This is a genomic window from Desulfovibrio sp. (genome assembly GCF_018379785.1).
In the GTDB taxonomy this organism is placed as follows: domain Bacteria; phylum Desulfobacterota; class Desulfovibrionia; order Desulfovibrionales; family Desulfovibrionaceae; genus Desulfovibrio.
On record NZ_JAGZUV010000019.1, the window covers coordinates 1 to 45,485 of the forward strand.

Sequence of the window (45,485 nt, forward strand, 5' to 3'; positions counted from 1 at the left end):
GGTCCGGGGGAGGTTGGGATTTTTCCGCCTCGCTGGAAAACAAAATCCGACGCGTCGGCTGAAGACAAGACTGAGCGTGGTTTTTCAAACGCCCCGGCCTGCCCCAATCACGCCGGGATGCAACATCCGGCCTCCATCCGGATGCCAAAAGGCGGAGCTCCCCCTCCGCCTTTTTGTGTGCCCGGAGTGTTTGTTATAAAAAATAGTTGGGGGTCGCCGGCCCTTAATCGGCGGAGGCAAAAGCGTGAGAATGATCACGCTTTTTGTTAAAATCGTGATTTTAAATAGGCTCAGGGAGTTAGCGGCGCACGGGGGGTGGAATGACTCCGCGGCAAGGCAGGATGAACGCCGGAAAGCGTGACAGGCTGGACCGCTACCCTGAATGCGTTTATATGATCAGGTATTCAATAATGACATTGCGGCGGCGGAAAACCGTCGCCATAGTTGCGGACCTCGCGCCGCGGCAAGGAGAAAAAGTATGAAAACCAGCGCAAGAAATGTTTTTCACGGCAAAGTTGTTGCGGTCCGTTCCGGTGCGGTCAATGATGAAGTGGAGCTGAGCGTCGAGGGCGGCCAGACCATTGTGGCCTCCATCACCCAGGCCAGCACCAAAAAACTGGGCCTCAAGCCCGGCGTGGAAGCCATGGCCCTGATCAAGGCCAGCTTTGTCCTGCTGATGAACGACGCCGAGGACTATCTGCTCTCCACCCGCAACCAGTTCAACGGCACGGTGGCCAAGGTCACCCCCGGCGCGGTCAATGCCGAAGTGCTGGTGGACCTGCCCGGCGGCGCGGGCATCACTTCCATCGTGACCATGGGCAGCGTGGACAAGCTCCAGCTGGCTCCGGGCAAAAAAGTCACGGCCATCGTCAAGGCCATGCACGTCATCCTGGCCGTGTCCAAGTAAGGCGCGGAGCGGCATTTTTTCGCCAACACGTTTTCCATCAATCGGGGCGCGCCGCTGTGCGGCGCGCCCCTTTGTCTTTGGTGCGGAGTGGAGGTATGCTTGGCGCGTGTCATTTTTATTCGCAAGGAGAAACAATATGAACATTCTGGAATGCATCAGAACACGCCGCAGCATACGCACATATACGGACAGGCACATCGAGGAGGAGACCCTGCGCGAACTTCTGACGCTGGGCGTCAAGGCGGCCACAGGCTCCAACGAGCAGCCATGGGGATTCGCGGTCATTCAGGACAGGGAGGAAATCCGTTTCCTTTCCGAGACGGCCAGGGCCTGGCTTTTGGAAAATCTCGACGCCTACCCCTATTTTGAGCAATACAGGGAGTGGCTGGACAAACCTTCCTACAGCGTGTTCAACCACGCCGATACCTTGTTGCTTATTTACGGCGATACGGCCTCCCACTGGTATGTCTACGACTGCACCCTGTGCGCGGCCAATATTATGCTGGCCGCGCACAGCATGGGCATCGGCTCCTGCTGGCTGGGCTTCGGCGAGCATGTTCTGGATACGCCCGAATTCAAGCGGGCCCACAACGTGCCGGGGTCCTACTCCCTGGTCTGTCCCATGAGTCTGGGCTACAGCAAAGGAAAGCTGCCGCCGTCGGAGCGGAGAGACCCCCTGGTATTTTCCTGGCAAAAGGCTTGAACGGGTTTCCCGGACGGATAAAAAAGAGGGAGCGGCGTCCGGACATGCGATCCGGCCGCCGCTCCTGTTTTCATCCACAGTATTTTGCGTTTGGAATGTTGCACAGTTCAAACGCTACGCCGCCCGCGCGCTGCGCAAGCGGCAGCCGTTGGCGAGTTTTCGGGCGTCGCTTTAGCTGTAGCCGCAAGCGGCGTACAGATAAGGACAGCACTGCCACAGATGCCGACAGCAACGCTAAAACGCGGCTTACCGTTGCTGTCGGTTCCCGTATGGCTCCGCTGCCGCCGATGGGGACAGCCCGCTGGGCGGCCTTCGGTCGCTTCGGCTGAATCCACGCTGCTTCGCGGCGGGCGGCTCGGTCTGCTCGCCGCCTCGTATTTCAACTTTTTCAAAGTTGAAATACTCTAATGGGTGTATTCCAGCACCGGAAAATCGTCGCCCAGCTTGCGGCGAATGGCCGCCAGCATCATGTCCCGGTTGGGGCAGGGGAAGCCGATGGGATTGCCCTTGGTGATACAGGAGGCCAGGGCAATGGCCTCGGCGCCCCGGTCGCGGAGCATCTGGGCGCGCAGCACGGCGCGCTTGCCGGGACAGCCCCCGCAGGAAATGAAGCCCACCACTTCGCAGGCCCCCAGAGCTTCAAACGAGCCCTTGCCTTTGGCGGCCGTGACGAAGTCCGTGGTTCCGGGACAGTAATCCTCTGTCTGCTGGCAACGGATAATGCCGATTTTCATTGCATGTCCTCCTGATATCTGGTGCGGGCCAGAACGTATTGCCATACCACTGAACACCTTGTTTTAAGTGGTAAGATCGCCACGCTGAAACAACGTTTTCGGCTTGTTCGCGGCGGCCTTGCCGCCGCACCGGGCTCGCGCCCGGCGATGAGTACCGTGGAAGGCTTAAGCCCTCCACGGTACTATGCCCTTTACGGCGTCGCGGCAAGCCAATGCTGTTTTGCCGTGGAACCGTGGAACCTGGGGGCGATGCGGGCCGCCTGAACACTGCTCACCGCCCGGGCACATAGCGTTCTATTCCCCCAGCCGGACGCCGGGCCGCATGATCCGGCCGGTGAGCCGGGTTTCATAGCCGCCCAGATTTTCCAGGCGGGCCTTGAAGGCATCGGTCAGCAGCATGTCGCGCACGGCCAGAATGCGCGGATCTTCCCAGAAACGTTCGGGAACCGCCAGGTCATAGCGCTCGCGCGCCAGGGGCACGAAATCCAGGCCCAGAGCCCGCGCAGCCGCGAAAATGCCCATGCCGCAGTCCGCCGCGCCGGTCAGCACGTTGACGGCCACGGCCATATGGGTGCTTTCCTCCTTGGCGTAGCCGTCCACGTCCGGCGGCTTGAGGCCCGCGCGCCGCAGATGCCAGTCAAAGAGAATGCGCGTGCCCGCGCCGCGCTGGCGGTTGATGTAGCGCAGGCCCCGGCCCTTGAGATCCTCCACGCCCTGGATGCCCTTGGGATTGCCCGCCGGGACGATCAGGCCCTGCCGGCGGATGGCCAGATTGAGCAGGATGATTCTGCCTTCGGGATAATACTTGCGCAGAAAGGCGAAATTGAAGTCGCCGGTATCTTCTTCCAGCAGATGCATGCCCGCCATATGGCAGACATTCTTTTTCAGGGCCGTGATGCCGCCCATGCTGCCCACGTGCGCGGAAATCAGGCGGAAGGCGTGCGGCAGGCCCATGAGTTCGTCGGCCAGGAGGTCCAGCACGTTGTCGTGGCTGCCCACGCAGATCAGATTGTCATGGAGCCGGGCGGGCGGCACGGAAAGCCGAGCCCGCACCAGGCTGCCTTCGGCCGCGCCCTCGGCCTCGGCCGGGATGCGCATGACCGCCTGGGCGCGCGTCACGGTGCTGATGTTGCCCGCGCCCCGGTTGAGCGGGATGCCCACGGCCTTTTCCCCCACCCGGCCCACGGACAGATGCACGAATTCTTCCAGCCCGAGACGGGAGGGCAGGCTGCGGGTCAGCTCCACCTCGATTTCAGGCCGGGCGGGCAGGGGCCGGTGGGCCAGCAGGCAGATGGCCGGGGTGATCAGTTCCTCGAAACAGATCAGGCTGCTCACCGGATAGCCCGGTGCGCCGAACACGGGCCGCCCCCGGCAGATGGCCGCCAGCGAGGGCTTGCCGGGCATGGCCGCGATGCCGTGGACCAGAATTTCCCCTTCGCTTTCCAGGATGGAGCGGGTGTAGTCCTTGCTGCCCGCCGAGGAACCGGCGCAGAAGATGACCACGTGCGCGCCCGCGTCCAGGCTGTCCCGCAGGGCCGCGCGCAATTGCTCCGGCTGGTCCGGCACGGGTTTGACGCGCTCCACCCGGCAGCCCAGCTCGCGGGCCAGGGCCGCCAGCACCTGGGAGTTGGATTCCACCACCTGCCCCCGGCCCGGATCGGGCCGTTGTTCGAAATCCAGCACCTCGTCGCCGGTGGGGATGATGCGCACCAGCACCCGCTCCCATACCGGCACCTCCCAGATGCCGCCGGAGAGCAGGGCCCCCACGTCGCAGGGCCGGATCAGGTGGTTGCGCGGAAAGAGCAGTTCCGTAGCCACAATGTCCTCGCCGATGCGGCGCACATGCTGCCAGGGGAAAGCCGGGGCCTCGATGCTCACGCCGCCCTTGCCGTCCACGGCAACGTGCTCGATCATGATCACGGCGTCGCAGTCCGCGGGCAAGGGATGGCCGGTATTGACCGCGAAACAGCTTTCGCCCTCACGCAGCAACACGGGCTCGCCCTCGCGCGCCGCAAAGGTGTCGGCCGCGCGCACGGCGTAGCCGTCCATGGCCGCCGCATGGCAGGTGGGCGAGGAGTAGCGGGCGTGCACGGCCTCGTACAGCACCCGGCCCACGGCCTCCTGGGCCGGGCAGAGCGTTTTGCCCGGCGCGGGCGCGCGGGCGTCGCCCCGCGCTGTGGATCGGGCCAGGGCGTCCAGCACTTTGGCCACTGCCTCGGGCAGGGGCAGGGTTTTCAGATAGACATTGCGTTTGAAAGACATGGGCTTCTCCTGGGGCCGATGGCGCCAATTGCGCCAACTGCGCGGATAAACGTGTTCCCGGCCAGCATAGCCGCTTTGCGGGCAAAGGGAAAGAAGGGCGGGCTTTGGCGGGGCCGCGCGGCGGCGATCATGAAAAAACGCCGGCCGGATAGGGGAGCAAGGGGAGCCGCCGTTGAGTCTTGGGCATGGGGCTTTTTAAAAAGCGCCTGGCCCTACCGGGAAAAGGGAAACGTGGAAGTGCGCGAACATTGATCGCCACCAACAGAACAAACAGATGGGTATTCATTTTTGGTTTTGAAAAAAATGAAAAAGAAAATCTTACCCTGGCGGAACGTTCGTATCTGCAAATGCTTGCTCAGGATTTGCTAGAGTATGCAGATTCAGATTTAGATACCGCCATCATCGAGAGAAAAATGCAGGAGGTACATCATGCCTGAACGTAGTCGTATTTTAGAGGAAGTCTATGAAACTGCGAACGATCTGCATTCGGCAGGAATCATGAACAAGCGTCGTTTGCAGACATATGAAGCTATCTATCAAGCCCTTCAAGTCCCCCAATATACGAGCGAACAAGTCAAAGAGTTGCGTAGAAGTTTGTAAGTAAGCCAGAGCGTTCTTACCATCTACAATGCTGGTACTGCGACAGTCAGCGTATGGGAGGCGGGTACGAAGAATCCGGAGGCCCTTCGTGTAACCTTTTAGACATGCTCGATCTTTTTTAAATATTATTTTATTTCAATTGGTTATGTTGTTATTGGCGATGAAAAAGAGGCTTCTTAAATGGTGCAACTAGGTATATCCGAAGGCTTTATAACCAGTTTATAGATATATTTTTATATTGTTTATTGAAATTTTTTGAGCTATATTTTCTACTTAGATAAATATCTATTTAAAATTATTAAATTTTACTATTTTATGTAATAGTAATAAGTACTATTAAATTAAAATTTATATACTATTATATCATTCATATTTTTATGTAATAATCTGATTCTATTGACGATTTTTTGTGCTATAAACATAAGATGAATCAGTCAGAAAAGTACATAAGCCGGTGTATTCTGCTTGGAAAGCGACTACGGATGTACAGAGAGCGTGCGGGGCTTACTATCGCCCAACTCGCCGAGCTGGCTGATGTGGCACCGACTACACTTGCTGAGATTGAACGGGGAAACGGAAACCCTCGATACGATACGTTATGTGGTTTGTCCGCTGGATTAGGTCTGCCTATCACAGCTCTCGTTCAACACGAGGACATGATGATGCGGGATATATATCTTGAATCCGCGAAAGAGCTATTAATCTTGATCAATGAATTGACAGATGCAGAACGTCAAAAACTGAATCAACTTGTTTTTATCTTCCAAAGAATCAATTCATGGAAAGAGAAAGAGTAACCCTAATATGCCAGCGTAAGTTCGATGGTTAAAAATAGTTATAAAGAACCAGAAGAGTTGTTACGCATTGGAGAGCGTATAAAGTATTTTCGGAAGCAGGCCGATTTGACGCTTGCTGAACTGTCGCGATTATCCGGTGTACCGGCAAATACAATATCTAGCATTGAACATGGCCGCGAAAATCCTTCTTATTCTCGGATTTTCGCTATATCTAAGGGGTTAGGTTTGCCTGTTTCTCTAGTAGTGCAAATTGACGATGGCCCTCTACAAGAAATAATAGAAGAGTCATCGAAAGAATTTATTAGATTTTTGAAGGATGCTACAGACGAAGAAATACTAAAATACCAGCGGATGACTTTTATATTACAGCGTCTTTCAAAATGGAAAGAATAGGGGCCTACTTATAAAATATTCCCCTAGACTCAGAGAACGCCCCCACTTGCGAAAAGTGGGGGCGTTCTTCTTGCCGGGAGAAGAGAACCTTTGGTCCCGACTGTGGGGCGAACTGTGGCGACCGCTTCGGGGGTGTCATTTCTGCGGGCTGCGCCTCTGGGCCTTCACGACCTGGCTACGGCCTTCCCGTCTGTGCCGCGCGATCTTTTTCACTGCGAGGTGCGCTACTCAAGTATGTGAGCAGCAAAAACGCGCCGATAACGCCGCCCGTGCGGAAAAGGCGGATTTTGTAACTAACCGCAACGGTACAGGAAGGCTGACGCGAGAGTGTTTTTCCTTTTCACTCCGGACGCAAGAAATACTCATCCTGTTCATTTGATTCTCTGCCTCCGGCGGAGATATTGCGCCCCGGACGGCCAAGCGCTATGCTGCATCGTTCCGCAACCTCAACCCCCGGCGGCAAGCCGTTTTCATATGACCGTACATGACATCCGCGCCCTGCTGGCCCGCGACAAGCCCACCGTGGGCACCTGGCTGCAACTGCCCTCCACGGACGTGGCCGAGCTCATGGCCCGCGCCGGGTATGATTGGGTGGCTGTGGACATGGAGCACGGCTCCTTCGGCCGCACCGGCCTGCCGGACATCTTCCGGGCCATTGAGTGCGGCGGGGCCGCGCCCTTCGCCCGTCTGCCCGAAGCTGCTAAAAGCCAGATCAAGTCCGCGCTGGAAGCCGGAGCCCAGGGCCTGATCTTTCCCATGATCGAAAGCCGCGAACAGCTCGACCGGGCCATTGACTGGTCCGTGTATCCCGGCCAGGACAGTTGGCGCGCGGCGGGCGAAACAGCGGCGGAATACCGGGGCGTGGGCTATTGCCGGGCCAACGTCTTCGGCAAGGATTTTGAGAACTACCGGCAAGAACGCGCGCCCGAACTCTTTCTGGTGGCCCAGATCGAGCACATCCGGGCCGTGGACAATCTGGACGCCATCCTGACCCATCCCCGTCTGGACGCCATCATGGTGGGCCCCTACGACCTTTCGGGCAGCATGGGCCTGACCGCGCAATTCGACCATCCGGACTTCCAGGCGGCCATGGCGCGCATTCAGGCTGCCTGCCGCAAGCACAAGGCGCGCATGGGTCTGCACATCGTGCAGCCCGATCCGGCGGAACTGGCCCGGCAGGTGGCGGCGGGCAGCCGCTTCATCGCCTACGGCATTGATTCGGTATTCTTATGGCACGGGGCCGAGCGCCCCGGCGTGGAGAACCAGCTGTGAAAATCACTGTTTTCGGCGGCTCCGGCTTTCTGGGCTCGCATATCTGCGACAAACTTTCCGAGGCCGGGCACGCGGTGACCATTGTGGACCTGCATCCCTCGCCCTGGCTGCGCCCGGACCAGACCATGCTGACGGGCAATATTCTGGACGAGGAGACCGTGCGCCGGGGCGTGGAAGGCGCGGACATGGTCTTCAACTACGCGGGCATCGCGGACATCGGCGAGGCCAATAACCGCCCGGTGGACACGGCGCGCATCAACGTGCTGGGCAACGTGATGATCCTGGAGGCCTGCCGCAAGGAAGCGGTCAAACGCTACGTTTTTGCCTCGTCCCTCTATGTCTACGGCAAGTCCGGCGGCTTTTACCGTTGCAGCAAGCAGGCCTGCGAGATTTATATCGAAAACTATCAGGCCATGCACAAGCTGCCGTACACCATATTGCGCTACGGCTCGCTCTACGGCCCGCGCGCGGACAAGCGCAACGCCATTCATCGCTTTGTCCACGAAGCCCTGACCACGGGTGCCATCACCTATTACGGCGCGCCCACGGCCCTGCGCGAATACGTGCACGTGGACGACGCCTCCACGGCCACCCTGGCGGTGCTGGCCCCGGAATTCGAGAACCAGAACATCATCATTTCAGGCAACCAGCCCATGCGGGTGGGGGATCTGTTCAAGATGATCGGCGAAATGCTCGGCAAGGAGCTGGCCATCAACTATCAGAACGATCCCAACAGCGGCCATTACCAGGTCACGCCCTACGCCTTCATGCCCAAGGTGGGCCGCAAGCTGGTGCCGCCGCTCACCGTGGACCTGGGGCAGGGCATATTGCGGGTCATGGAAGAGGAGCACAGGGAGCTGCATACGGAATTGCAGGCCGAAGGGGGCTATCTGGTCCCCACGGATGACTGAGGCTGCGCCTGACGCCGCGCGCACAGCAAAGCATTCCAGTCTCTCAAAGCCGGAATGCGTTATCGCCATCTTTTCAAGGAGAAGGATACAATGAACATCATCGCCATCATCCCGGCGCGCATGGGCTCCAGCCGCTATCCCGGCAAGCCGCTGGCCCTGATCCACAACGTGCCCATGGTGGGCCATGTGACCTTCCGCACGGCCATGAGCAAGGTTCTGTCCGATACCTATGTGGCCACCTGCGACACCATCATTGAGGATTACTGCAAGAATGCGGGCCTCAAATGCGTGATGACCGGCGACCACCACGTGCGCTGCTCCACGCGCACCGCCGAGGCCCTGCTCAAGATCGAAGAGGCCACGGGCAAGAAGGCCGACATCGTGGTCATGGTCCAGGGCGACGAACCCATGGTCCGGCCCGAAATGATCGACGCCGCCGTGCGGCCCATGCTGGACGACCCGTCCATCAATGTGGTCAACCTCATGGCCGAGATGGACACTCTGGAAGAATTCGAGGATCCCAACGAGGTCAAGGTGGTGGTGGACCGCTTCAACGACGCCCTGTATTTCTCGCGCGAGCCGATCCCCTCCCGCAAAAAGGGCTCGGACAAGGTGCCCATGCGCAAGCAGGTCTGCATTATTCCCTTCCGGCGCGATTATCTGCTCCGCTTTAATGAAATGGAGGAAAGCCCGCTGGAAATCTACGAATCCGTGGATATGATGCGCATTCTGGAATACGGCGAAAAAGTGCGCATGGTGCCCACGGACTGCCGCACCTGGAGCGTGGACACGCCCGAGGATCTGGCGCGCGTGGCCCGGCTCATGGAAGGCGACGACCTGATGCGGGAGTACAGCAAGTAAATGGCGCGGCCCGCTTCGCCCGTCACGCCTCCGGGCGCGCCGGGTTCTTCCGATTCCTCCGGGGCTTCCGGTTCTTGCGGTTCTTGTGGTGCGTGCGGCCCGGGCAGCACGGGCGGTCCAAGCGGCCCGGGTCACGTCGGCAGGCCGTCCGTTCAATCCCGTCTGGGGGCCGCCCTGGAAGAGTTCTGGATCGCGCTCTTTGCCTGGGTGCCCACGCCTCTGGGGCTGGCCCTGCGCCTGCTGGCCTGGCGCTGGCTGTTCGCGGCCTGCGGTTCGGTGCGTTTCGGCACGGGGCTGACCCTGGCCGGGTGCCGCAACATGCGCCTGGGACGGGGCGTGCGCTTGGGCCGGGGCTGTTTCGTGACCGCCGGGGGCGGCAGCCTGACGCTGGGCGAGAATGTGGCCGTGTCGCCCTGCGCGCATTTGGGGGCCGACAACGGCAGCATCGAGATCGGCGCGCAGACGGCCATCGGGCCTGGTACGGTGATCCGCGCGGCCAACCACCGTTTCCGGCGCCAGGATCTGCCCATCATGCGCCAGGGCCACCAGCCGGGCCAGGTGATTATTGAAGACGACGTCTGGATCGGGGCCAACTGCGTGATCACGCCCGACGTGCGCATTGGGCGCGGGGCCGTGGTGGGCGCGGGCGCGGTGGTGACGCGCAATGTGGCTCCCTTTTCCATTGTGGCCGGGGTGCCGGCCAAGGTTATCGGCCGCCGGGGCTAGAGAGTGCCGCCACGGCTGTCTTTTCGGTTATCTCCGCGTCAAACTTCACCCGTTTTTCCAGTCGAGTACCATTGGAGTACACTCCTTCAAAGCGGGTTCGTTTCCCTTGAGATAACTCGAAAATCCATTCCGTGACAGCACGCTCCATGTTGTTGATACTGTGCCTTTGATCCGTTCCGCCATTCAATCCCGGCTGAACCGAGATAACGCATTTTTATTTTTCAAGGAAAGCGTATGCCTTTGCAATGTCTGGTTTTTGACTGCGACGGAGTGATATTGGACAGCGTGCCGGTCAAGACGCGGGCCTTTGCCCGGCTGGCCGAGCCTTTCGGCCCGGAAGCGCGGGACCGCTTCGTCATGTACCATACGGTGCACGGCGGGGTCAGCCGTTACAAGAAGTTCGAGTGGTTCTTCCGCGAAGTGCTGGGCCGCGAGATCAGTGAGGAGGAATCCGTCCAGTGGGGTCGCCGCTTCGCGGAGTATGCCCTGGACGAAGTGCGCCGCTGCCCGCTGATTCCCGGCGTGCGGGACGTGCTGGAAAGCTGGCACGGCAGACTGCCGCTCTATGTCTGCTCCGGCGCGCCGGAAGAGGAGCTGCGCCTTGTGCTGCATGAGCGGCGGCTGGAAGGCTATTTTACCGGTATTCACGGTTCGCCGCCCGCCAAGGCCCAATTGCTGGCCGAAATCGTGCGCAGCGCCGGGGTGGAGCCCGAAAACGCCCTGATGGTGGGCGACGCCGTGACGGACCGCGACGCGGCGGAACAGGTGGGCACCTTGTTCTACGGGGTCGGGCAGGAGCTCAAGGGCGGCCCCTTCCCTTGGGGCGAGGATCTCACCGGGCTCAATGACTGGATCAGGGCCAGAGTCTGATCTGAAAAATGAGAGCATTTCAACGTTGAAACGTGTGGCGTTTCAAAGGTCATCTGCTCCGGACGCGCAAAACCCGTAGGGCGTTGCGGCGGCGCAGCCGCCCTGAGTCAGCGGAAACCGCGTTTTTTTGTTGATGATCCCGAGAAAATTGCGAGCATACCTATATGCCTTGCTTGTTCTGTACGCATTCCCGCCTCGCCGCCGGAACGACCCGGCGGAGAGGCACAACTTGGTTTATTCCCATGAAAAAAACACTTTTTTTGTTCTGCTGCCTGTGCCTGACCTTTGCTCTGGCGGCCTGCGGTTCTGACGACGACCAGAAAAGCGGCACGGCCGCCGGACAAAGCGCGCCCGCCTCACCTGACGCCGTGCCGTCGTCGCCGGGGACTGCCGCTTCCGCTTCCTCCGTTGTCCCCGCGCCCGTATCCCGGCCTCCGGCCACGCCTGAGGAAAAGAAGCAGGCCGACAGGATGGTGGCCTTTTACAATACCGCCGCCGGGGTGCTGACCGGCGGCTGGTACGGCCAGCCCGACGCGTTGCTGACCAATGTGCGCGCCTATCTGGAAGACTGGCGGCTCGCGCCCCGGCCCGCCGTACGCGGCGCGCGCGGCGAAGCGGCCAAAGGCCTCGCGCCCGCCAAGGGGCTCTTTCCGGCTGAAGTGGAAGCGCGTCTGGCCCAATGGGTCACGGACATGGACAAGGCCCTGGACGCCATGCTGGCGGATTACAAGGCCCTGGAAAAATACGTGCGCGACGACAGCATCCGGGATGACGGAGCCCGGGGAAAAAAGCTGGCGGCAAGCCTGGGCGCGGCACACGCTACTTTTATGGCCGCCCGCGACAGTTATCTGGAGGTTGTGGAGGCCCGGGCCGCACAGGCCGAGGACGTGCTGCTGCGCGATCATCCGCTTCAGCGGCAGATTGTGGCGGCTGAAAAGATTTTTTCCCTTTTCCGCAAGGCTGCCGGATTGCTCGGCCCGGAAAAGCCGGATAAGGAAGCCCTGGAGCAACTGCGTCAGGAGCTGGAATCCGCCATTGCACTTGCCGGGCGGCCGCCTTTCCCGGCTTCGCCGGAACTGGAACGGATTTACCGGGCCTTTCTCAAGGAAGCCGCGCTCTTTCCCCAGGGACTCGCGCGCGGTCTCGCGGAAGGCTTTTACAGCCCGTTGCGACATGATCTGAATAGTATCGCCGGTCGCAGCCGTGAGGCGTATAACGCCTTTGCGCGGGCGGTCAATCAGTCGTAGCGCAAAATATTTTTGCACCGCTCCGGCTCTCCTTTTCCGGAAAGCGGACCATTTCATCCCGGCAACTGTCAACACGCTGACAGTTGCCGGGATTTTTATATCTAACCTATGAATAAATAAGATAAAAACATGCTTGGCAAGCTGTTTGCAAAAAGGAGAAGGGAAAAGCTTTGCGTGTCCGGCCAGGTCCGGCAATTCAAGTGCGCCGCGTGCGCCGATTTCGTCAAGTTCGGAGGTCAGCATGTTTTTTTTGCTGGGAGGCAATGACAAAAAAGCCCGCAAGGCTGAGAAACAGACGCGGACGTCCGATGCCACCGCCCGCGTGCGCGATGTCTTTCTGGCCGGACGTTTCCCCGTGGTGACCACCCATCAGGTGGAGGGCCGCCGCATTGCCAAGGTGCTGGGCTTGGTCTGCTGCCGGGGCTATGACTCGGAAGAGGCCTTTTTCGGCATGGCGTGCCGGGCCATGAACAAGGGGGCCCAGGCCATTGTGGGCTATAATGAAAATGTGGCCTTCCATCCTGACGGCAGCAAATATTTCTCCTGCTTCGGCACGGCCGTGATGTTTGAATACGATCCGGCGGACCCGGATTCCCTGCCGCTCATGCTCCAGCAGAAATTCAGGGAGCGGGAGCAGCAGCCCAACAGCGACATGATTTAAGAACCTGAAATAAAGCTCTTTTTGTCCTTATCCCGACGCGGGCGGAGGATAAAAATCCTCAGTGCGCGGCAGGGCGCCAATGTTAAAAAGCCGTCGGTAATCGACGGCTTTTTAGGGTCAGCACGGAAAAAGCAGCTTTGCGGCAGGTGGTTTTATGAGGGCTGACCCTATGTTTCAGGCATATTCCACGCTGGCCAGCGCCAGCCCTCCGGCCGGGGCCGTGACCGAGGGCAGGGCCCGGCGGTCGCGGGCCGCCAGCAGGCCAGGCACGTTTTCAGGCCGGATTTTGCCCTGGCCGCAGGCCGCCAGCAACCCCGCCATATTGCGCACCATCTGCTTGAGAAAGCCGTTGGCCGTGACGGTCAGGCGCAGCCGGGGCGCGTGCGGAGGATAGAATTCACAGGGCGGAGGAATGTCCAGCGCGGCCTGAAAAACGGTACGCGTGGTGCTTTCCATGTCCGTGCCCGCGTTTTGCAGCCCGGCGAAATCGTGCTCGCCCAGCAGATGGGGCAGGGCCGCGCGCATGGCTTCCACATCCAGCGGGCCGCAGCTCCAGACAAAGGGAGCCAGCTGCGGCGGCACAAAAGCGCGCTCCTGCCAGAACTGGTACACATAGGTTTTGCGCAGGGCGTCCTTGCGGGCGTGAAAATCCGCCGCCACGGGCTCGGCCGCCAGAACGCGGATTTCCGGCGGCAGCAGGGCATTGAGGCTGCGCTGCCAGCGCAGCCCGGCCCTGGCATCGGGCACGTCGCAATGGGCCACCTGGCCGTGGGCATGCACGCCCGCGTCGGTGCGGCCCGAGCCGTGCACCCGTACCGGCGCGCCGGCCAGCACGCGCAGGGCGGCTTCCAGCTCGCCCTGAATAGTGGGCGGCGGCGACGGCTTTTCCTGGATCTGCCAGCCGCTGTAGCCGGTGCCCAGATAGGCCAGCAACAGTTTCAGGCGCATCAGTCCGGCAGCCTCATGCGGGTGATCAGTTCCGTGAACTTGGCGGTCTTGACCGGATTGGTATAGGTCAGGATTTCACCGGACTGCTTGGGAGCCATGCCCGACAGAATCCGGATGGCCACGCGCTCGTCCATGCTTTCCAGCGCCTTGGCCGCCGTCCGGGGCTTCATGTTGGCGTACATCTGGATCAGATTGCGGATTTTTTTGTCTTCCAGGCCTTTGGCTTCGCGGATCATGTCCTTCATCTTCTGCTCGGCGTCCTGCAAATCTTTCAGACGCTGGTCCATCTGCTGCCGGAGCATGAGGATGTCCTGCTGCTGGCGGGCCAGATCCTGGGCCTTATCGTTGGGATCGCCGGGGGGAGCGGTGGTCGTCACGCGGGGCGCGGGCGGCGGCAGGGTGGCGGGCTGTTCGTTTTGCGGCAGCGAAGGCAGGGCCGAGGACGCTCCGGCGCCGCGCGGAGGCAGGGGCGCGCCGTCGGTTCCCTGGCCGCGCGGAATATCGGCCGGAATGTCCGGCGCGCCGGGCATGGTCACGGGCGCGGTCTGTTCCGCCGGGGCAAAGGGAGACGACGCGGCCGGGGCCTGGGGCACGGGCATGTCCAGCGCGGCGGCGTGCGCGGCCTGAACGCTGCCGAGCCCTGGAATGGGCAGGCTTTTCAGGCCCAGCATGTCCAGAAGGCCGTCGTCGTGGCCGGATTGCCTGACCGGGGCGGCGACCAGGGATGCGGGATTTTCGGCTGGAGCCGGAGTGCCCGCCTCGGCCACGGGAGCGCCGAGAGGCGCGGGAGCGGGCAGGCTGGGCGGCGTGAAGGCGGCGCTGTCCGTGCCGGGGGCGCTGTGGGCTTGGGTCGTCACCAGCGGTGCGGGAAGCGCGGATTCCGTGCCCGCCTGCCGCGCGTGCCGACGCGGCTTCGCGGCGGCGGCCAGTTGCGCGGCGGCGGAACCCTGCGGCATATCGCCGCCGGGCAGGGGAGCCGTCTGAAGGTCTTGTGTGGAGGATGCGGCCGCCGGGGCGCTTTCCTGCGGGTTTTCCCCGGAATCCGGGCCATGCGGTGCCGTGGTCGCCGGGCTGACCGAGGCGACGGGGACGTCTTCCCGCGTGGTTTTCCGCGTGATTTCCCGCATAGCTGGCCGCGCCGTGTCGTCCGGCGCGCCGCCGAGCCAGGCGGGTAGGGGCACGTCCAGCATGAGCATGCCCAGAATGGCAAGTTTGATAAAGCAAAGTACCGCCAGCCAGCGAAAGAGCCTAGAAAGACGGAGCCTTGTAGCGGAGGGTCGCGATTTCGTCATTGAAGCGTTGCTCCTTCAACTGTTCTTCGCGGGCATGATAGTGTTTCTGCCGTTCCTTGAGTTTTTCCAGCAGCTTTTTGTCTATGGCTCGGGCCGCCAGCAGATTTCTGGCTTCCTCCACCATCTGGGCCAGCATGCGCGCCTGGAGGGAAGCGGCGGCCACGTCGCCGCGCAGGCCCTTGACGTATTGTTCCAGCAGCCAACGTTCACCGGCTTCCATAAGAGCTTCGTTGCAGAGGCGGTCCCGGGCGCCCCGGAGTTCGGCCTGGAGCGCGTCCAGGCGGTCCCGGGCCTCCTGGAAGCGGCGCTGCGCCGTGGCCAGGCGCACTTTGGCCTCTTCTTCCAGCTGCTCCCGGTAGTCGAGCACTTTCTGCATTTTGAAGCGAAACGGCATGCAAACTCCGCCTTGTTTTTGACGCCTGTCCCGAACCGCCAAGGGGAATTGCAAACTGCGGGCCAAAAGGCGGAGCTGCCGCTTTGCCGGAATAAACCCTTTGAAACGTGTAGCGTTTCAAAGGCAACCTGCTCTAGACGTTCAGGGCCGCCGCGTGATTGACCGGGCCGCAGCCCTTGCCGGGGCTGTAGCTCTTGCGCAGAGCGAGATTGAGAAATTCCTGGGCCTTGGTCACGGCCACCTGCAGGGGCAGGCCCCTGCCCAGGCCCGTGGCGATGGCCGCTGACAGCGTGCAGCCCGTGCCGTGGTTGTTGGCGGTCTCCACTTTGGCCTGGGGCAGAGCTTTAGGCGCTTCACCGGGCAGGCAGAGGCAATCCGTGACCACAATGGAGCTGTCCATGTGCCCGCCCTTGATCAGCACGCCCCCGGCTCCCATGCGGAGCAGCTTTTCGCCCGCCGCGAAGGCGTCCTCCACGTCGGCGATGCTGAGGCCGGTCAGCATTTCGGCCTCGGGCCGGTTGGGCGTGAGCAGATCGCAACCGGGCAGGATTTCTTCTTTCAAGGCCGTCACCGCGTCCTCCTGCAACAGGCGGCTGCCGCTCTGGCTTACGGACACGGGGTCCACCACCAGAGGAAAGACCCGGCGGCGCAGAATGGGACTGATGGCGCGGATGATGCCCGCGGAAAACAGCATGCCGGTTTTGGCCGCGGCCACGGGAAAGCCCGCCAGTACGGTTTCAAGTTCCAGAGCCACGAATTCGGGTTCCGGCGCCTGGATGCCCGTGACGCCCAGGCCGTTCTGGGCCGTCAGGGCGGTGATGACGCTCATGCCGTAGCCGCCCAAAGCCATGATGGTTTTCAGGTCGGCCTGGATGCCCGCGCCGCCGCCGGAGTCGGAACCGGCAATGGTCAGAATATTAGGGGGGGTCGGCATACGCTCTCCCGTTTCGGGTTGTTGATGTGATTGCGTCGTTTTCGGCGTTGAAAGAAAGGGCAGGGCGTCACAGCCCTGCCCGGAGAGCGCTGACAACGTCAACGCGACCAAAAATCAGGAGCGGGTCACGGCTTTGCCGTGCCGTTGGTTGCCAGAAGGGTGTCCGGCAGCGCCGGGCATTTCCCTTGATTTTTGTGTCTTACCGCGCAAGCGGAGTTTGTCATCAGTTGATCAATGCGTCCTGTCCGGAGGAACTTTTATAGCCCGCGCCGGACAGGCGCGCAATACGCGGCCGGACCGCCGGGAGCTGTTTCTAAATTGTCCTTTCGCCCTCTGCCCGCGTCAGGCTTGCCCCGTCTTCGCGGCAGAGAACGAAAATCTTAATTTAGAAACAGCTCCTGGAGCATTTCAATGTTGATCCGCTCTAGACGTTTTCAGGCGCGCCGTCCACAGCGCGGCGGCCCAGCACCATAAAGGCCACAAAAGCCACGATGGCGGCGGCCACGCCGATGATGTTGGAAATGTCGATGCCCATGCCGAAGCCCATGGAAGGCTCAAAACAGATATACGAGACGCAGACCGCGGTCATGAACACGGCGGGTATGGTGCAGATCCAGTGGCAGCGGTCCCGACGGACAAGGTAGGCCGCCCCGGCCCAGAGCACGATGGTCGCCAGGGACTGGTTGGCCCAGCCGAAGTAGCGCCAGATGATGTTGAAGTCCACCTGCGACAGGATGATGCCGATCACGAACATGGGCACGGCGATGAGCAGGCGCGGGGAAATGGCCTTCTGGGAATAGTTGAAGGTTTCGGCGATGGTCAGGCGCGCGGCGCGGAAGGCCGTGTCGCCCGAGGTGATGGGCAGCACCACCACGCCCAGAATGGCCAGGATGCCGCCCACGGTGCCCATCAGGGCGAAGGAGGATTCCGTCACCACGTTGCCGGGACCACCGGCGGCCAAGGCGGCGGCCAGGGCGTCGGGGCCGTGGTAGAAGCTCATGCCCACGGTGGCCCAGACCAGGCCGATGAAGCCCTCGGCCACCATGCTGCCGTAAAACACGGGCTTGCCCAGCTTTTCATTGGCCATGCAGCGGGCCATCAGCGGAGACTGGGTGGCATGGAAGCCGGACAGCGCGCCGCAGGCAATGGTGATGAACACCAGCGGGAAGATGGGCAGGCCCTTGGGATTCTGGTTGGCCCACTGGGCGGAATTGTAGAATTCCGTGCCGCTGACGAACATCATCACGGTGATGCCCACGGCCATGAAGATCAGGATGGCGCCGAAAATGGGGTAGAAGCGGCCGATGATCTTGTCGATGGGCATGATGGTCGCCAGGAAGTAATAGGCGAAGATCACGCAGACCCAGAAGGTGAGGTTCAGGGCGGAGGGGGTCAGCTTGGCCAGCAGGGCGGCCGGAGCGGCCACGAAGACCACGCCCACCAGGATGAGCAGCACCACGGCGAAGACGCGCATGATATGTTTGGCGGCGTTGCCCAGGTTGTACCCCACGAAGGTGGGCACGTTGGCCCCGCCGTAGCGGATGGAAAGCATGCCCGACATGTAGTCATGCACCGCGCCCGCGAAGATGGTGCCGATCACGATCCAGAGCAGGGCCGAGGGGCCCCACAGCGCGCCCAGAATGGGGCCGAACACCGGGCCCACGCCCGCGATGTTCAGCAACTGGACCAGCCAGACCTTCCAGACCGGCATTTCCACGTAGTCCACGCCGTCGGCATGGGTCTGGGCCGGGGTGGCGCGGCTCGGCTGCACGCCGAAGACTTTGGTGACAATGCCCCCGTAGATGATGTAGCCGACAATCAGCGCGGCCACAGCCAGAAGAAAATAGACGTAGTTTGGCATAACTCCCTCTGTATGCAAAAATGAATGAGACACCCGAAAAAAAACACCCGGCCACCGCGCGGATGCGTGATGGTATTGCCTCTCAAGTAACCATATGGCGTCCGTGCGTCAATACAAAGCGGGACCGGGAGTAAAAAGAAAAGTCTTGTCCGGCGCGGCCGGACGGGCCGCCCCGGGGGCGTCGCCGTTTTTTGCCGAAAGTCTCGGCTGCCGTGCCGGACCGGACAGGAGGAGGGCGGGAGAAAGCGTTTTCCGCAATATCTGAAATTGGATATTTCATGCGGCCGGAGCTTCAAGACAATGTCTAGAAAAAGTATTCACACCCGAAAAAAGCAATGATATCATGAAAACAGGGGAAAAGCGCTGCCGGAAACGGCGACCCGCGTCTGGCGCTTCCAAATTGCGGATAAAATAAAAATTCGAGTACGTTTTATCTGCCATTGGAAGGCGCGGCTGCGTTCGCGCCGCAGCCGACGGATAAAAACGGCATGGGCGCGGCTTTTGCCTGGAAATGGCCATGAGGAGATCTGCATGAAATTGGAAAAGAAAACGCCCGAGGTTCCCGACATCATGAACCTCCCCAAACCCCGGCCCGGCAAGGGCGCGGGGCGCAAAGCCGGGCTGCTGGCCCTGGTGGCGGTGCTGGTCGTGGGCGGCGCGGCCTTCTGGCTGACCCGCGACCCCTCCACACGCGATCAGTGGCGGGAACAGGCGGCCGGCGTCATTGACAATGCCACCAGCGGCACGCCCCTGGCCGGAGTGGGCGATCTGCTGCGCGACGCTCCGCCGCCCCCGCCGAGCGCGGTGACCAATCCGAGCACCGCTCCGGGCACCCTGGCCGGGCGGAACGTGCAGGGCACGGTGCCCGCGCCGGTGGACACCAGCCTGCCGCCGGGGCAGAGCGGGCTCGCCGGAAGCGGCGGAGCGCCGGGCATGGCCGGTCAGGAGGCTGTGCAGCCTGTGGCCCCCAAGGTCACGGCGGACAGCAAGGTCCGTCCGGACTTTGTGGAGGATCTGGCCGCCTACCTGGTTTCCCGCTACAAACCCGGCCCGCGCGGCGGTTCGCTGGCGGTCAGCGTGCAGAGCGTCAACCAGCGCTACGGCGTCAAGCTTGCCGGGCAGGCCGAAGGGGGCCGGGCGGGCCTTTTGCGCTACGCCTTCCATCCTACCATGCTCCAGAGCCTGTACGCGCTCTATGTGGACCGCTTCATGGCGGCTCTGGACCGTGAGGCGGCGGCCAAAGCCCTGTCGCCGGAGCAGAACCGGGAGATGCACATGGCTCTGGCGGGCCGCTTCGTGATGCTGGCAGGCGCGCTGGAGGGCGTGGCCTCGGTGCCGGATCTGGGCAAGCGGATCAAGGGCCTGGAACAGATTTCCCAGAACGTGGTGGACATCAATTCCCAGATGACGGCCGCGGTCTTTGATCTGGACCAGTTGCGCGAAAACAGGGCTTCCCAGCCCGAAATCGCTACGACGCAACTGCGGGTGGACGGTTTGAGCGCCCGCTACCGGCGCGCTCTTGAAGAGCGCGCGGCGGCGCAACGCGCTCTGGTGGCGGCCATCCGCAAGGGGGGCGGACAGGCCCTGGACGACGACTCCCTGCTGTTTGTGGCTTATTGGGTGGACCGGCGTTTGCGGGAAGGGCCGCAGGCCCTGGCTTCGGTGCAAAGCGCCGCCGCCGTGCTGCGGGATCTGGCCCGGCGTTGCGCTCAGGCCGGTGCCGGAGCCCCCGGCAACCGGGACAATCCTGTCGCGCAACCGGCTCCGTCCGTCCCGGCGGCCCCGGCCATGAATGCCACACCCCAAACCGCAGCGCCTCAAAATACGTTGCCCCGGAGCACGCAGCCGCAGGCCGGTACGCGGCTTCCGGCGGCCCCGGCTCCCGCGCCCGCACAACCCTTGACCGTGCCCGCGCCTGTTCAGGCGCCGGTCCAGGTGGGCGGCCAGGGCCGGTGAACGCCCCCCTGCTTCTTTTTGTGGGCGGCACACGCAGCGGCAAAAGCGGGCTGGCCCAGCGCTGGGCCGAGGCACAGTCTCCCCGGCGTCTTTTTCTGGCTACCTGCCGGGTGGAGGATGCCGAAATGGCGGCCCGCGTGGCCCGGCATCAGGCCGCGCGCGGCCCGGGCTGGCAATGCGTGGAGGAGCCTCTGGACCCTTTGGGCGCGTTGGGCGGCTTTCCGGCCGGAAGCGCCTTCAGCGGAGCCGGTGTGGTTCTGCTGGATTGCGTGAGTCTCTGGATTGCCAATCTGTTGGCCGCGGGTCTGACGCCCGAGGCGGTTCAGGAGCGGGTGGCGGCCCTGGCCGACGGCCTGACTGAAAATGGGGACCGCGCCCGGCCCGTGGCCCTGGTCAGCGCGGAAACCGGCCTGGGCATTGTGCCGTCCACGCTCCTGGGGCGTATGTACCGGGATGTGCTGGGCCTCGCCAATCAGACGCTGGCAAGAGCCTGCTCCCATGTGATTTTTGTCAGTTGCGGGCTGCCCCTGGCGCTCAAAGGCCCGTTGCCGGAGGACATATGCTGATTTCTGTTTCGCGCCGCGGGTTGGGCCTGCTCCCTTATATCTTTTGTGGCCTGTTCCTGGGTCTGGGCCTCTTTCCGGCGCTGTCGCCCTCACCCGCGCGGGCCGCGAATGCGGCTGACCCGCGCCAGTGCCTGGTAGAGGTGGGACAAGCCATTGACGCGGCGGACGCCGCCGCCTTTGAGCGCCTGGTGGATGTGGACGCCATCCTGGGCGCGGCCCTGACCCTTTTTCTACGCGACGTGCAAAAGCCGGAGGTGGCTGATCAACTGCCGCCCCTGCTGGCCGTGATGTTTTCCCAGGCCGCGTCCGGGGACGCCGGGGGAAACAAGCTGCGCGATCTGCTGTTCAGCGAGGCCCGCGCCTTTGTGATCAACGGCGTGTCCTCCGGTGCTTTTGCCGGACGCGCGCCCGGCGGCGGGACCGCCCAGGGAATGCTGGCTCCGCTCTTTGCCGACGCTTCCACGGGCCGCAAGGAAATCCGGCGGATCGGCCAGGCCAGGCCCGACGGTCACGGCTGGCTGGTGCCTTTTGTGGTGCATGACGCGGGCAACGGTGAAGACTATCCGGTGCTCGGACGGGTCAGCCCGGTGGAAAACGGCTTTCGCCTGACTTCCGTGGAGAATCTGGAAGAACTGCTGGGCCGCGTGCGCGCCGAAAGCCTGAATCTGAGCCAATAGAGCGTTTTGATATTGAAAATATCTCAACGCTCTGTGCGGATTTTCTGTGAAAATCCGCACCGCGAAATTATCGCAAGGCGAATTTACTTCGCCGTTAAGCGATAATTTCAAGCGCAAAATGCTCTAACAGGCGCGTCCGCCGGATCCGGGCCATTGCCGCGCGGGACAGCGCAAAAGCGGGCGGCATCAGATGTCAATCTGCAACCAGGCGCGGGCCCCCCAGCCGATGAGGAAGGAAATAAGGGCCACGCTGAAGCTTATGGTCAGCATCTCCCGGAATCCGTGCAGGAAAGAAGACTTGCGCACCACGGAAACAAAATAGGTGAAGCCCAGAATAATCAGGGCGGCGACCAGCAGGCAGAACGCCAGAGACACAAGCGGCGCGGAAAATATGATATACGGGGCGAGCAGCAGGGCCACGGTAAACAGATAGGCCAGGCCGGTATACGCGGCAGCTTTCAGCGGATGTTTTTCGCCGGAATCCGCTTTTTTGGAAAGATATTCAGAGGCCGCCATGGACAAGGTGGCGGCGACGCCGGTGATAAAACCGGCCAGGCCGATCATTTTGTTGTCGTTCAGCGCCAGAGTGAAACCGGCCAGAGCGCCTGTCAGCTCCACCAGGGCGTCATTGAGCCCCAGAACCATGGAGCTGATATAACTGAGGCCGTCCTCTTCAATCATGGCGGCCAGTTCCTCTTCATGCCGGCTTTCATCTTCAAGTATTTTCCGGGCAATGGGGAATTGCTCGGAAATCGCCTTGTATCCTTCAATGGCTTCGGCTTCTCCCGATTCCATCAGGTTGAGGACAAAGGTCAGGCCGAAAATTTTTGCCAGAAGTGTAAAAAACCAGACCCGGAACGCATTGAGTTCGGGGACATTATCTAAAAAGGAAGCCCACTGGGCTTTGTGCTTTCTCTCGTCATGCGCGATGGCCTCCAGAATCTTGCGATTATGCTCGGATTTGGTTCTTTTCGCCAGGATTGCGTAAACCTCGGCGTCCAGAGCCTCATCGAGATAAAATTTATGTACGTAACGTTTCATTTCCGGGGTCATAGTCAACTCCACAGTAAAAGTGCGCTATAACGCAATGCGACCCTGCAAAACAGGAAGCGCCGGCTTCATGCCCGGCGGTGGAAAGAATGTTTTCCGCATTGCGGCATGTCTGGTCCGCCCGCGCGGCAGGGACAAGAGCGCGGGCCTGCAAAGCGGACTTGTTTTTCCTGATATATCACGAAAATATCCCGCTTGGCGAGTTTCCCTAGAGGGCGTGGCGCTGAGTTGCTTTGTCCCTCCAGATCATGCGCATCCTGTCTATCAGCATGCAGCAGCCGCAGAGAGAGATGGTGACGGCGGTGGCGGTGAACACGCCGCGATAGCCATAGCCCGCGTGGATGACCAGCCCGCCCAGCAGCGGGCCCAGCATGCCGCTGGCGTCAAAGGTCGCCATCATTACATTGGAGTTGATGGAGCGGGTGGTGGGCGTGGAGCGGTCGTACACGGCGGCGGCCAGCAGGGGGTAGAGCAGGCCCAGGCCCAGGCCGTAGACGCAGGTGAGGGGAATGAAGGCCCAAAGCGGCCCCCAGGCCAGGCCCAGCATGCAGCAGGCCAGCACCGCGCAGCAGAGCGTGGTCACGCGGTAGCGGGGCAGGGTGTCCAGGCGGTGGCTGCCGAACAGCCGGACCAGGATGATGGTCACCGTGTAGGTGGAGAAAAACCAGGCCGGTTGCGCGCCGGTGACCGAGCAGAGGCCCTTCATGAAGAAAATGGCCAGCACGGTCATGATGCTGAAGGTCAGACAGGCCATGTAGATGAAAAACAGGCCTGAATGGCTTACGGCCTGCCAGAGAGCCCGGACTGAAAGGCTGCCTGCGCCTTGGGCGGGCATTTCCGGCGTCCGCAGGCGCGGGGCCAGGGGAATCAGCATGGCCAGGGCGGGCAGGCCCAGCACGGCGGTGAAGGCGAAGAGATGCGGTTCGCCGCCCAGAACGGGCAGGATACGCTCGGCCAGGGCCGGAATGATCGAATAGGGCAGCAGCATGGTCAGGGAGAACAGGGCAAAGCCCCTGGCGCTCTGGCCTGTGGGGATGCAGCTGACCAGCACGGCCACCGTGCAGCTGGAATATACGGCCAGGGCAATGCCCTGGATGATGCGCAGCAGCCAGATGACGCCGATGACATGCTCTCCCTGAACATAGGGATAGGCCAGCAGGGCGCAGCTGGAGATGACGATGGACAGCAGCATGGGCAGCAGCTTGCCGCGCTTGAGCAGCAGCACGCTCGCCAGGGGACGGCAGAGCAGGACCATGGCGAAGAGGGAGGAAAGCAGCACGCCGCGCCAGTTGGGGGTGATGCTGAGACCTTCCAGCCATTGCTCGAAGCAGTAGAACACGGCGATGTAGCTGTTGCTGCACATAGCCATGCAGAAGAGCAGGATAAAGTCGCGGCTTAAGAGCTTTTGCGGCGGTTCGGAGGGCTTGTCCCAACGTTTGGGCTGTTCTTGCGGTCCACTGAAGGGGGGCATGAGGGCCTCGTTTATCTTGGGCGTTGCCCACAACGGATGCGCGCCGTCACGGAAGCCCGCGCACTCGTGGAACGTCGCGCGCGGGCAACAGCCGCGCAACCTTTGAGAATGTCAATTTTCAAAGGAATCTGCTCCGGCAAAATCCGCTCTAAGAGCGGATTCCCTTTGAAACGCTGTGCGTTTCAAAGGGATCATTCCGTCAAAAAACGCGGTTATCGCTGCTGTCGATCCCCGTATGGCCCCGTTGTCGCCAAACGGGGACAGCCCTTCGGTCGCTTTTCCGGAATCAACGCCGCGTTGCTCCCGATGCCTGTACGCCCTTTGGGCTACAGACACGGCCCTACGGGCCGCCCGTCGGGTCGGTCTTCGCGGTGCGCCCACCGTGTTCGGCATTAGAGTATTTCAAAGTTGAAATACTCTAATGATACTCGCCGTTGAGAAACTTGGCGGCATACGCCTGGACAGCTTCGTCATTGACCATGAGCATGTCCATCTGGCGGGTCATGATCAGAAGGCGTCCCAACTGATCCAGGCGCGAGCACAGTTCAAGCTTGGGATATTTCTGGTAGCGCGCGCGTATCCTATCACCCGTGACCACGACGGTAAAGCCGAGTTCCGTGAGGATCAGCCCGATGCAGCGCACCCGCCGGGCGCGCTGCTCATTGCCCGCCGCGCCGCCCGCGAATTCGAAGCGAATGTAGTTTTTGCTCAGGGTGTCGCCGCACCAGGTATCCAGAATGGCATAGTGATAACCCACGCGCGAGGAAAAGTTGAGGTAGCGGTCGGAGACGATGGCGTAGCTGCGGTCGCCGAAACGCTCGCCGCCGTGCCGGTTGCCGCCGATCATGGTCTGGCCCATGACCGAGAGAAAGCCGCTCATGTTCACCGGGCGCGGACCCTTGGCCTGTACCGCCGGATTGAGCATGCCGTCCAGCACGTGCCGAAAGGGCACGCTGGTGACATCTTCGGGGGTGGCCGTGGCCGCTTCGGGATTTTTCAGGCCGCCGCCCAGGTCGATGATGTAGAGATCCAGCGGCACGGAACAGACCAGACGGCTGGCCGCGCCGCCCGCGCAGTTTTCGGACAGGCAGTCGGACAGCAGAAACATTTCCGAATAGCTCAGTTCGTGCGCGTAGCGCATGACGTCGTGCAGGGAGGTGCAGTTGGCCGGGCTGAACAATGCCGACTGCGGGTCCACCAGATGCAGGGGCAGAATGTAGGGAGCCACCCGCCGCAACAGCACCAGAGCGGGCGTATCGGCCCTGGGCTGGCGGCGGCTCAGGCGCAGGGCCAGCAATTCCGGAACTTCGCCGTCGAAAACCCGGCCCGAAAGAGCGTCCACGGTCACCACCTGCCCCGGCGTGAGCAGGCTGGCGGCTCCGGCCAGATTCATCAATGTGGGCACCCCGAATTCGCGGCAGATGGAGGCCATGTGCCCGGTGAGACTGCCGGTTTCGGCAATGATGGCCGCTGCCCGCTGCATGGCGGTCATGGCGTTGGGCGAGGAGTGCTGCATCAGCATGACCGCGCCTTCGGGAAAATGGGTCAGATCCTCGTCCGGCTGTACCGGCACCACCGGACCGCAGCCCACGCCCTTGGCCGCCACGTCCGCGCCGGAGAGCAGCGGCCGCATGTGTTTCAGGGCCGGGGCCGCGCTTTCCGCGGCCGTGCTGTCCAGGCCCATGGGCCGGGTCTGGAGCAGGATGATCTGGTCGTCCTCGTCCACGGCCCATTCCAGATCCTGGGGATACTGGTAGTGGCGCTCCAGTTCCAGGGCCATGGCGGCCAGCCGCTCCACCTGCTCGCGGCTGAGACAGGGCACGTCGCGCAGTGCCTCGGGCACGTCCACCACCTCGCTTTCCACGGCCCCGCCCCGGCGCACCAGAACCAGCCGCGCCTCCTTGTGGGCGATCGTTTCACGCGTGATCTTGCGGGTGGCCCGCGAAACCAGCCACTGGTCGGGAGTGCCTGAACCGTCCACCACCATTTCGCCCAGGCCCCAGAGGCCGTTGATCAACACGCAGTTGGAGCGCAGGTCCACGGGATGACGGGAAAAGGCCACGCCGGCGGCCTTGGCCCGGACCATTTCCAGGCAGCACAGGCCCATGCCCGAGGCTTCCAGAGTATAGCCGTGGCTGGCCCGGTAGGTCATGGCGCGCGGCGAAAAGAGGCTTGCCACCACTTTTTTGAAGGAAGACAGCAGGGTTTGGCGGGTGACGCCCAGGATGCTGCGGTACTGCCCGGCGAAAGACTGTACGCCGTCCTCGGCGATGGCGCTGGAACGCAGGGCCGCCACCGCGTCGCCCTCGCCGAAAGATTCATCCCAGGCGCGGAGCAGGGCATCGCCCACTTCGTCGGGAACGGGCGCGTCCACGATGAGCTGTTCCGCCCTGGCCGAGGCTTCGCGGATGCTGGCCGGATCGTCCGGGTCCACGGCGCGGAGCGTGAGATGGATGTTTTTGAACAGCTTGCTGCTTCGCAGCAGCAGCGAAATGCCCGCCTGGATGGTGATGGCGAAACCGCGCGGCACGGGCATGTCCAGCATGTTGCGCAGTTCGCCCAGGTTGGCGTTTTTGCCGCCGACGCTGTAGGCCATGCTGGCGTCCACCTCGCTGAGCGGCAGGGTCAGAGAGGTCACGTCGCCGCGGGTATGCTGTTCCAACTCGCGCTCAATGCGGGCGCCCAGGGCCTCCACGGCCGCATTGAGATCCTGATGGCGCTGATTGGAAATGTCGTTGAGGCAGGTGGCCATGCGCTCGCTCTGGACTATGGCCCGCCGGGCCTCCTTGCGCACCTGGCTGGTTTCCAGGCTGCGCTCGCCGCGCTGGGCCGCGTTCAGGGAGGCCATGATGCCCGCCAGATCGGCATTGGCCTGCAACAATTCCTTGAAGGAGGCGTAACGGCGGCCAAAGGCGGCCATGGCCTGCTCGCGGCTGATGCGCGGCTTGAGGCCCAGAAGTTTTTTCAGGCTCTGTACGGCGTTCATCAGGAGCGTCCTTTGTCAGCCGGCGCGTTTCCGCCGGGCCGCACGATCACATAACGCTGGGCCGGGCCGCGCCCTTCCTTGCGCATCAGGCCGAGCCGCACCATCTGTTGCAAATCATATTGCGCCGTGCGCATGGAAATGCCTTCTCCGGCCAGATTCTGATATTCCTGGCGGCTCACGCTGCCCAGAGCCGCCAGGCGCGGCAGTAGGTCCCGCTGGCGGTGGTTGAGTTGTTCCCGATCCGGCCCGACCGTGATCTTGTCCTGATCAGGAGCCGGGTCGGCTGCCGCGTCCCGGCTTTTGTCCCGTTCTCCGTCCTGTGCTCTCTCCGACGCGGTGTCGGCGGGCTGTTCCCCGGTGCCGGACGCCGGAGCGGCCCCCTGCCGGGACTCATGCTGGGCGCCGGGATCAAGCTGGATGTTTTCCGCCAGAATCAGATCCCCGTCGCAAAAGGTCAAGGCCCGGGTCAGGGTGTTTTTCAACTCGCGCACATTGCCGGGCCAGTGATGGTGCATGAGCTTTTCCAGCGCGCCGCGGCTGATTCGGGGGATGGTCCGGGGCATGCCCTGTTCGCGGGTGGCGACGGCTTCGGCCATGAAGCGGACCATCAGGGCCGGGATGTCCTCCTTGCGCCGGCGCAGAGGCGGGGTCTGGATGGTGATGACGGCCAGGCGGTAGTAGAGGTCGTCGCGGAAGGAACCGTCCTGCCCGTCCCCGCGAAGTTCGGCATTGGTGGCGGCAATGATCCGGGTGTCGAAGGGCACGTCGTGGTCCGCGCCCAGGGGACGGATACGCCGGGTGGAAAGGGCGCGCAGCAGGGCCTGCTGGACCTTGGGCGCGGCGTTGCCCACCTCGTCCAGCATCAGGGTGCCGCCTTCGGCGGCCAGAAAAGCCCCCTTGCGCGTCTGTTTGGCTTCGGTGAACGCGCCCTTGACGTGTCCGAACAGGGTATCCATGAGCAGGGCCTCGTCCAGCGCGCCGCAGTTGATGGTGATAAAAGGCCCGTCGGCACGGTCGCTCAGGCGGTGGATGGATTCGGAGACCAGCTCCTTGCCGGTGCCCGTCTCGCCTACGATCAGCACGTCCGCCAGAACCTGGGAAGCTTTCTGAATCTGGCTGTAGAGGGTTTGCATGGGCAGGGAGGTGCCCACCAGGCCGCGGGTCGGCAGATCCGCCGGATCGGGCAGATCCGCCACGGGCTCCCGCTGTTGTTGGGCCGTCTGTTCCTCTGCCTGGGAGATTTGATCGGCCTTGGCCCGGCGCAGCCTGCCGAGCAGGATGTTCACGTTCCGTTTGATTCTTTCCAGTTCCAGCGGCAGGGGGGGCAGACTGAGCGCGTCGGCGCTGTCCAGCTCGTTGCGGGTGCGCAGTTCGCTGGAAAGCCTGTTCAGGCTCTTGCCCGTGCTGTGGGCCAGCCACCAGAGGCTCAGGCCCAGCAGCAGCGTGCCGCCCAGGAAACACAGGGAATAAATGCTCAATAACTGCATGCCCGTGCGCGTGGACGTAAAACTGCTGTCCAGCATGCCGAGGCCGCCGACCACCACGCGCGGCCCTTCCGGGCCGGACATGAAGGTCACCGGCGCGTAGCTCACGCCTTCCACCCGGTTCTGGCCGGTGTTCCAGACCGGGCCGTTGCCCGAGAGGGAAAGCTGGCCGGACCGGCCTGCCTGCACCTCGGCCACCATGGTCCAATAGTTGATATGCTCGGGGCCGGGCCGGAAGGCCGGGCTGAAACCGGGGCGACCGAAATCCCCGCGAAAGCCGGCCCGCACCGCGTCGGAACTCAAGGCCTTTTCTCCGGCACCAGTATCCAGGCTTTCGGACTGGAAGAGCATCCAGCCGTCCCGGTCGAAAAAAAGGCTGCGCACGCGGGTTTCCTCGCCGCCGTTGATGGGCGCGTCGGGCGAGGAAAACAGCGACATGGTGTCGCGCAGAGCCCTGAGATCCAGCGAAAGGATCAGAATGCCCTGAAAGTTGCCCGCCGCGTCGTAGATGGGCGTGGAAAAACGCAGCACATAAAATGCCAGGCTTTGCAGCGACTTGTCGATGGGCACCATGGAATACGTTACTTCCAGCGGCTGGCTCACGCTGACATTGCCGGGCTTCTGGCCGGGGCTGATGCTGTGGAAGGGGCTCGCCGGGGCGTCCAGGGCCACATGGGGCGGCACGGCAATGATTTCGCCGCCGTAATTGAGGAGAAGATAGCGGTTTTCGGGCGTCAGGCCCATGAAGGCCACTTCGCGATAGCGCAGGCCGTCGGCCCGGGAGCGGAATTTGAGGCGGCGCACCATCTCCTGCCGGTCCATGGAGCCGGCGGCCAGGATCAGCAGCTGGTTGCGCGTTTCCACCAGAATCTGCTCCAGCGCAAGGCCCATGGCCTGGGCCTGGAGTTGCGCGTTGCGCGTTATTGCACGATTGACGATGTTTTCGATGCTGCGCCCGGTAGCGAAAAAGATAAGCGCCAGGACCAGGGCCAGCAAGGGCAGGCCCAGCATCAGCATGCGGCCGGCGAGGCTGCGGTTCGCAAAAAAGAGGGCGGTTTCCACGGAGCTTCCACCGGTGACGGAGCCAAAAACGCGCATACCCCTCCTTGTTTGCGCAAAAAAGCGCAATCCATGGGAGGAGCATAGGAAAAAAGAGCTCTTTTGACAAGGTTCCCGACGGATTTTGCCCATGTGGCGCGAAAAAAATCCCTGAAATCATGCAATGGCACGGGCCTTGCTAATATTTTCACAATTGCGCTGGCAAGTGGTTTTGATGCGGCGGCCGTGCCGTCTGACGGGAACCAAACAATGTGGAGGATGTCATGAAGAAAATGCGCAGGCTTTGGACCTGGATTATGGGCTGCGCGCTGATGCTGCCCGTACTTATGCCCTCATTGGCGCTGGCGGCCAAGAAAAAGGCCGACGTGGTCATCGTGGCCGACACCCGCAAACTGGACGGCCTTCTGTACTGGTGGGCGGAGATGTATAATGAAAGCCACTTCTTCTTCGCTATTCTGACCATGATCATCATTCCGATTCTCGGTTGTATCCTTGGCCTTCTCGCCGACGTCGTCATGTCGCGCATCGGCATCGACCTCAAACACCGCGAACTGGCTGAAAAGTAGCCCGGAAAGGAGGCAGATTATGGATTGGCTGTATATTTTGATGCCCATTTCCGGCGTGAGTATTTTCTGGCCCGGTCTGGTCATTCTTGGTTTGGGCGTCGGCGTCATCGGCGGCTTCTTCGGTCTGGGCGGCGCCTGGATGGTGACCCCCGGTCTGAATATTCTCGGCTTCCCCATGGCCTTCGCCATCGGCACGGACGTGGCGCAGATGGCCGGTAAATCCCTGATTTCCACCATGCGGCACGGCAAGTTCGGCAACGTGGACTACGCGCTGGGCCTGACCATGCTGGTCGGCACCGTCGTGGGCGTTGAAATCGGCGCTCAGATGGTCATGTGGCTTGAACGTATCGGCTCGGTGGACAAGGTCGTCCGCTGGCTGTACGTGGTGCTGCTTGTCCTGCTGGCCTGGCTGGTCTTCCATGACGTGGCCCTGCGCCGCAGGAAGGAGCGCGAAGCCAAGGCTCACAAGCAGGAACTGGACAAGACCGCCGTGGGTCTGGACTGGGCCACCAAGCTCCAGGCCTTTAAGGTTCCCCCTGTCGTGCACTTCAAGCATGCCAACATCACCTGCTCGGCGTGGCTGCCCATCATCGTCAGCCTGTTCACCGGCTGGTTGGCCGGTATCCTGGGCATCGGCGGCGGTCTGATCCGCATGCCCGCCCTGGTGTATCTGATCGGCTGCCCGACCCACCTGGCCGTGGGCACGGACCTTTTCGAAGTGGCCATCTCCGGCCTGTACGGCACGGCGTCCTATGCGTATAAGGGCCGCGTCGAGCTGCTGGCCGCCATCATCATGCTCTGCGGCGCGGCCATCGGCGCCCAGATCGGCACTGTCGCCACCAAGTACGTCAAGGGCTACGGCATCCGCATCGTGTTCGGTCTGGCCGTGCTCGGCTGCCTGATGTCCGTCGTGCTCAAGCTGCTCCAGGCCCAGTTCCCCGTGTACGGCTGGATCCTCGGCCCGCTGGCCACTGTGGAAGTGTTGGGCTTTGTGAGCGCCATCTCCATTTACATCACCATCCGGATGGTCCAGGGCGCCAAGGCGGAACTGGCGGCCAAGAAGCAACAAGCCGCCGGCAACTAGAAGGAGACAAGCCATGAAAATACGTAGTTTGCTGCTTACGCTGGTCCTGGCCCTCTCCTTTGCTCTCGCGGCCTGCGACTTTGACGGCGGCGTGGAACAGGGCCGTTGCGTGGCCTTCGACCCGGCCGCGAAAACCCTGACCATCGTGGTGGACGTGACCCATGATCAGTCCGCGCCCCATTACAGCGGCGATGTGCATACCTTCAAGCTGCCCGCCGAAGCCCGCGACATGGGCCCGGCCCCCACTGTGGGCGGCCGCCTGATGATCGAGCTGGATAAGTCCGCTCTGCTGCTGTATGACCCGGATTCCAAGAGCATCAAGGAGCTGCCCGTGCAGTTCACGGACGTGGAAAAGAACATCAGCGCCAAGCATCCCAAGGTCGCGGGCAAGACCTTCCCCGTCGTGGACAAGGAAAAGCAGACCGTCACCGTGTACTCCAAGCGCCTGCAGGCTCTGGTCACCTTCAAGGTGCCCGCGCCCGCGCTGGATCTGCCTCCCTATGTCTGGACGGCTGGCGACGAAATGCGCATTGCCTATCGCAATGCCGACAAGGGCCAGGCTATCCGCATCATGAACGTGAGCAAGACCAACATCTTCCAGAAGTAAATCCGCCGTAGAACCGGGAGCGGGGCTCGCGCCCCGCTCCACGGGACGGCGCGGGCCGGAGAAATGCCATGAACAGTTACAAACAATCCCTGTATGTCGGGCTGATTCGCGTTATGGCCAACCTGCTCATGCTGGGGGCGGTGTTCCTGTCCATGTACCGGGCTTCCCAGTGGTCGTCGTGGCCGTCGGAAGCGGTGTTCTGCTGCTGGTTTTTCGGCATTACCGTGCCGGTCTGGACCGGGGCCTTTTATCTGACGCGCCTGATCCGGCGGCGTTTCCCGGCGGAACATGAGAGCCTGATCGAACTTCCCCGCAAAGGCCGCCAACTGGTGCGTTGGCGTGTGCTGGAGGAGGCCGGGGGCACATGCCTGCTGGCCCGCTGAACGACACGGCAGTCCGGGATGGATCGAAAGCGCGCGGCTTCCGTGCGCGTTGAGGCTGCCGGCAAAGTCGGCAGCCCCGAAAATCAGGAGCAGGTCGCGGCTTTGCCGCGCCGTTAAGCGACTGATTTTCGTGTCTTTCCACCCGGCGGCGAAGCCGCCGTTGGTGGCGCAAACCACGCGAAGCGGAGTTTGCCATCAGTCTGAAAGCGCGCGGCTTCCGCGCGCTTTTTGCTTGTCCCCGCCGCCGCTTGCCCTTATAAGGAGAGATATGCTTTCACAGCTCAACACACCTCTCTGGCAGGCTTGCCGCCAGGCCCGCCGCCGCCAGCGTCTTGTGGGCAAGATCAGCGCCTTTCTGCTGGCCGTGGCCCTGCTGGGGCTTATGGACGGCCTGCTGGCGGAAATGCGCGCCGGTTCCAATCAGGTGGACCTCCTGCCCGGCGAGGCCATCTCGCTTTCCGGTCCGTCAGCGCTCAAAAATCCGCTCGACAGCGACATGTTGATACGTTTCAAGCCCGAAAACGCCCCCCTGTATTTCAATCTGGAAGGCTTTTTCACCGGTTACTGGTTCGGCAACGGCATGTGGCGCGGCGAGGTGCGGGCCGAACCCCAGGCCGAGCCGGGCAGGTATGAGCTGCGCGTGTCCTTCAAAGGAGCCGCGGGCCAGGCCGAGCAGCCCTTTGTTCTGATGGTCTGGGCCGACGACGCGGCCCAGCGGGCGGGCTCGCCTTCCTACATCCGCCGGATCGCCGGTTGGAATCCCTTTATTCTGGCCGCCTGGTTCGGGGGCCTCGGGATTGTCTGCGGCATGGGCACCTATCTGCTGGGCCGCCGCTATCTGCGCCTTTTGACGGAACTGGGCTGCAGCGAAGTTTTCCGCGTCAGCGTGAACAGCTCCCCCTGCCATGTCTGGTGTCTGGCCTCAGGCCTGAAAGCGCCCCGTCCCGGCGACCTGCGTATGGTTCTGGACGCTGACGGGCGGCCCTTGAGCGAAGCCCGGACGGAAAAACTGCACAAGGGCGTTCTGGAACTGGTCCTGCTGGAGGACGCGCCCGTGCTCCCCGGCTGCCTGGTCTGCCTGCGTCCTGCTTCTGATTCCGTTGCTCCCGCCGCGCCGGGGCCCGAAAAGGGCGCGCGCGCCTGAGGCCATCCCCCGTCCCGCTCTTGCCGCCCGTCAGGCCATAGGCTATGCTGTAAAGGATTGGTGCGGCCCATTCCGGGCCGTGGAAAACAAAGGCGGCTTTTCTCATGTCCCAACTCTGTCCCTGCGGCAGCGGACTGCCTTTCGCGGAATGCTGCGGCCCCTGTCTTGACGGCGCGGTTTGGCCGTCCGGCGCAGAAGCCCTGATGCGTTCCCGCTATTCGGCCTATGCCCTGGGGCGCTATGACTGGCTGGTGGAGAGCACGCATCCCGATTTCCGGGAAGGGCTTTCCGCGGAAAAGCTGGCGGAGCAGGGCACGGACGTGCACTGGCTGCGTCTGGAAATGGGTCAGTGCCTGAATGACGCGCCCGTGGGCGAAAACGGCGAGCTTTACGATATCGTGGAGTTCCGCGCCTTTTATGAGCTGGACGGCATTCCCCGGCAATTGGGCGAAAAAAGTTTTTTCCGGCGCAAGGACGACAAAATTTATTATGTGGACGGCGTGGCCCTGCGTCCCACGGCCTATCGGCGGCCCGATCCCAAGGTGGGCCGCAATGATCCCTGTCCCTGCGGCAGCGGCAAGAAGTACAAGAAATGCTGCGGGGCGGCGGCTGAGTAGGCATGGCCAGAAGCGGCGCCATAGCGGCCATCCGGCAGTTCTGCCTGGAATGCCAGGGGGCATCGTCCAGATCGGTGCGTTCCTGTCCTGATGGACAGTGCCCTTTGTGGGCCTGGCGCATGGCGGCCCTGCCAGGCGAATCGCCCTTGGCGCCGGAGGCTGCCGAAGCGGCCGATGTGGCGCGGGCGGCCCTGCGCGCCGTGCGGCGGCAGTGCATGAACTGCGCGGGCAATCGGCGCGAGGTGCGGGCCTGCCCGGCGCGCGGAAGCTGCCCGCTCTGGCACTGCCGGTTCGGTGTGCGGCCGCAAACCTATAAGGCCGTGCGCCGCCGTTTTTTCGCGCCGAAGGCCTTGCGGCTTTTTTAAACAGCGTTTTTGTCCCCCGGGTGCCTGCTTTCACAGACGCCGGGGCAACGTTACTTTGCTCCAGGCTCAGCCCACATTAAAACGCCGTCCGCGAAAAGCTGAATTTTTCAGGCGGCAAGGCGCAAAGGAGGAATCGGGCGAAGCCGTGCTTTAGCCGTTGTGACGAAGGAGCTTTAGCCGTAGGCGAACTTGTGAGCCGTACGGATAAAGACAGCAGTCAGGCACACGAAAGCCTGTCCGGAGAAATCGCTGTCGCTATCCGCAAGCCGCTTTGCGGCAACGGCTGCCGCATTGAACATACCGCGAGGTCAATTTCTTTTTTGCAACGCAGTTGCACGGAAAAAGGCGGCTTTGCAGCAGGCGCTTTTAATGAGGGCTGAGCCTGGCCTGCTGTTCTGCCGGAAAACCTCCATTTTGGAGGAAACGAAGTCCGGCGTGTGGTCACAGTAAAAAATATCCGGCCCAAATCCGAAGCGGGAGGTGCGTCATGTCCCATAGTCTTGAGTGGTCCAGAGCGTATACGGCCCGTCTGTCCGAAGACGACGCGGCGGCCTGCGAGGCCCGGAGCGCGGAGCTTGCGCAACGTCTGGCCCGCGAAACAGCCGCGGGGGAGCTGCCTTTTCTGAGCATGCCCTACCGCGCCAAGCTGGAAGTGGAAATGGCGCCGCTGATCCCGCGCATCAAGGCTTACAAACATATGCTGGTGCTGGGCATCGGCGGTTCGGCGCTGGGCGCGCGCGCCATGCAGCGGGCCTTCGCGCCGGGCCAGGACGGCCCCGGCCACAAGGGCTCCTGGCTCTGGATCGCGGATAATGTCTGCGCGGAACAGTTCGAAGCCCTGCTCGGCAAGCTCAATCCCTCGGAAACCGTGGTGGTCTGCATCAGCAAATCCGGCGGCACCATTGAGACCCTGGCCCAGTATTTTCTGGTGCGGGACTGGCTCAAGGCCGCCCTTGGGGAATGCTGGCAGGAACAGATGATCGTGGTCACCGACGAGCGCAAGGGCTACCTGCGTGAGGAAGCCGTGCGCTATGGCCTCACGGCTCTGGAGGTGCCGGATTGCCTGGGCGGACGTTATTCCGCCCTGTCCGCCGTGGGCCTGTTGCCCGCCGCTTTTCTGGGCATCGACTGGCAAGCCCTGCTGGACGGCGCGGCCGAGGTGGCCCGTCCCCTGGTGGAGCAGCCCGAAAGCATCGCGCGGCATCCTTCCTTTGCCCTGGCCTGCTGGGCCAAGGCTCTGGAAGACCACGGCTACAGCCAGTTGATTTTCTTTTGCTACATCCCGCAGTGGACTGCCTACGGCCCCTGGTTCGGCCAGCTCTGGGCCGAAAGCCTGGGCAAGGACGGCAAGGGCGTTATGCCCGTGCCCGCCACCGGCGTGACGGACCAGCACTCCATCAATCAGATGTTCCTGGACGGTCCGCGCGACAAGGGCTGCATTTTCCTGACCAGCCGCAACCAGGCCCAGGGCCGCAATTTCGGCATGGACGTGCCCGAGCAATGGGCCTGGCTGCGCGCCAAACCCTTCGGCAGTCTGCTGGAAGCCGAGGCTCTGGGCACGCGCATGGCCCTGTGCAAGAGCGGCGTGCCCCTGGTGCATATCGAAATGAGCGATACCGGGCCGCGTGCCGCCGGGGCGCTGATGATGCTGCTGGAGGCCGCCACTCTGTTCACCGGCTGGCTCATGGGCATCAACCCTCTGGATCAACCGGCCGTGGAACTGGGCAAGCGCCTGGCCAACGCCCGTCTGGGCGCGGGCGGCTATCCGCGGGAAGAGGCGGATCTGGCCGCCTATCTGGCCGCGCCGCAGCGCAAACAGAGCTTTTAGGGAAGCACGGATTAATGCTCTTTTTGCTCTCTGCCCGCGTCAGGCTCACTCCGTACGAAGGTCGAAGATGTTGGGATATGCTCCCTCCGCCCGCAGTTCGCCCTGCTTTAGCCGTTGCGGCGCAGTCTCCATGCGCAGTTGCCTTCGTCACAACGCCTGAAGACTGCATGCCTAACGACACGGTTGCATCGGCGCGATCACTGCCGCCATCCGTAAGCCCTACGGGCAGCGGCTGCCGCGAACCTACGGATAACGACAGCAATTGGCTACGCAAAACGCTGACCAAGGAAATTGCTGTCGCTATCCGTAAGCCAGCGCCCTTGGCGGAGAACAAAAATCTTTTTGATCAGCGCTTCCTCAGAGCAATTCATAAGGACGGGCGCGTATGAGCGAATCAAACCAGGCCTCGCCGGAGTCCTGTGAATGCCGGAAACAGTCCGCGCCTGTGGAAAGCGCGCTGCCGCTGAGTTACGCCCGCACCCTGTCCTGGCTGTCGCTGGTGGTCATTTTGCTGACCAGCCTGGGCCTTTCGTTCTTTATTTCCAATTCGGCGCGCGAAACCCTGCTGACCCGTCAGGAGGATTTTGCGCGCCTGCTGGTGGAAAACCTCAACAGCCAGATTTTCCGGCGTTTCGCCCTGCCCACCATTCTGGCCAGCGGGCGTATCGCCCTGCGCCAGCCCACCCAGTACGAGCATCTGGACCGGGTGGTACAGTCCGTGATTCAGGGGTTGCCGGTGGAGCGGCTGCGCATCTATGATTTTTCGCGCCTGGTGGCCTATTCCACCAAGAAGGAGGATGTGGGCCGGGCGGGCCTGTCCCCGCCCAACCTGGACGACGTGCTGCACGGCGCGGCTCCCAAATCGGAGATTATTTCCAGTATCCCGGCTTGGCAGGCGCCTTTCCGGGTGCCGTTGCGCGAGGGCACCTTTGTGTTGCGTGTGCTGTATCCCCTGCGCGGCGAAACGCTGCGGCCGGGCGAGGATGCGCCGGTCATGGGCGCGTTGGAGCTGACCCAGGACATCACCGGCGACTATGAGCAGGTGCTGGCCTTTCAGGGCATCATTGTGGTGATGTGCCTTTTGTCCTCGGTGGTCCTGTTCGGGCTGCTGCTCATGCTCATCCACCGCGCCGAGCGGGTGCTGGCCGAGCGCATGCACAGGAACCGCCTGCTGGAAAACGAGCTGCACAGCAATGAAAAGCTCGCCGGCATGGGCCGGGTCATCGCCAGCATTGCCCACGAGATCCGCAATCCCCTGGGCATCATCCGCTCCAGCGCCGAACTGCTTCAACGCCGTACGGACAAGGCTGATTCGGGCACGGCGCGCATCCTGGGAGCCATTTATGACGAGTCCGTGCGTCTTTCCCAGACGGTCAACGATTTTCTGGACTACGCCCGGCCGCGCCAGCCCCGCCAGGATCTGGTGGACGTGAATCTGGTGCTGGACCAGGTGATGGCTTTTCTGGAAGGGGAATTGGGCCGCCACGGGGTGGCCGTGGAGCGTGAAACGGAAGCCGGTCTGTTTGTGCGCGGGGACAAGGATTTGCTGTACCGGGCCTTTTACAATATCCTGATTAACGGCCAGCAGGCCATGGACGGGCCGGGCATCGTGCGCATTCGCGGCGCTGTGGAGCACTTGGCCCAGGAAAACGGGTCCGGTCGCGTGCGCCTGGAATTTCTGGATTCCGGGCCGGGTTTTGATCCCGCTGTTCTGTCCAGTCTTCTGGATCCTTTCTTTACGACCAAGGACGGCGGCACGGGCCTCGGCCTGCCTATCGTCCAGTCGATCATAACCAGTCACGGCGGCCAGATCGAACTTGAAAACGGCCCCGAGGGCGGGGCGCTGGTACGGGTGCTGCTGCCCGCCGCCGATGTGGAAGCGCCTGAGGTTCAAGATGAGTGAAAAATCGCATATTCTGGTCCTGGACGACGAAAAAAATTATCTTCTGGTTCTTCAGACCCTGCTGGAGGACGAGGGATACACGGTCACGGCCATCAGCGACCCGGAAACCGCGCTGGCGTTTCTGAGCGAGAGCGAGGTGGACGTGGTGGTGACGGACATGAAAATGCCCAGGGTCACCGGCAGGGAAGTGCTGCAACGGGTCAAGAAGTCCTGGCCGTATATTCCGGTGCTGATCATGACGGCCTTCGGCTCCATCGAAAGCGCGGTGGAGGTCATGAAATACGGGGCCTTTGACTACATCACCAAGCCCTTTTCCAACGACGAGCTGCTGCTCTCCATTCACAACGCCGCGGAGCTCGCCCGCGCCCACCGCCAGTATCGTCTTCTGCAGGAAGTTATGGAAGAGCGCTACGGCGTGCACAAGATCGTGGGCCGCAGCCGGGCCATCCGCGATGTGCTGGTCATGGTGGACCGCGCCGCGCCCAGCCGTTCCACGGTGCTGATCACCGGCGAGTCAGGCACGGGCAAGGAACTGGTGGCCCGGGCCATCCATTATACCAGCCCGCGCAAGGACAAGCCCTTTGTGTCCGTGAACTGCATGGCTCTGAACCCCGGCGTGCTCGAGAGCGAACTTTTCGGCCATGAGAAAGGTTCCTTTACCGGCGCGGTGGCCATGCGCCGGGGCCGTTTTGAGCAGGCCGACGGCGGCACGCTTTTTCTGGACGAAATCGCCGAGCTGACGCCCGACTTGCAGGTCAAGCTGCTGCGGGTTCTGCAGGAACGGAAGTTCGAGCGCGTGGGCGGCGGCGAGGAGATCGAGGTGGACATCCGCGTGGTGGCGGCCACCAACAAGGATCTGGCGGCCATGGTGGAGAAGGGAACCTTCCGCGACGATCTCTATTACCGGCTGAACGTGGTCCAGATTCCCCTGCCGCCCCTGCGCGAGCGGCGGGAGGACATCCCCCTTCTGGTGGCCCATTTCGTGGAAAAGGTCGTGGCGGACAACAACATGCCCTCCAAGACCTTCAGCACCGAGGCCCTCAATTACCTGACCGGCTACGAATGGCCGGGCAACATCCGCCAGTTGGAAAACGTGGTGGAGAGCTGTCTGGTGCTGGTGCCGGGCTCGGTCATCGAGGTGGACAACCTGCCCGCGGAAATCCGCGACGAGGAATCCCAGTTCAAGAGCGCCGTGGACCTGCTGCCCGTGCAGCTGGATCTGGCCGACACCCTGGAAAAAATCGAGGCCGCGCTGATCCGCCGGGCCCTGGTGCGCGCCGATCTGGTGCAGGTCAAGGCGGCGGAGTATCTGGGCATTTCCAAAAGCCTTCTCCAGTACAAACTGAAAAAATACGGCATTACCGGGCATTAGAGCGTTTTGATATTGAAAATATCTCAACGCCCTATGCTGATTTTCCGTGGAAATCCGCATCGCAAATTTACTTCGCCGTTAAGCGGTAATTTCAAGCGCAAAATATCCAGGCTCAGCCCTCATTAAAAGCGCCTGCTGCAAAGCCGCCTTTTTCCGTGCAGCTGCGTTGCAAAAAAAAATTGACCTCGCGGTATGTTCAATGCGGTAGCCGTTGCCGCAAAGCGGCTTACGGATAGCGACAGCGATTTCTCCGGACAGGCTTTCGTGTGCCTGACTGCTGTCTTTATCCGTACGGCTCACAAGTTCGCCTATGGCTAAAGCACGGCTTCGCCCGATTTTTCCTTTGCGCCTTGCTGCCCGAAAAAATTCAGCTTTTCGCGGCTGGCGTTTTAATGAGGGTTGAGCCCAGGACGGATTAACGTCGGGTTTTTACAATCTCGATGGGTTGAAGACGCCCATGCCGCCCGCCGGGGCCGCCTCTCCATTCGGAAGGGGCTGCCCCGGCGTTTTTTTTGTTGTTTTCGGCGGTTCTTGTCCGGAGAACGGCAAAAAATCTCCTTCCCCCTTGCGACACGGTTCATTTTGGCATAGTTTTCTTATATGCTTGAAAACACATATTGAGGGGAAAGCGTGCGGACGGACGGCGGTTGCCGCGCGCCCGCTGCGGTTCTGGAGGTTTTTCTTCCGTTCCAACAAAGAGAGGCCTTATGCAGTGCTCACGTCGGAATTTCTTGAAACTCGCGGGCATGGGCACCTTGTGCCTGACCCTCGGACAACTGGGGGTCAACCTGGATGAGGCGCTGGCCTACTCCAGGTCGCTCAAGATTGAAGGTGCCAAGGAAGTGGTGACGATCTGTCCTTTCTGCGCCGTTTGCTGTCAGGTCATCGCCTATGTGCGGGACGGCAAGCTCGTTTCCACGGAGGGAGACCCGGATTTTCCGGTCAACGAGGGCGCGCTCTGCGCCAAGGGCGCGGCCCTGTACAGCATGTACACCAACGACCATCGGCTGAAAAAGCCTCTGTACCGTGCCGCGCACGGCGACACCTGGGAAGAGAAGGACTGGGACTGGACCCTGGACCAGATCGCCCGGCGCGTGAAGGATGCCCGCGACAAGGACATGATTCTGAAAAACGCGCAGGGGCAGACGGTCAACCGTCTGGAAAGCATTTTCATGATGGGTACCTCGCACGCTTCCAACGAGGAATGCGCGGTGATCCATCAAGCCATGCGCGGCCTGGGTGTTGTCCATATGGACCACCAGGCCCGGGTCTGACACAGCCCCACTGTTGCGGCTCTGGCAGAGTCGTTCGGACGCGGTGCTATGACCAACCACTGGATCGACATCAAGAATGCCGATGCGGTGCTTATTATCGGCAGCAATGCCGCTGAACATCATCCTGTCGCCTTCAAGTGGATCATGCGGGCCAAAGACAAGGGCGCGGTGCTCATGCACGTGGACCCCAAGTTCTCGCGTACTTCGGCCCGTTGCGATTTTCATGTGCCCCTGCGCTCGGGCACGGACATCGCCTTCCTCGGCGGCATGGTCAATTACATCATTCAGTCGGAGAGCTACCTCAAGGATTACGTTCTCAACTACACCAACGCCTCCTTTGTGGTGGGCAAGGACTACGCCTTTGAGGACGGGCTGTTCAGCGGGTACGACCCGAAAACCCGCAGCTACGACCGGAGCAAATGGGCCTTTGAGAAAGGCCCGGACGGCGCGCCCGTGCGCGACGCCGCCCTGCGGAACGAGCGTTGCGTCTTCAATCTGATGAAGACGCACTACGCCCGCTATACCCTGAAGAACGTCTCGGACGTGACCGGCGTTTCCGAAAAGAACCTCATGCGGGTGTACGAGGCCTTCTGCGCCACGGGCAAGCCGGACAAGGCCGGAACCATTCTCTACGCCCTGGGCTGGACCCAGCACACGGTGGGCGTGCAGAATATCCGCACCTCCACCCTGGTGCAGTTGCTGCTGGGCAACATCGGCGTGGCGGGCGGCGGCATCAATGCCCTGCGCGGCGAGCCCAATGTGCAGGGCTCCACGGACCACGCCCTGCTGTACAACATCCTGCCGGGCTATATCGCCCTGCCGCTGGCCCAGTGGCAGACCCTGGCGGAATTCAACAAGGCCAATACCCCGGTCACGGCGCTGAAAAACAGCGCCAACTGGTGGGGCAACCGGCCCAAGTACCTTGCCAGCCTGCTCAAGGGCTGGTTCGGCGACGAAGCCACGCCGGAAAACGACTTCTGCTACGGGCTGCTGCCCAAGGGCGAAGCGGGCGTCGATTATTCCTACATGTACGTCATGGACAGGATGCTCCACGGCGAGATCAAGGGCGGCTTCATTTTCGGCGTCAACCCCATGAACAGCTTCCCCAATACCAACAAGATGCGCGTCGCCCTGGACAACCTGGACTGGCTGGTCTGTTCGGAACTGCACCATTCGGAAACCACGGACAACTGGCGGCGTCCCGGCGCGGATCCCAAGGAGAAAAAGACCGAAGTCTTTTTGCTGCCTTCGGCTCACCGCGTGGAAAAGGAAGGCACCATCAGCAACAGCGGCCGCTGGCTGCTCTGGTTCGACAAGGCCGTGGAACCAGACGGCGAGGCCCGCAACTTCGCGGACATCTTCGTGCCGCTGGTCAACCGGATCCGCGCGCTGTACACGGCCGAGGGCGGCACGCTGCCCGAACCGCTGCTCAAGCTGAACTGGCCTGAAACATTTGACGCCGAGGAATGGACCCGCCGCATCAACGGCCTGTACTGGGCCGACGCCAAGGTCGGCAACAAGACCTACAAGCGCGGCCAGCTGGTGCCCGCGTTCGGCCAGTTGAAAGAGGACGGCTCCACCTCCTCCTTGAACTGGCTGTACTGCGGCAGCTATACGGAAGAGGAGGGCAACAAGTCCAAACGCCGCGACCCCAGCCAGACGCCCATGCAGGCGGCCATCGGCCTGTTCCCCAACTGGTCGTGGTGCTGGCCGGTGAACCGGCGCATCCTCTACAACCGCGCTTCGGTGGATCTGAACGGCCAGCCGCTCAATCCCGCAAAGCCCGTGATCAAGTGGGACGGCAAGAAATGGGTGGGCGACGTGCCCGACGGCCCGTGGCCGCCGCAGGCCGACGCCGAAAAAGGCAAGCTGGCTTTTATCATGACCACGGACGGCTATGCCCAGCTCTACGGCACGGGGCGCCTGGACGGCCCCTTCCCCGAACATTACGAGCCCGCGGAAACGCCTCTGGCCCGGCATCCGTTTTCCGGCCAGCTGCGCAGCCCGGTCTACAAGTTCCATTCGTCGGAACTGGACAAGTTCGCCGAAGCGGCGGACCCGCGCTATCCCATTGTGCTGACCACCTACAGCCTGACGGAACACTGGTGCGGCGGCGGGGAAACGCGCAATGTGCCCAACCTGCTGGAAACGGAACCCCAGCTCTATATTGAAATGAGCCATGATCTGGCCAAGGAGAAAGGCATCAAGAACGGCGACGGCGTCATCATTGAAAGCGCGCGCGGGCGCGTGGAGGCCATCGCCATGGTCACCATCCGTATCCGGCCCTTTACGGTCATGGGCAAAACGGTCCATCTGGTGGGCATGCCCTTCGCCTTCGGCTGGACCACGCCCAAATGCGGCGACTCCACCAACCGCCTGACCGTGACGGCCTATGATCCGAACACGACCATTCCCGAAACCAAGGCCTGTTGCGTGAACATCCGCAAGGCCGATACGTTGACGGAAATCGCCTGACCCGAATGACGGGCGCGTCCGCAGGGGCGCGCCCGTCAAGGAGCATTGCAATGCCGAAAGCCTTTTTAGTTGATACCACGCGGTGCACGGCATGTCGCGGCTGCCAGGTGGCCTGCAAGGAATGGCACGATCTGCCGGCCAATGCCACAAAACAGCGCGGCACGCATCAGAATCCCCCGGATCTCAATCCCTACAACTACAAAATCGTGCGTTTCCACGAGCATCTGAACGCGGCGGGCGACGTGGTCTGGAATTTCTTTCCCGATCAATGCCGTCATTGTCTGACGCCCGTGTGCGTGGACGTGGCGGATATGGCCGTGCCCGGCGCGATGGTCAAGGACGCCAAAACCGGCGCGGTTCTGGCCACGGACAAATCCGCCGGCCTCAACGCCGAGGACGCGCGGGCCATCACCGAGGCCTGCCCCTACAACATTCCCCGCTATGACGCTGCGGCCAAGCGCATTGCCAAGTGCGACATGTGCATCGACCGGGTGGAGGCGGGACTGCCGCCCATGTGCGTCAAAACCTGTCCCACCGGGGCCATGGTCTTTGACGAGCGCGACGCCCTGCTGGCCCTGGCGCAACAGCGGCTGGCCGCAGCCCGGGAGCGCTTCCCCAAGGCGCATCTGGTCGATGTGGAGGACGTGAGCGTCATTTACCTGCTGGCGGAAGAAAAGGAACACTACTACGAGCACGCCGCCTTCATGTAGGGCGGACACACGGCGGCGCGCGGGCATGTTCGGCGCGCCGCCTTTACCTTCGGCGGAGGCCGGAGCCTTCGCGCTTTGAGGAGCAGACATGGCAGCATCCTGTCAGAACGTGGCCCAGACCCTGGCGGCCGTGGCCGCGCGTCGTCCCGTGCTTGAGCCTGTGCTGCGGGCTTTTGAGGACGTGCTGACCGCCCGCGCGGCCCTGGCCGCGGAATTGAGCGCGGAGCAGGCGGACGCGGCGGGCATGGCGGAGGACGGCGGGCCGCGCCTGCCGGACTGGAGCGGAGCGCGGGCCGCGCAGGGCCGTAGCCTTCTGGCGGGCGTGCCTCTGACCGGGCTGTGCGTTGCCGTGCGCGGAGCGGCGGAGGCCCTGCTTCCCCTGCTCTGCGCCAAGGGAGATGTGGCCGCCCACAAGGCGGCTCTGGAAGCCTTTTTCCTGGCCCCGGCGCTGCCCCGAGGGGACAGGCGCGACGCTCTGGCCGAAGCGGTGCTGGCCGGGGACGCCCCGACTTTCCGGCGTCTGGCGGCCGAAGCGGGCCTGCCTCCCGAGGTGTTGGAATTCGTGGCGGAATTTGTCCTGTCTCCGGCCTTGCGGGCTTTGGCCGCCCAGGCCGGGCGGCCCGGACAAAACGTCCCCTGGGATGAGGCAGGGGCGTGGCGGCAGGGCTATTGTCCGGTCTGTTCTTCCTTTCCGGTCATGGGCTGGCTGGACAAGCCCGCTTTTGACGAGAAAAACGCTTTTCTTTCCGGCGGCGGCGGGAAAAAACATCTGTATTGCTCTCTGTGCGGCACAAGCTGGACGTTCCGGCGCGGGGCCTGTCCGGCCTGCGGCGAGGAGGGCAACGGGGTTATGGAAATTCTGCGCGAAAGCGGCAAGTCCAGGGGCGAACGGCTTGACTGGTGCGCCAAATGCAAAAGCTATTGCCCCACAGTGGACCTGCGCGAATGCGGCGAGGCTCCGGACATGGACGCCATGGCCCTGGGCATGATGCATCTGGATATGGTGGCGGCACACAAGGGCCTGAGCCCGCTCAAGGCTTCTTTTTGGAATCTTTTTTAACAGGAGCATCCCATGCGATATCTGTTTGTCGCCCTGTTTGCGTTCTCCCTGCTGTGTGCCGGTCCGGCCCAGGCGGGGGAAAGCCGGGGGAATCTGAACAACATCAAGAAGCCCATCGAGCTCAACGACGGCACCTCCAAGCGCATGTTCGTCACGTTCAACCATTCCTCGCACAAAGGCGTCAAATGCCGCACCTGCCATCATGAAGGGCTGCCGAAAGACCGTTACGCCTCCTGTGCCAATGAGGAATGCCACTCCGTCAAGGGCGCGCGTGAGCGCGATCCCATGAGTCTGTTCATGGCCTACCATTCCCCGGATACGGACCGCTCCTGCTACGGATGCCACCGTAAGCTGGCGGGTAAATACCCCAATTTCAAAGGCTGCCGTCCCTGCCATATGAGCCCGCAGGCCCGCGAGGCGGCCGCTGCGAAAAAGTAAGTTCTTCAGAGCGGATCACCTCAAAGGCCGGTCGGAG

General features: G+C 62.3%; 44 protein-coding genes. 32 read left to right on the forward strand and 12 right to left on the reverse strand.

Annotation, left to right across the window (positions count from 1 at the left end; translation table 11 throughout):
* The first annotated feature begins 478 nt into the window (after positions 1-478).
* A complete protein-coding gene (locus tag KH208_RS05645) occupies positions 479-907 on the forward strand; it encodes a TOBE domain-containing protein (protein ID WP_291434587.1) in 429 nt (142 codons plus the stop codon).
* 136 nt (positions 908-1,043) lie between these two features.
* On the forward strand, positions 1,044-1,610 hold the full coding sequence (locus KH208_RS05650; RefSeq protein WP_062251519.1) for a nitroreductase: 567 nt from the start codon (positions 1,044-1,046) through the stop codon (positions 1,608-1,610).
* A 404-nt stretch (positions 1,611-2,014) separates the two neighbouring features.
* On the opposite strand, the gene KH208_RS05655 is transcribed toward KH208_RS05650, so the two are convergent.
* Both KH208_RS05655 and KH208_RS05660 read right to left on the reverse strand, forming a co-directional pair.
* Complete coding sequence (locus KH208_RS05655; RefSeq protein WP_291434588.1) at positions 2,015-2,344, reverse strand: CGGC domain-containing protein; 330 nt, start codon at positions 2,342-2,344, stop codon at positions 2,015-2,017.
* 294 nt (positions 2,345-2,638) lie between these two features.
* Positions 2,639-4,606 carry a molybdopterin biosynthesis protein gene (locus KH208_RS05660; protein ID WP_291434590.1) on the reverse strand — a complete coding sequence of 656 codons (1,968 nt, stop codon included), beginning with the start codon at positions 4,604-4,606 and terminating at the stop codon, positions 2,639-2,641.
* Between the two features lie 185 nt (positions 4,607-4,791).
* On the opposite strand from KH208_RS05660, the gene KH208_RS05665 reads away from it, so the two are divergent.
* The 11 genes from KH208_RS05665 to KH208_RS05715 all read left to right on the forward strand — a co-directional run bounded on the left by KH208_RS05665 (position 4,792) and on the right by KH208_RS05715 (position 12,944).
* Positions 4,792-5,043, forward strand: coding sequence for a type II toxin-antitoxin system RelE/ParE family toxin (locus tag KH208_RS05665; protein WP_291434592.1), 252 nt, complete (start codon positions 4,792-4,794; stop codon positions 5,041-5,043).
* Complete coding sequence (locus KH208_RS05670) at positions 5,036-5,206, forward strand: hypothetical protein (RefSeq protein WP_291434593.1); 171 nt, start codon at positions 5,036-5,038, stop codon at positions 5,204-5,206. Before KH208_RS05665 ends, KH208_RS05670 begins: the two co-directional genes overlap by 8 nt.
* A 425-nt stretch (positions 5,207-5,631) precedes the next feature.
* Positions 5,632-6,003: a helix-turn-helix transcriptional regulator gene (locus KH208_RS05675; protein ID WP_291434595.1), complete on the forward strand. Its 372-nt coding sequence runs from the start codon at positions 5,632-5,634 to the stop codon at positions 6,001-6,003.
* A gap of 24 nt (positions 6,004-6,027) precedes the next feature.
* Positions 6,028-6,396, forward strand: a complete 369-nt coding sequence (locus KH208_RS05680; protein WP_291434597.1) for a helix-turn-helix transcriptional regulator — start codon at positions 6,028-6,030, stop codon at positions 6,394-6,396.
* Positions 6,397-6,870: 474 nt separating this feature from the next.
* Positions 6,871-7,668: an aldolase/citrate lyase family protein gene (locus KH208_RS05685; protein WP_291434599.1), complete on the forward strand. Its 798-nt coding sequence runs from the start codon at positions 6,871-6,873 to the stop codon at positions 7,666-7,668.
* Positions 7,665-8,579, forward strand: coding sequence for an NAD(P)-dependent oxidoreductase (locus KH208_RS05690; protein WP_291434601.1), 915 nt, complete (start codon positions 7,665-7,667; stop codon positions 8,577-8,579). Before KH208_RS05685 ends, KH208_RS05690 begins: the two co-directional genes overlap by 4 nt.
* A gap of 90 nt (positions 8,580-8,669) precedes the next feature.
* Positions 8,670-9,440: a 3-deoxy-manno-octulosonate cytidylyltransferase gene (locus KH208_RS05695; RefSeq protein ID WP_291434602.1), complete on the forward strand. Its 771-nt coding sequence runs from the start codon at positions 8,670-8,672 to the stop codon at positions 9,438-9,440.
* Entirely contained in the window at positions 9,441-10,166 is a 726-nt protein-coding gene (locus KH208_RS05700; RefSeq protein ID WP_291434603.1) for a DapH/DapD/GlmU-related protein, read from the forward strand.
* 234 nt (positions 10,167-10,400) lie between these two features.
* Positions 10,401-11,036 carry an HAD family hydrolase gene (locus KH208_RS05705; protein WP_291434604.1) on the forward strand — a complete coding sequence of 212 codons (636 nt, stop codon included), beginning with the start codon at positions 10,401-10,403 and terminating at the stop codon, positions 11,034-11,036.
* A 242-nt stretch (positions 11,037-11,278) separates the two neighbouring features.
* Positions 11,279-12,283: a hypothetical protein gene (locus KH208_RS05710; protein ID WP_291434605.1), complete on the forward strand. Its 1,005-nt coding sequence runs from the start codon at positions 11,279-11,281 to the stop codon at positions 12,281-12,283.
* Between the two features lie 241 nt (positions 12,284-12,524).
* Positions 12,525-12,944, forward strand: coding sequence for a hypothetical protein (locus tag KH208_RS05715; protein WP_291434607.1), 420 nt, complete (start codon positions 12,525-12,527; stop codon positions 12,942-12,944).
* 174 nt (positions 12,945-13,118) lie between these two features.
* Here the strand turns inward: KH208_RS05715 and truA are convergent, their stop codons facing one another.
* From truA to KH208_RS05740, 5 genes are all read right to left on the reverse strand, one after another.
* Positions 13,119-13,892 carry a tRNA pseudouridine(38-40) synthase TruA gene (gene truA, locus KH208_RS05720; protein ID WP_291434609.1) on the reverse strand — a complete coding sequence of 258 codons (774 nt, stop codon included), beginning with the start codon at positions 13,890-13,892 and terminating at the stop codon, positions 13,119-13,121.
* Positions 13,892-15,184 (reverse strand): hypothetical protein, encoded by a 1,293-nt coding sequence (locus KH208_RS05725; RefSeq protein WP_291434611.1) that lies wholly within the window; start codon positions 15,182-15,184, stop codon positions 13,892-13,894. Before KH208_RS05725 ends, truA begins: the two co-directional genes overlap by 1 nt.
* A complete protein-coding gene (gene fliJ / locus KH208_RS05730) occupies positions 15,141-15,578 on the reverse strand; it encodes a flagellar export protein FliJ (RefSeq protein ID WP_291434613.1) in 438 nt (145 codons plus the stop codon). The genes KH208_RS05725 and fliJ overlap by 44 nt, the downstream gene beginning before the upstream one ends.
* 133 nt (positions 15,579-15,711) lie before the next feature.
* Positions 15,712-16,512, reverse strand: a complete 801-nt coding sequence (gene thiD / locus KH208_RS05735; RefSeq protein WP_291434615.1) for a bifunctional hydroxymethylpyrimidine kinase/phosphomethylpyrimidine kinase — start codon at positions 16,510-16,512, stop codon at positions 15,712-15,714.
* 424 nt (positions 16,513-16,936) lie between these two features.
* The gene (locus tag KH208_RS05740) at positions 16,937-18,373 is read right to left on the reverse strand and encodes a carbon starvation protein A (RefSeq protein WP_291434617.1); all 1,437 of its coding nucleotides are present in this window, start codon (positions 18,371-18,373) and stop codon (positions 16,937-16,939) included.
* Positions 18,374-18,904: 531 nt separating this feature from the next.
* Here KH208_RS05740 and KH208_RS05745 point away from each other — a divergent pair.
* From KH208_RS05745 to KH208_RS05755, 3 genes are read left to right on the forward strand one after another with little or no spacing between them, the layout of a single operon-like run.
* Positions 18,905-20,329, forward strand: a complete 1,425-nt coding sequence (locus KH208_RS05745; RefSeq protein WP_291434619.1) for a hypothetical protein — start codon at positions 18,905-18,907, stop codon at positions 20,327-20,329.
* Entirely contained in the window at positions 20,326-20,895 is a 570-nt protein-coding gene (locus KH208_RS05750; RefSeq protein ID WP_291434621.1) for a bifunctional adenosylcobinamide kinase/adenosylcobinamide-phosphate guanylyltransferase, read from the forward strand. Before KH208_RS05745 ends, KH208_RS05750 begins: the two co-directional genes overlap by 4 nt.
* Positions 20,889-21,572: a hypothetical protein gene (locus KH208_RS05755; RefSeq protein WP_291434623.1), complete on the forward strand. Its 684-nt coding sequence runs from the start codon at positions 20,889-20,891 to the stop codon at positions 21,570-21,572. The genes KH208_RS05750 and KH208_RS05755 overlap by 7 nt, the downstream gene beginning before the upstream one ends.
* 186 nt (positions 21,573-21,758) lie before the next feature.
* Here the strand turns inward: KH208_RS05755 and KH208_RS05760 are convergent, their stop codons facing one another.
* The 4 genes from KH208_RS05760 to KH208_RS05775 form a co-directional block, all read right to left on the reverse strand.
* Positions 21,759-22,625, reverse strand: a complete 867-nt coding sequence (locus tag KH208_RS05760; RefSeq protein ID WP_291434624.1) for a VIT1/CCC1 transporter family protein — start codon at positions 22,623-22,625, stop codon at positions 21,759-21,761.
* 205 nt (positions 22,626-22,830) lie between these two features.
* Positions 22,831-24,093 (reverse strand): MFS transporter, encoded by a 1,263-nt coding sequence (locus tag KH208_RS05765; RefSeq protein WP_291434625.1) that lies wholly within the window; start codon positions 24,091-24,093, stop codon positions 22,831-22,833.
* A gap of 418 nt (positions 24,094-24,511) precedes the next feature.
* Positions 24,512-27,079, reverse strand: a complete 2,568-nt coding sequence (locus KH208_RS05770) for a PEP/pyruvate-binding domain-containing protein (RefSeq protein WP_291434626.1) — start codon at positions 27,077-27,079, stop codon at positions 24,512-24,514.
* Entirely contained in the window at positions 27,079-29,661 is a 2,583-nt protein-coding gene (locus KH208_RS05775) for a sigma 54-interacting transcriptional regulator (protein WP_291434628.1), read from the reverse strand. The genes KH208_RS05770 and KH208_RS05775 overlap by 1 nt, the downstream gene beginning before the upstream one ends.
* A 224-nt stretch (positions 29,662-29,885) precedes the next feature.
* On the opposite strand from KH208_RS05775, the gene KH208_RS05780 reads away from it, so the two are divergent.
* The 12 genes from KH208_RS05780 (at position 29,886) to KH208_RS05835 (ending at position 39,491) form a co-directional block, all read left to right on the forward strand.
* Positions 29,886-30,188, forward strand: a complete 303-nt coding sequence (locus KH208_RS05780) for a DVU0150 family protein (RefSeq protein ID WP_008686175.1) — start codon at positions 29,886-29,888, stop codon at positions 30,186-30,188.
* A gap of 19 nt (positions 30,189-30,207) precedes the next feature.
* Positions 30,208-31,272 carry a sulfite exporter TauE/SafE family protein gene (locus KH208_RS05785; RefSeq protein ID WP_008686174.1) on the forward strand — a complete coding sequence of 355 codons (1,065 nt, stop codon included), beginning with the start codon at positions 30,208-30,210 and terminating at the stop codon, positions 31,270-31,272.
* Between the two features lie 13 nt (positions 31,273-31,285).
* The gene (locus tag KH208_RS05790; protein WP_291434629.1) at positions 31,286-31,879 is read left to right on the forward strand and encodes a DUF4881 domain-containing protein; all 594 of its coding nucleotides are present in this window, start codon (positions 31,286-31,288) and stop codon (positions 31,877-31,879) included.
* A 68-nt stretch (positions 31,880-31,947) separates the two neighbouring features.
* Positions 31,948-32,262, forward strand: a complete 315-nt coding sequence (locus KH208_RS05795) for a hypothetical protein (protein WP_008686172.1) — start codon at positions 31,948-31,950, stop codon at positions 32,260-32,262.
* 268 nt (positions 32,263-32,530) lie between these two features.
* A complete protein-coding gene (locus KH208_RS05800; RefSeq protein ID WP_291434630.1) occupies positions 32,531-33,406 on the forward strand; it encodes a hypothetical protein in 876 nt (291 codons plus the stop codon).
* A 104-nt stretch (positions 33,407-33,510) separates the two neighbouring features.
* Complete coding sequence (locus tag KH208_RS05805; RefSeq protein WP_291434631.1) at positions 33,511-34,023, forward strand: YchJ family metal-binding protein; 513 nt, start codon at positions 33,511-33,513, stop codon at positions 34,021-34,023.
* A gap of 2 nt (positions 34,024-34,025) precedes the next feature.
* Entirely contained in the window at positions 34,026-34,388 is a 363-nt protein-coding gene (locus tag KH208_RS05810; protein WP_291434632.1) for a hypothetical protein, read from the forward strand.
* A gap of 191 nt (positions 34,389-34,579) precedes the next feature.
* The gene (locus KH208_RS05815; RefSeq protein WP_291434633.1) at positions 34,580-34,768 is read left to right on the forward strand and encodes a hypothetical protein; all 189 of its coding nucleotides are present in this window, start codon (positions 34,580-34,582) and stop codon (positions 34,766-34,768) included.
* Positions 34,769-34,875: 107 nt separating this feature from the next.
* The gene (locus KH208_RS05820) at positions 34,876-36,216 is read left to right on the forward strand and encodes a glucose-6-phosphate isomerase (RefSeq protein WP_291434635.1); all 1,341 of its coding nucleotides are present in this window, start codon (positions 34,876-34,878) and stop codon (positions 36,214-36,216) included.
* A gap of 167 nt (positions 36,217-36,383) precedes the next feature.
* Positions 36,384-36,605, forward strand: coding sequence for a hypothetical protein (locus KH208_RS05825; protein ID WP_291434636.1), 222 nt, complete (start codon positions 36,384-36,386; stop codon positions 36,603-36,605).
* Entirely contained in the window at positions 36,602-38,119 is a 1,518-nt protein-coding gene (locus KH208_RS05830) for an ATP-binding protein (RefSeq protein ID WP_291434637.1), read from the forward strand. The genes KH208_RS05825 and KH208_RS05830 overlap by 4 nt, the downstream gene beginning before the upstream one ends.
* Positions 38,112-39,491 carry a sigma-54 dependent transcriptional regulator gene (locus KH208_RS05835; protein WP_291434639.1) on the forward strand — a complete coding sequence of 460 codons (1,380 nt, stop codon included), beginning with the start codon at positions 38,112-38,114 and terminating at the stop codon, positions 39,489-39,491. The genes KH208_RS05830 and KH208_RS05835 overlap by 8 nt, the downstream gene beginning before the upstream one ends.
* Positions 39,492-39,569: 78 nt before the next feature.
* Here the strand turns inward: KH208_RS05835 and KH208_RS05840 are convergent, their stop codons facing one another.
* Positions 39,570-39,791, reverse strand: coding sequence for a hypothetical protein (locus tag KH208_RS05840; RefSeq protein WP_291434641.1), 222 nt, complete (start codon positions 39,789-39,791; stop codon positions 39,570-39,572).
* Between the two features lie 407 nt (positions 39,792-40,198).
* On the opposite strand from KH208_RS05840, the gene fdnG reads away from it, so the two are divergent.
* From fdnG to KH208_RS05860, 4 genes are all read left to right on the forward strand, one after another.
* A complete protein-coding gene (gene fdnG / locus KH208_RS05845) occupies positions 40,199-43,240 on the forward strand; it encodes a formate dehydrogenase-N subunit alpha (RefSeq protein WP_291434642.1) in 3,042 nt (1,013 codons plus the stop codon).
* Between the two features lie 50 nt (positions 43,241-43,290).
* Positions 43,291-43,950: a 4Fe-4S dicluster domain-containing protein gene (locus KH208_RS05850; protein ID WP_291434643.1), complete on the forward strand. Its 660-nt coding sequence runs from the start codon at positions 43,291-43,293 to the stop codon at positions 43,948-43,950.
* Between the two features lie 88 nt (positions 43,951-44,038).
* Positions 44,039-45,010: a formate dehydrogenase accessory protein FdhE gene (locus KH208_RS05855; RefSeq protein ID WP_291434645.1), complete on the forward strand. Its 972-nt coding sequence runs from the start codon at positions 44,039-44,041 to the stop codon at positions 45,008-45,010.
* 12 nt (positions 45,011-45,022) lie between these two features.
* On the forward strand, positions 45,023-45,448 hold the full coding sequence (locus tag KH208_RS05860; RefSeq protein WP_291434647.1) for a cytochrome c3 family protein: 426 nt from the start codon (positions 45,023-45,025) through the stop codon (positions 45,446-45,448).
* Positions 45,449-45,485: the final 37 nt, after the last annotated feature.

What these genes read in the sequence shown, in the direction of transcription:
- KH208_RS05855 (WP_291434645.1), top strand. Translation starts at nt 44,039, where the DNA reads ATGGCAGCATCCTGTCAGAACGTGGCCCAGACCCTGGCGGCCGTGGCC.
- KH208_RS05665 (WP_291434592.1), top strand. Translation starts at nt 4,792, where the DNA reads ATGGGGCTTTTTAAAAAGCGCCTGGCCCTACCGGGAAAAGGGAAACGT.
- KH208_RS05795 (WP_008686172.1), top strand. Translation starts at nt 31,948, where the DNA reads ATGAACAGTTACAAACAATCCCTGTATGTCGGGCTGATTCGCGTTATG.
- KH208_RS05650 (WP_062251519.1), top strand. Translation starts at nt 1,044, where the DNA reads ATGAACATTCTGGAATGCATCAGAACACGCCGCAGCATACGCACATAT.
- truA (WP_291434609.1), bottom strand. Translation starts at nt 13,892, where the DNA reads ATGCGCCTGAAACTGTTGCTGGCCTATCTGGGCACCGGCTACAGCGGC.
- KH208_RS05820 (WP_291434635.1), top strand. Translation starts at nt 34,876, where the DNA reads ATGTCCCATAGTCTTGAGTGGTCCAGAGCGTATACGGCCCGTCTGTCC.
- KH208_RS05765 (WP_291434625.1), bottom strand. Translation starts at nt 24,093, where the DNA reads ATGCCCCCCTTCAGTGGACCGCAAGAACAGCCCAAACGTTGGGACAAG.
- KH208_RS05670 (WP_291434593.1), top strand. Translation starts at nt 5,036, where the DNA reads ATGCCTGAACGTAGTCGTATTTTAGAGGAAGTCTATGAAACTGCGAAC.
- KH208_RS05660 (WP_291434590.1), bottom strand. Translation starts at nt 4,606, where the DNA reads ATGTCTTTCAAACGCAATGTCTATCTGAAAACCCTGCCCCTGCCCGAG.
- KH208_RS05655 (WP_291434588.1), bottom strand. Translation starts at nt 2,344, where the DNA reads ATGAAAATCGGCATTATCCGTTGCCAGCAGACAGAGGATTACTGTCCC.
- KH208_RS05800 (WP_291434630.1), top strand. Translation starts at nt 32,531, where the DNA reads ATGCTTTCACAGCTCAACACACCTCTCTGGCAGGCTTGCCGCCAGGCC.
- KH208_RS05705 (WP_291434604.1), top strand. Translation starts at nt 10,401, where the DNA reads ATGCCTTTGCAATGTCTGGTTTTTGACTGCGACGGAGTGATATTGGAC.
- KH208_RS05760 (WP_291434624.1), bottom strand. Translation starts at nt 22,625, where the DNA reads ATGACCCCGGAAATGAAACGTTACGTACATAAATTTTATCTCGATGAG.
- thiD (WP_291434615.1), bottom strand. Translation starts at nt 16,512, where the DNA reads ATGCCGACCCCCCCTAATATTCTGACCATTGCCGGTTCCGACTCCGGC.
- KH208_RS05790 (WP_291434629.1), top strand. Translation starts at nt 31,286, where the DNA reads ATGAAAATACGTAGTTTGCTGCTTACGCTGGTCCTGGCCCTCTCCTTT.
- KH208_RS05675 (WP_291434595.1), top strand. Translation starts at nt 5,632, where the DNA reads ATGAATCAGTCAGAAAAGTACATAAGCCGGTGTATTCTGCTTGGAAAG.
- KH208_RS05715 (WP_291434607.1), top strand. Translation starts at nt 12,525, where the DNA reads ATGTTTTTTTTGCTGGGAGGCAATGACAAAAAAGCCCGCAAGGCTGAG.
- KH208_RS05805 (WP_291434631.1), top strand. Translation starts at nt 33,511, where the DNA reads ATGTCCCAACTCTGTCCCTGCGGCAGCGGACTGCCTTTCGCGGAATGC.
- KH208_RS05830 (WP_291434637.1), top strand. Translation starts at nt 36,602, where the DNA reads ATGAGCGAATCAAACCAGGCCTCGCCGGAGTCCTGTGAATGCCGGAAA.
- KH208_RS05700 (WP_291434603.1), top strand. Translation starts at nt 9,441, where the DNA reads ATGGCGCGGCCCGCTTCGCCCGTCACGCCTCCGGGCGCGCCGGGTTCT.
- KH208_RS05725 (WP_291434611.1), bottom strand. Translation starts at nt 15,184, where the DNA reads ATGACGAAATCGCGACCCTCCGCTACAAGGCTCCGTCTTTCTAGGCTC.
- KH208_RS05810 (WP_291434632.1), top strand. Translation starts at nt 34,026, where the DNA reads ATGGCCAGAAGCGGCGCCATAGCGGCCATCCGGCAGTTCTGCCTGGAA.
- KH208_RS05785 (WP_008686174.1), top strand. Translation starts at nt 30,208, where the DNA reads ATGGATTGGCTGTATATTTTGATGCCCATTTCCGGCGTGAGTATTTTC.
- KH208_RS05740 (WP_291434617.1), bottom strand. Translation starts at nt 18,373, where the DNA reads ATGCCAAACTACGTCTATTTTCTTCTGGCTGTGGCCGCGCTGATTGTC.
- KH208_RS05780 (WP_008686175.1), top strand. Translation starts at nt 29,886, where the DNA reads ATGAAGAAAATGCGCAGGCTTTGGACCTGGATTATGGGCTGCGCGCTG.
- KH208_RS05645 (WP_291434587.1), top strand. Translation starts at nt 479, where the DNA reads ATGAAAACCAGCGCAAGAAATGTTTTTCACGGCAAAGTTGTTGCGGTC.
- KH208_RS05775 (WP_291434628.1), bottom strand. Translation starts at nt 29,661, where the DNA reads ATGCGCGTTTTTGGCTCCGTCACCGGTGGAAGCTCCGTGGAAACCGCC.
- fliJ (WP_291434613.1), bottom strand. Translation starts at nt 15,578, where the DNA reads ATGCCGTTTCGCTTCAAAATGCAGAAAGTGCTCGACTACCGGGAGCAG.
- KH208_RS05825 (WP_291434636.1), top strand. Translation starts at nt 36,384, where the DNA reads ATGCCTAACGACACGGTTGCATCGGCGCGATCACTGCCGCCATCCGTA.
- KH208_RS05685 (WP_291434599.1), top strand. Translation starts at nt 6,871, where the DNA reads ATGACCGTACATGACATCCGCGCCCTGCTGGCCCGCGACAAGCCCACC.
- KH208_RS05860 (WP_291434647.1), top strand. Translation starts at nt 45,023, where the DNA reads ATGCGATATCTGTTTGTCGCCCTGTTTGCGTTCTCCCTGCTGTGTGCC.
- KH208_RS05680 (WP_291434597.1), top strand. Translation starts at nt 6,028, where the DNA reads ATGGTTAAAAATAGTTATAAAGAACCAGAAGAGTTGTTACGCATTGGA.
- KH208_RS05745 (WP_291434619.1), top strand. Translation starts at nt 18,905, where the DNA reads ATGAAATTGGAAAAGAAAACGCCCGAGGTTCCCGACATCATGAACCTC.
- KH208_RS05695 (WP_291434602.1), top strand. Translation starts at nt 8,670, where the DNA reads ATGAACATCATCGCCATCATCCCGGCGCGCATGGGCTCCAGCCGCTAT.
- KH208_RS05835 (WP_291434639.1), top strand. Translation starts at nt 38,112, where the DNA reads ATGAGTGAAAAATCGCATATTCTGGTCCTGGACGACGAAAAAAATTAT.
- KH208_RS05850 (WP_291434643.1), top strand. Translation starts at nt 43,291, where the DNA reads ATGCCGAAAGCCTTTTTAGTTGATACCACGCGGTGCACGGCATGTCGC.
- KH208_RS05710 (WP_291434605.1), top strand. Translation starts at nt 11,279, where the DNA reads ATGAAAAAAACACTTTTTTTGTTCTGCTGCCTGTGCCTGACCTTTGCT.
- KH208_RS05770 (WP_291434626.1), bottom strand. Translation starts at nt 27,079, where the DNA reads ATGAACGCCGTACAGAGCCTGAAAAAACTTCTGGGCCTCAAGCCGCGC.
- KH208_RS05755 (WP_291434623.1), top strand. Translation starts at nt 20,889, where the DNA reads ATGCTGATTTCTGTTTCGCGCCGCGGGTTGGGCCTGCTCCCTTATATC.